50 protein-coding genes, 4 pseudogenes and 1 other annotated feature (1 of these 55 running past the window's edge) are annotated in these 57,671 nt (G+C 38.5%); of the genes and pseudogenes, 39 read left to right on the top strand and 15 right to left on the bottom strand.

Annotated elements, in window-relative coordinates:
- Positions 1 to 124: the final stretch of a PTS sugar transporter subunit IIA gene (locus tag BLP58_RS05405; RefSeq protein ID WP_013854725.1), read on the top strand. Its footprint begins 269 nt before the window's first position; 124 of the gene's 393 nt are visible here — the last part of the coding sequence; its start codon lies beyond the left edge, outside the window; its stop codon occupies positions 122 to 124.
- Positions 125 to 177: 53 nt separating this feature from the next.
- Here BLP58_RS05405 and BLP58_RS12565 read toward each other — a convergent pair.
- Positions 178 to 2,863, bottom strand: a pseudogene (locus BLP58_RS12565) (cation-translocating P-type ATPase).
- Between the two features lie 358 nt (positions 2,864 to 3,221).
- Complete coding sequence (locus BLP58_RS05390) at positions 3,222 to 3,902, bottom strand: hypothetical protein (RefSeq protein ID WP_013854723.1); 681 nt, start codon at positions 3,900 to 3,902, stop codon at positions 3,222 to 3,224.
- Between the two features lie 88 nt (positions 3,903 to 3,990).
- On the opposite strand from BLP58_RS05390, the gene BLP58_RS05385 reads away from it, so the two are divergent.
- The 3 genes from BLP58_RS05385 to BLP58_RS05375 all read left to right on the top strand — a co-directional run bounded on the left by BLP58_RS05385 (position 3,991) and on the right by BLP58_RS05375 (position 7,968).
- Entirely contained in the window at positions 3,991 to 5,256 is a 1,266-nt protein-coding gene (locus BLP58_RS05385; RefSeq protein WP_013854722.1) for a TcaA 3rd/4th domain-containing protein, read from the top strand.
- Between the two features lie 149 nt (positions 5,257 to 5,405).
- Entirely contained in the window at positions 5,406 to 6,155 is a 750-nt protein-coding gene (locus BLP58_RS05380; protein ID WP_013854721.1) for an ABC transporter ATP-binding protein, read from the top strand.
- A gap of 10 nt (positions 6,156 to 6,165) precedes the next feature.
- A complete protein-coding gene (locus BLP58_RS05375; RefSeq protein WP_013854720.1) occupies positions 6,166 to 7,968 on the top strand; it encodes an FtsX-like permease family protein in 1,803 nt (600 codons plus the stop codon).
- Positions 7,969 to 8,007: 39 nt separating this feature from the next.
- On the opposite strand, the gene BLP58_RS05370 is transcribed toward BLP58_RS05375, so the two are convergent.
- Together BLP58_RS05370 and BLP58_RS05365 are read right to left on the bottom strand one after the other, a co-directional pair.
- Positions 8,008 to 8,658, bottom strand: coding sequence for a histidine phosphatase family protein (locus BLP58_RS05370; RefSeq protein ID WP_013854719.1), 651 nt, complete (start codon positions 8,656 to 8,658; stop codon positions 8,008 to 8,010).
- A 63-nt stretch (positions 8,659 to 8,721) separates the two neighbouring features.
- On the bottom strand, positions 8,722 to 9,402 hold the full coding sequence (locus BLP58_RS05365) for a matrixin family metalloprotease (RefSeq protein WP_013854718.1): 681 nt from the start codon (positions 9,400 to 9,402) through the stop codon (positions 8,722 to 8,724).
- A gap of 152 nt (positions 9,403 to 9,554) precedes the next feature.
- Here BLP58_RS05365 and helD point away from each other — a divergent pair, with 152 nt between their 5' ends.
- From helD to BLP58_RS05340, 5 genes and pseudogenes are all read left to right on the top strand, one after another.
- Positions 9,555 to 11,861 (top strand): RNA polymerase recycling motor HelD, encoded by a 2,307-nt coding sequence (helD, locus tag BLP58_RS05360; RefSeq protein WP_013854717.1) that lies wholly within the window; start codon positions 9,555 to 9,557, stop codon positions 11,859 to 11,861.
- Positions 11,862 to 11,904: 43 nt separating this feature from the next.
- Positions 11,905 to 12,135, top strand: a binding site (T-box leader).
- A 156-nt stretch (positions 12,136 to 12,291) separates the two neighbouring features.
- Positions 12,292 to 12,939, top strand: a complete 648-nt coding sequence (locus tag BLP58_RS05355) for an amino acid ABC transporter permease (RefSeq protein WP_013854716.1) — start codon at positions 12,292 to 12,294, stop codon at positions 12,937 to 12,939.
- Positions 12,940 to 12,956: 17 nt separating this feature from the next.
- Positions 12,957 to 13,577: an amino acid ABC transporter ATP-binding protein gene (locus BLP58_RS05350; RefSeq protein WP_013854715.1), complete on the top strand. Its 621-nt coding sequence runs from the start codon at positions 12,957 to 12,959 to the stop codon at positions 13,575 to 13,577.
- 4 nt (positions 13,578 to 13,581) lie between these two features.
- Positions 13,582 to 14,408 (top strand): annotated as a pseudogene (locus BLP58_RS05345) (amino acid ABC transporter substrate-binding protein).
- Positions 14,401 to 14,847, top strand: a complete 447-nt coding sequence (locus BLP58_RS05340; RefSeq protein ID WP_013854714.1) for a GNAT family N-acetyltransferase — start codon at positions 14,401 to 14,403, stop codon at positions 14,845 to 14,847. Before BLP58_RS05345 ends, BLP58_RS05340 begins: the two are co-directional and overlap by 8 nt.
- 82 nt (positions 14,848 to 14,929) lie before the next feature.
- Here the strand turns inward: BLP58_RS05340 and BLP58_RS05335 are convergent, their stop codons facing one another.
- On the bottom strand, positions 14,930 to 15,502 hold the full coding sequence (locus tag BLP58_RS05335) for an SGNH/GDSL hydrolase family protein (RefSeq protein WP_013854713.1): 573 nt from the start codon (positions 15,500 to 15,502) through the stop codon (positions 14,930 to 14,932).
- A 54-nt stretch (positions 15,503 to 15,556) separates the two neighbouring features.
- On the opposite strand from BLP58_RS05335, the gene coaA reads away from it, so the two are divergent.
- Positions 15,557 to 16,471, top strand: coding sequence for a type I pantothenate kinase (coaA, locus tag BLP58_RS05330; protein ID WP_013854712.1), 915 nt, complete (start codon positions 15,557 to 15,559; stop codon positions 16,469 to 16,471).
- 35 nt (positions 16,472 to 16,506) lie between these two features.
- Positions 16,507 to 17,079 carry an elongation factor P gene (gene efp / locus BLP58_RS05325; protein ID WP_013854711.1) on the top strand — a complete coding sequence of 191 codons (573 nt, stop codon included), beginning with the start codon at positions 16,507 to 16,509 and terminating at the stop codon, positions 17,077 to 17,079.
- A 41-nt stretch (positions 17,080 to 17,120) separates the two neighbouring features.
- Here the strand turns inward: efp and BLP58_RS05320 are convergent, their stop codons facing one another.
- Positions 17,121 to 17,708, bottom strand: a complete 588-nt coding sequence (locus BLP58_RS05320; RefSeq protein ID WP_013854710.1) for a PepSY domain-containing protein — start codon at positions 17,706 to 17,708, stop codon at positions 17,121 to 17,123.
- 139 nt (positions 17,709 to 17,847) lie between these two features.
- Entirely contained in the window at positions 17,848 to 18,213 is a 366-nt protein-coding gene (locus tag BLP58_RS05315; protein ID WP_013854709.1) for a DUF1304 domain-containing protein, read from the bottom strand.
- A gap of 304 nt (positions 18,214 to 18,517) precedes the next feature.
- Here BLP58_RS05315 and BLP58_RS05310 point away from each other — a divergent pair, with 304 nt between their 5' ends.
- From BLP58_RS05310 to BLP58_RS05300, 3 genes are all read left to right on the top strand, one after another.
- Entirely contained in the window at positions 18,518 to 20,158 is a 1,641-nt protein-coding gene (locus BLP58_RS05310; protein WP_013854708.1) for a peptide ABC transporter substrate-binding protein, read from the top strand.
- Between the two features lie 92 nt (positions 20,159 to 20,250).
- On the top strand, positions 20,251 to 20,706 hold the full coding sequence (locus tag BLP58_RS05305) for a MarR family winged helix-turn-helix transcriptional regulator (RefSeq protein ID WP_013854707.1): 456 nt from the start codon (positions 20,251 to 20,253) through the stop codon (positions 20,704 to 20,706).
- A complete protein-coding gene (locus tag BLP58_RS05300; RefSeq protein ID WP_025084136.1) occupies positions 20,706 to 21,221 on the top strand; it encodes a GNAT family N-acetyltransferase in 516 nt (171 codons plus the stop codon). The genes BLP58_RS05305 and BLP58_RS05300 overlap by 1 nt, the downstream gene beginning before the upstream one ends.
- 49 nt (positions 21,222 to 21,270) lie before the next feature.
- Here the strand turns inward: BLP58_RS05300 and BLP58_RS05295 are convergent, their stop codons facing one another.
- The 5 genes from BLP58_RS05295 to BLP58_RS05275 form a co-directional block, all read right to left on the bottom strand.
- Entirely contained in the window at positions 21,271 to 21,942 is a 672-nt protein-coding gene (locus BLP58_RS05295; RefSeq protein ID WP_025084137.1) for a PepSY domain-containing protein, read from the bottom strand.
- A 42-nt stretch (positions 21,943 to 21,984) separates the two neighbouring features.
- Positions 21,985 to 22,539, bottom strand: a complete 555-nt coding sequence (locus tag BLP58_RS05290) for a PepSY domain-containing protein (RefSeq protein ID WP_013854704.1) — start codon at positions 22,537 to 22,539, stop codon at positions 21,985 to 21,987.
- A gap of 114 nt (positions 22,540 to 22,653) precedes the next feature.
- Positions 22,654 to 23,985, bottom strand: coding sequence for a sensor histidine kinase (locus BLP58_RS05285; protein ID WP_013854703.1), 1,332 nt, complete (start codon positions 23,983 to 23,985; stop codon positions 22,654 to 22,656).
- A complete protein-coding gene (locus BLP58_RS05280; RefSeq protein WP_013854702.1) occupies positions 23,975 to 24,682 on the bottom strand; it encodes a response regulator transcription factor in 708 nt (235 codons plus the stop codon). The genes BLP58_RS05285 and BLP58_RS05280 overlap by 11 nt, the downstream gene beginning before the upstream one ends.
- 84 nt (positions 24,683 to 24,766) lie before the next feature.
- Positions 24,767 to 25,684, bottom strand: coding sequence for a prolyl aminopeptidase (locus BLP58_RS05275; RefSeq protein ID WP_013854701.1), 918 nt, complete (start codon positions 25,682 to 25,684; stop codon positions 24,767 to 24,769).
- Between the two features lie 136 nt (positions 25,685 to 25,820).
- On the opposite strand from BLP58_RS05275, the gene BLP58_RS05270 reads away from it, so the two are divergent.
- From BLP58_RS05270 to BLP58_RS05175, 21 genes and pseudogenes are all read left to right on the top strand, one after another.
- Positions 25,821 to 27,425, top strand: a complete 1,605-nt coding sequence (locus tag BLP58_RS05270) for an ATP-binding cassette domain-containing protein (RefSeq protein ID WP_013854700.1) — start codon at positions 25,821 to 25,823, stop codon at positions 27,423 to 27,425.
- Between the two features lie 146 nt (positions 27,426 to 27,571).
- Positions 27,572 to 28,321: a PAS domain-containing protein gene (locus BLP58_RS05265; RefSeq protein WP_013854699.1), complete on the top strand. Its 750-nt coding sequence runs from the start codon at positions 27,572 to 27,574 to the stop codon at positions 28,319 to 28,321.
- A gap of 283 nt (positions 28,322 to 28,604) precedes the next feature.
- Positions 28,605 to 29,345, top strand: a pseudogene (gene pnuC / locus BLP58_RS05260) (nicotinamide riboside transporter PnuC).
- A gap of 183 nt (positions 29,346 to 29,528) precedes the next feature.
- Positions 29,529 to 32,246, top strand: coding sequence for a GbpC/Spa domain-containing protein (locus tag BLP58_RS05255; protein ID WP_025084138.1), 2,718 nt, complete (start codon positions 29,529 to 29,531; stop codon positions 32,244 to 32,246).
- Between the two features lie 177 nt (positions 32,247 to 32,423).
- Entirely contained in the window at positions 32,424 to 32,576 is a 153-nt protein-coding gene (locus BLP58_RS11900; protein ID WP_013854696.1) for an LPXTG cell wall anchor domain-containing protein, read from the top strand.
- 74 nt (positions 32,577 to 32,650) lie between these two features.
- Positions 32,651 to 33,100: a DUF3290 domain-containing protein gene (locus BLP58_RS05250; RefSeq protein ID WP_013854695.1), complete on the top strand. Its 450-nt coding sequence runs from the start codon at positions 32,651 to 32,653 to the stop codon at positions 33,098 to 33,100.
- Position 33,101: 1 nt separating this feature from the next.
- Complete coding sequence (locus BLP58_RS05245) at positions 33,102 to 33,740, top strand: DUF421 domain-containing protein (protein ID WP_013854694.1); 639 nt, start codon at positions 33,102 to 33,104, stop codon at positions 33,738 to 33,740.
- 18 nt (positions 33,741 to 33,758) lie between these two features.
- Positions 33,759 to 34,559 (top strand): SIR2 family NAD-dependent protein deacylase, encoded by an 801-nt coding sequence (locus tag BLP58_RS05240; RefSeq protein WP_013854693.1) that lies wholly within the window; start codon positions 33,759 to 33,761, stop codon positions 34,557 to 34,559.
- 7 nt (positions 34,560 to 34,566) lie between these two features.
- The gene (locus BLP58_RS05235) at positions 34,567 to 35,520 is read left to right on the top strand and encodes an exonuclease domain-containing protein (RefSeq protein ID WP_013854692.1); all 954 of its coding nucleotides are present in this window, start codon (positions 34,567 to 34,569) and stop codon (positions 35,518 to 35,520) included.
- Positions 35,521 to 35,610: 90 nt separating this feature from the next.
- Positions 35,611 to 36,465: a DNA/RNA non-specific endonuclease gene (locus BLP58_RS05230; RefSeq protein ID WP_013854691.1), complete on the top strand. Its 855-nt coding sequence runs from the start codon at positions 35,611 to 35,613 to the stop codon at positions 36,463 to 36,465.
- A 44-nt stretch (positions 36,466 to 36,509) separates the two neighbouring features.
- Positions 36,510 to 37,937 (top strand): C69 family dipeptidase, encoded by a 1,428-nt coding sequence (locus tag BLP58_RS05225; protein ID WP_013854690.1) that lies wholly within the window; start codon positions 36,510 to 36,512, stop codon positions 37,935 to 37,937.
- Positions 37,938 to 38,202: 265 nt separating this feature from the next.
- Positions 38,203 to 39,288: an ABC transporter ATP-binding protein gene (locus tag BLP58_RS05220; RefSeq protein WP_013854689.1), complete on the top strand. Its 1,086-nt coding sequence runs from the start codon at positions 38,203 to 38,205 to the stop codon at positions 39,286 to 39,288.
- Entirely contained in the window at positions 39,288 to 40,154 is an 867-nt protein-coding gene (locus tag BLP58_RS05215) for a carbohydrate ABC transporter permease (RefSeq protein WP_013854688.1), read from the top strand. Before BLP58_RS05220 ends, BLP58_RS05215 begins: the two co-directional genes overlap by 1 nt.
- Before the next feature lie 3 nt (positions 40,155 to 40,157).
- Positions 40,158 to 40,982 carry a carbohydrate ABC transporter permease gene (locus tag BLP58_RS05210; protein WP_013854687.1) on the top strand — a complete coding sequence of 275 codons (825 nt, stop codon included), beginning with the start codon at positions 40,158 to 40,160 and terminating at the stop codon, positions 40,980 to 40,982.
- The gene (locus BLP58_RS05205; protein ID WP_013854686.1) at positions 40,966 to 42,261 is read left to right on the top strand and encodes an MBL fold metallo-hydrolase; all 1,296 of its coding nucleotides are present in this window, start codon (positions 40,966 to 40,968) and stop codon (positions 42,259 to 42,261) included. The genes BLP58_RS05210 and BLP58_RS05205 overlap by 17 nt, the downstream gene beginning before the upstream one ends.
- A 53-nt stretch (positions 42,262 to 42,314) precedes the next feature.
- Positions 42,315 to 43,616 (top strand): extracellular solute-binding protein, encoded by a 1,302-nt coding sequence (locus tag BLP58_RS05200; protein WP_013854685.1) that lies wholly within the window; start codon positions 42,315 to 42,317, stop codon positions 43,614 to 43,616.
- A gap of 132 nt (positions 43,617 to 43,748) precedes the next feature.
- Positions 43,749 to 44,666: a magnesium transporter CorA family protein gene (locus BLP58_RS05195; protein ID WP_013854684.1), complete on the top strand. Its 918-nt coding sequence runs from the start codon at positions 43,749 to 43,751 to the stop codon at positions 44,664 to 44,666.
- A 15-nt stretch (positions 44,667 to 44,681) separates the two neighbouring features.
- Positions 44,682 to 45,632: a serine hydrolase gene (locus BLP58_RS05190; RefSeq protein WP_013854683.1), complete on the top strand. Its 951-nt coding sequence runs from the start codon at positions 44,682 to 44,684 to the stop codon at positions 45,630 to 45,632.
- A gap of 120 nt (positions 45,633 to 45,752) precedes the next feature.
- A complete protein-coding gene (locus tag BLP58_RS05185; RefSeq protein WP_013854682.1) occupies positions 45,753 to 46,328 on the top strand; it encodes a TetR/AcrR family transcriptional regulator in 576 nt (191 codons plus the stop codon).
- Positions 46,329 to 46,332: 4 nt separating this feature from the next.
- The gene (locus BLP58_RS05180; RefSeq protein WP_013854681.1) at positions 46,333 to 49,704 is read left to right on the top strand and encodes an MMPL family transporter; all 3,372 of its coding nucleotides are present in this window, start codon (positions 46,333 to 46,335) and stop codon (positions 49,702 to 49,704) included.
- Between the two features lie 159 nt (positions 49,705 to 49,863).
- A complete protein-coding gene (locus tag BLP58_RS05175; protein ID WP_013854680.1) occupies positions 49,864 to 50,895 on the top strand; it encodes a zinc ribbon domain-containing protein in 1,032 nt (343 codons plus the stop codon).
- A 54-nt stretch (positions 50,896 to 50,949) separates the two neighbouring features.
- Here BLP58_RS05175 and BLP58_RS05170 read toward each other — a convergent pair whose 3' ends face one another.
- Positions 50,950 to 52,332 carry an NAD-dependent succinate-semialdehyde dehydrogenase gene (locus BLP58_RS05170; protein ID WP_013854679.1) on the bottom strand — a complete coding sequence of 461 codons (1,383 nt, stop codon included), beginning with the start codon at positions 52,330 to 52,332 and terminating at the stop codon, positions 50,950 to 50,952.
- A 141-nt stretch (positions 52,333 to 52,473) separates the two neighbouring features.
- Here BLP58_RS05170 and BLP58_RS05165 point away from each other — a divergent pair, with 141 nt between their 5' ends.
- A complete protein-coding gene (locus BLP58_RS05165; protein ID WP_013854678.1) occupies positions 52,474 to 52,974 on the top strand; it encodes a nucleoside 2-deoxyribosyltransferase in 501 nt (166 codons plus the stop codon).
- 23 nt (positions 52,975 to 52,997) lie between these two features.
- Here BLP58_RS05165 and BLP58_RS05160 read toward each other — a convergent pair.
- Together BLP58_RS05160 and BLP58_RS05155 are read right to left on the bottom strand one after the other, a co-directional pair.
- Positions 52,998 to 53,852 (bottom strand): annotated as a pseudogene (locus BLP58_RS05160) (helix-turn-helix domain-containing protein).
- A gap of 2 nt (positions 53,853 to 53,854) precedes the next feature.
- Entirely contained in the window at positions 53,855 to 54,649 is a 795-nt protein-coding gene (locus tag BLP58_RS05155) for an alpha/beta hydrolase (protein WP_013854676.1), read from the bottom strand.
- A gap of 168 nt (positions 54,650 to 54,817) precedes the next feature.
- Between BLP58_RS05155 and BLP58_RS05150 the strand changes: the two genes are divergently transcribed.
- From BLP58_RS05150 to serS, 3 genes are all read left to right on the top strand, one after another.
- Entirely contained in the window at positions 54,818 to 55,426 is a 609-nt protein-coding gene (locus BLP58_RS05150; protein WP_013854675.1) for a TVP38/TMEM64 family protein, read from the top strand.
- Entirely contained in the window at positions 55,426 to 55,977 is a 552-nt protein-coding gene (locus BLP58_RS05145) for a GNAT family N-acetyltransferase (protein WP_025084139.1), read from the top strand. The genes BLP58_RS05150 and BLP58_RS05145 overlap by 1 nt, the downstream gene beginning before the upstream one ends.
- A gap of 231 nt (positions 55,978 to 56,208) precedes the next feature.
- Positions 56,209 to 57,516, top strand: a complete 1,308-nt coding sequence (gene serS / locus BLP58_RS05140) for a serine--tRNA ligase (RefSeq protein WP_013854673.1) — start codon at positions 56,209 to 56,211, stop codon at positions 57,514 to 57,516.
- Positions 57,517 to 57,671 lie beyond the last annotated feature (155 nt).

Raw genomic sequence — 57,671 nt, 5'->3', positions numbered from 1 at the left:
TAACTTGCCAATGGTATTGGAATTAAGTCACAGACTGATTACTGCTTCTCTTGATGATTCTGCACAAAAGGCAATTGAAATTGGTAGAAATCAAATTGCTGTAGATCAAATGCAATTAGTTTAGCAACGAAAAAGACGATAAATTAACTGTTCTATCGTCTTTTACTATGCTTATTTTTAGTCTTCGATTAAACTATCTCTATTTCGCACCAGATTATTGCGCACCTTTTTAAATCCTTTAACTACTTCAACTTGAGCAATTGATGACATTGCCAAAGCAATGACTACGATCCATTGGCCAGCTGAAAGGCTAGTAACGTAGAAGATTTTTTGAATTGCAGGAACAAAGAGAATAATGCCCATGAAGAATGCAGAAATTAGGAATGAAATAATTAGCCAGATATTCATGCCAGTTGCTATTTTCCAGATTGGATCGGTATTGGAATGCTGGTTGAATGCTCTGAGCATTTGTGACAAGGCCAATACGCTGAAAGCCATGGTTTGACCGACAACTTGGTTGCCAGTTGCTAGACCGATAAAGAAAGCGATCAGAGTCATCAATGCGACAAAGATTCCCTGGGTAATTACCCGCCAGACTAGATCTTTTTCAAATAAAGTACCACTCTTGACTGGTTTGTGCTTCATGATATTTCTGCTTGCTGGGTCTACACCCAAAGCTAAAGCTGGTAAGGTAGCAGTGGCTAAGTTAACCCATAGAATACGGACCGCCAATAATGGGGCATCCCAGTTGAAAAGAGTAGCGACAAACAAAGTCGTAATTTCAGCAATATTACCCACAAGCAAGAATTGGATTACTTTTTGGATATTGCGGTAAACGCGGCGTCCTTCCTTGATCGCATAGGCAATAGTAGTAAAACTATCATCTAGCAAAATCATATCGGCCACGTCTTTCGCTACATCGGTACCGGTAATACCCATAGCTACGCCGATATCGGCTGCTTTTAAAGCAGGTGAGTCGTTCACGCCGTCGCCAGTCATGGCCGTTACTTCACCGTTACGCTTTAGGCTTTGAATAATGCGCAATTTATCTGCTGGTGAAACACGGGCAAAAGCAATTTATCTGCTGGTGAAACACGGGCAAAAACAGTTGCTCTTTTGACAGCTTCATCCAATTGTTGGTCAGACATCTGATCAAGTTCGTTGCCAGAGATGGCTAAGTCGCCATTTTGATAAATATTCAGTTTTTTAGCAATAGCTAAAGCGGTGATCTTGTGGTCACCGGTAATCATGATGGTGCGGATGCCTGCGTCGCGACAGGTTTGTACAGATTCAGCTACTTCTTCACGTGGTGGATCGATCATGCCGCTAACGCCAATGAAGGTTAAATTGTTTTCTAAATCAGTTCCGGCATCAGGGATGTTCTTTACCACTTTTGTAGCAAAGCCCAATACGCGCAATGCGTCCGCTGACATAGATTTAGTGAGCTGCATGATTTGTTTTTGATCATGTTCAGTAATTGGACGAACGTTGTTATTAATCATAATCTGACTGCATAGTGGTAAAATTTCGTCAGCTGCGCCTTTGGTGAAGGCTACGTATTGGTTATCGATTTCATGCAGAGTCGTCATTCGTTTTCTATCTGAGTCAAAAGGCTGTTCAAATAAACGGGGATGTTCCTCTTTTAATTTGCTTTGCTCCAAACCCAACTTTTGCGCAAATGGAATCAATGCAATTTCAGTGGGATCACCAATTTCATGCTTGCCATTGATGCTGGCATCGTTGCAAAGAGCACCGGCATACGCTAAGGCTTGCACGCCTGGGCTATTTTGCATGCTTTTAACATCGATTGCGTGACTAAAATCATCCGTGGCAATTTGAGTAACAGTCATCTTGTTTAAGGTCAAAGTACCGGTCTTGTCAGAACAAATTACAGTCGCACTGCCTAAAGTTTCAACCGCAGGCAATTTTTTGATTAAAGCATTGCGCTTGACCATTCGCTTGACGCCTAAGGCCATCACAATCGTTGCTGTAGCTGGCAAGCCTTCTGGAATAATAGATATTGCCAGGGAAATAGCTACTAAGAATTGTGGCACTAGTGGCTTTTGGTAAATTGCACCAAGGATAAAGACCAAGACGCAGATGATAATACCAATAATTGTTAAAAGTTGACCAACGCGAGTGAGTTTGCGCTTAAGCGGAGTTTCGGTTTGCGTTTGATCTTCTAGCATCTCCGCGATGGCACCCATTTCGGTGTTCATGCCGATTGTGGTGACTACGCCCTGGCCGCGACCATAAGTTACAATTGAGGAACTAAAGGCCATGTTGCGGCGATCGCCCAATGCGCAGTCTTGGGCTAAAATAGCGTTCGCGTCTTTTTTCACTGGAACGGATTCGCCAGTGAGGGATGCTTCTTGAATTTTTAAATTAGCAGTTTCGATTAGACGCATATCGGCTGGGACCATGTCGCCGTCGTGCAAGTTGACGATATCACCAACTACTAATTCTTTAGCTGGAATTAGTTTCTCTTTGCCATTTCTGACTACATGAGCCATTGGTGCACTCATGTCCCGCAGGGCAGCTAGAGAAGACTGTGCTTTTCTCTCCTGCACAATGCCAATGATGGTATTCAAGACTACAATTGAAGAAATAATGATTGCTTCAATGTATTCGCCTAAAATAGCAGAGAAAAGAGCTGCTCCTAGTAAGATCGGAATCATCGGATCGAATAATTGCTCTTTGAGCATCTGCATGATAGTTTTGGGCGGCTTAGCTGCTAGTTCATTGTAGCCATTTTTTGGCGTATCGGAACTTCTTCGTCAGTTAAACCATTTTCATTTGTATTAGTTTGGGTTAGTACCTGAGCTGATGCAATTGTCCAGGGACTTTGCCTGTGATTATCCATAATGGACAGATCAATCCTTTCGTAAAAAAATGGAGAATAGCCAATGTAAGCCATTCTCCATTTGAGAAACCTGTTCAGTTTTCATTTGTGTATTGGCAGCGTTATTGGCGCTTCTCAATATATAAATCCTAGAATTAATTTTATCATATAGTGACATAGTGTCAATAGGATTCATCATCATTTTTTGATTATATTCATGAAAGAAAAAATTGATTTTTTTGATAGCCACAATTGCGGTATGATTACTGTGCGAGTTGCTCTCGTGGAGGAGTATGACAGCTCGCTAGTAGTCACAGCATGAATTTCCGTACACTTGACTACGTTTAATGGAATCGTTTATTTGGCAAGAGAGATCTTGCTATTTTTTATGCCAAAAATGCTTAAGCTTGGTTAGAAAACTTTCTTTTGTTTTAGTCGGGGCATCTAACTGGGGCTTGGATTCTGAAATTGGTTTGCTTGAAAAATATTTTGCCCTTTTCATTTTTTGACTAGCATGGTCATGTGTTGTCTTCTTAAATGTTTGATGGTCATGTAAGTGAAGTGGCTTATGCTGGGCTTTTTTCCTAAGATGATAATGTTTCTTATCAGTTTGTGCTTCCATTGCAATGTCAGGTCTAAAGTAATAAAGCTGCTTTCCATCATAACTATTGACTAAAAAAACTAGAATATCATGCAAATCGCTTAGGCAGCGCCAGGCTTGCTTCTGATCCGGTTCAATCTTCAAATCGTGCACTGCCGCGTTGCCCATCCGGCGCACTTCGTCAAAAAGATTCATGATGCTGAGAGGATAGTTGACCTCAGAGCGTAGATAATGGGTGTCATTACGTAAATTGTGATATTCGCCAGCTGGCAATTGATAATATTGATTGAGGTTTTCTAATTGAAAAATCTGTTTAGTAAGTGCTTCAAGCAAAAGCCGTGAATTGCTGATGACGTCACGGTAGTCTGCAATCGTATATAATTTGTGAATCTTATTGGCTGCAGGAAAATGCTGTTTGAATGTGGGACTGGCTTGTAAAAAATCAAAATTAATTTCCATAAATTCTGCCTCGCTGAAAAAAGATATTTGCTATTTTGACTCAAATTGATACCCTAAGAGAAAAAGCAATTTTAAACAGGGTGTAAAAATGAAAAAGCATAAAAAAATTTGGACATTTGGAATAATCATCTTGCTCATTGCCGCTTTCACGGGTTTGGGCAGTCTTTATTATACAAAAGATCGACAAATTGAGCGGATTGTAGCTAATTTGCAAAATCCCAAGGCTGAGATGGCTAAGTATGTGATCCCATCAACGCCAGATATGAATGTTACGGATAGCAGTTTAAAGCCACTTCAGAGTTACTTCAAGGAACATAAAAAGGCCGCCAGACGCTTAGCTTATAACTTACGACACAATCGTGATAGTGCCGAGATTCAATTAGTAGAATCAGGTCGCTACTTTATAATTTTTCCTAAATATCGGTTGCGGGTGCAATGTTACCGGCCCCAAGTGCAAACTAATCACGCGGATTCAACTTTATATGTTGACCGGAAAAATTATGGTCAAATGCAGGGTGGCGACCAGAATTATTACCAAGATTTAGGGCTAGTTTTCCCAGGACGCTATCATGTTTTGGTCAAAGCCAAGGTCAACGGTCGCCAGTTAGATGCCGATTCGATTGTTAATATTTGGTCAAATAAGACCGTTAATATGAAGATTAAGACTGCCACTTTTCAGATTCGCAGCGTTCCGAATGGAATTATTTATGTCAATGATCGCAAGGTAGGCAAATTGACTAAAAATGGGACCTATACTTTTAAGGATTATCCAATTGCCAAACGGATGGAAATTTATATCAAGAGTAAAAGCGACGGGCAAACGATCAAGTCTGAAAAGGTAACGGATTTATCCCAGTCAATTACTGCTGCCTTCAGTGACAGCGAGGATGATGTTACTGATTATGATAGTACGCAAGATTACCAGGGGAATAATCAAAAAGATGTCTACCAGGATGCAGAAGGTGATTACATCGTTAATCCAATCTGGCCAGGACTCATTCAGGTAGGGGATGCCACTAGAATCCTCTATGAAAATTTCAAGCAGCCTAGCGAAGATGATTTTGAAAATGGCAAGGACAATTCTGATTATCAAAAGCTGACTAAACGGTTTAAGTCTTGGAAGAAAGATAAGAAGCTGAAAAAAGTTAATGTTGAAATCAAGGTTTTATCTGTGATGCCTGGTAGACGTAATTATAGCAAGGTTGATTATGAAGTGACCTTAATTAAGAAGTTTAAGAATAAGGGGGAAAAAAAGGAAAAGCTGTTATATCAAAACGCAATTTTTCATTATGTTGAGCAGCAACAAAGGATTCAAACGATTGGTGAATCTAAATCAATTAAAACTAAAAAATAAATAAACATTAATTTATCAAGGTTTTCTGCAGATGTTTAAGCAGAAAGCCTATTTTTTTATCTAAAAAGATTGACAAAAATGCAATATCATATTAGTGTATTAATTAAATAATACAGCAGAACAAAAACAAAGAACGCGAGGAACTTAAAATGAACGAAATTCTTGTGGTGGACAATATCACCAAAACTTACGGTAAAAAAGGCGAAAAACAATACCAAGCTTTAAAGGGGATCAACTTCAAGGTTGCTTCTGGAGAATTCGTAGCAATCATGGGAGCTTCTGGCTCAGGTAAAACTACTTTATTGAATATTCTTTCAACATTAGATAAGCCAACGACTGGTCAAGTTTTTATTAATAGTCACGATATTAGTACTTTAAACACCAATCAAATGGCAGATTTCCGTAGTAAAGAAATTGGTTTTATCTTCCAAGATTTTAACTTATTGGAGAATCTAACCAATCGAGAAAACATCGCATTACCACTTAGCTTGCGCGGCATTTCAACTAATCGCATTAATCCACTTGTGGATAAGATTGCTGAAAAGTTGAGCATTAAAGAAATCTTGAATAAATATCCCGCAGAAATTTCTGGCGGTCAAAAGCAGCGTGCAGCTGCAGCGCGTGCCTTGGTGCATGAACCAGCAATTTTGCTGGCCGATGAACCAACCGGTGCGCTTGATTCTAAGAGTGCACGAGAACTTTTAAATACGATGGAAAATTTGAATAAAAATGATGGCGTCACAACTTTGATGGTAACGCACGATCCATTTTCAGCTAGTTTTGCCAACCGCATTTTATTTATTAAAGACGGTAAGATTGGTCAACAAATGGAAAAGGGCAAGCAGTCAAGAGTTGACTTTTACCATGAATTGATCGCCCACTTGGGTACGGAAGAATAGGAGGGAAATCATGATTTGGAAATTATCTTTGACCGGGATTAAAAGCCGGCTAAAGGACTACACGGTTCTGTTTTCAGGATTAGTTGTAGCCAGCATGATTTTTTACATGTTTTTATCTTTGGCGATTAATCCGGGCTTTATGAGTAAAGATGTTAACGCGCCGGGGCAATACTTGAGCTTTATTTTCGGCTTCGGGATTGTTCTGCTCGCAATTATTACTTTTGTTTATCTGGTGTATGCCAACTCGTTTTTGCTTAGCATGCGCCAGCACGACTACGGCATGTTCATGATGCTGGGAGCCAAGAGTTCGGAAATTGGGTTATTGATCTTCTGTGAAACCTTAATGACCGGGATCTTGGCTACGGTATTAGGAATCGTAATCGGCTTTGGCTTGACTGCGATTGTTTCGAAACTGGTGATTAGCAGCTTAGGCTTGCAGATTACGCATTTTCAAATAATCTTGCCTAACGCAATTATCTGGACATTAATTTTATTTGTTGCGATTTTCTTCTTAGCAGCTTTGAGAAACGTGCATAAGCTTGTACGCAGCAAGGTGATCGACTTATTGCATGAAGACCAAAAGCCAATTAAATTAAGCCGCAAGAATGGCTTAAGAGTAGTTGAAGCTATCTTGGGCTTGGCACTGCTTGCTGCAGGCTACTACATCATGGGGATGCCAGCTAGTGCAATTTTCTTCATTATCCCAGCAGCTTTAGTTACTATCGTAGCTGGTTCTTACTTCACTTTTGATTCATTCTTCACACTCATCATTAATCTGTTTCTCAAAAAGAAAGGCTTTGCCTACCACGGCATTCGCGTCTTCACTTTGGGTCAATTAAAATTCAGAATTCGTGATTATACGCGCATTCTGTCAGTCATCTCATTACTTTTCGCTTTAGCGCTTGGAGCTATTACTGTAGGTCTTAATTTTAATTCATTGAAGGATCAAGCAGTTAAGAGCTCATACTATGATGCAACAGTTATGCAAAATAGCCCAGCTGTTAAGAAAAATATGGCTAAGCTTGATCTTAAGAGCAAGGCTACTTATCACTATGTCGAAAACCAGAAAGACCTTTACTTCAACCAAGCTGAGTTGGAAAAGAGTCCACTTAAAGATATTAAATTTATTCAACACGGCAATAATTTTCCAACTTACAAGCCATATACTGTGAAGACTAAAGATTTAACCAATCCTAATAGATATGGCAACATGCTGTTGGGGACAATGGTAGGTGCAGGTAAAAAGAAGATTAATTTAGTTTCAGCTGACAAGTTGAAGACAATTAAAGGGCAGAAGAAATTCGTCACTTTATTAACAGTGAAAGACTTTGCTAAAGATTATCCAACCTTGATGAAGCTAGAAAAGGTGCAAATTGCCGCTAATCCAGCGATGGCAAGTGCACTAACTGGTACTAAACCATTTAGTTATCAAATGATGCTTGGCTTCTGTAGTGGTTTTGCATTCATGGGTTTCTTCCTCGGAATCGCATTTTTGACCATGCTTGCTTCAACCTTGATGTTCAAAGTCTTAAGCGGTGCCGCCAGCGACAAAGTACATTACGAAATGCTTTATAAGATTGGTTCTAGAGAAAAGGTGCTTAAGAAATCAATCAGAAGCGAAATCGGTGTCTTGTTCCTATTGCCAAGCGTGCTTGGTGTAATCGATGTACTCTTTGGACTCAGATTGTTTAAAGCATTATTGCCTAAACCATATATGGGAATCTGGCTACCATTTTTAATCTTTATCGTATTGTACTTCGTTTACTATGCGGTAACGGTGAAGTTGTATAAAAATATTGTTTTGAAGAGATAAGAAATACAAAAAGCTTTCCAAACTGGAAAGCTTTTTTGTTTATAAATGCATCTTGTTCCAACTAGGAATCTTAATTTCACCCTTATTACTCATAGTCATAATTGTAATTGAAGCATTCTTAGGACCAGGTACTAGCGGAATATTATCGCCATAACGATACCATAGACTTCTAATTGTTAAGCCGTGGGTAACTAGCAAAATATTTTCTGCACCATCTAATTCGCTGATTAATTTGAAGCCTTTGTCAAGGCGATCCCAATATTCTTTTGCATTTTCAGCTTGATGATATGGGTCGGCTTCCTTGATCCAATCTTTAATAGTGTTGATGCTCTCATGCTTAAACATTTCCTGTCTTGTGGCGTAACCGTATCCGCCACCGATCATGCGCCAAGCCATTTCAGAATCTAATCCTTCGAAGTAGCCGTAGAATTGTTCTCTAAAAAATGGACTGGCAATGTGCTGCAATTCGTCTTTATTAACATTGTGCTTCATAATCAGTTCACAGGTGTCGCTAGCTCGCTTCAAGTCACTGGATAAAGCAATATCAAAGGGCACATCCTTTAATGCTTCGCCTGCCTGATTAGCACCTTCAATACCAGCTTCGGTTAAAGGCGTATCGCACCAGCCTTGCATTTTGTTATAACGGTTAATATAAGTTTGTCCATGACGGACAACATAAATTCTTTTCATTTTTTCTCCTCATCAAAAAACTCTCCTTTATTCTAAGAAAAAAAGAAGAGCAAATAAAGTAAATTACTTTTCATGATAGATTTTTCTAACATTTTTGATATCTTGCGGCTGAATCGTGTAGATTGAACCTTTAGGATACATTACTGAGACGGTTTTGGTGTGATTGAGTCCAATTACGTGACCTAGTTCATGTTCAGCAGTGTTCACAATGCGGTTATTGCTGTAGCCATACCATTGATTTTGCAAATAATAACGATTCAAGTGAACTGTAGCCTTCAGTAAATGACCAGTTGCTGGATTATAAGTAGTCGCCGTTTCACCAGCCGCATTGGTGCTGCTATCATTAACGACATTAATGATAATTTGGGCATCTTTTTTATTATTAATCTGATGAAAAGTGAAGGCACCAGTTCTGTTCCAGGCATTCATGGCATCAATGGCCGCAGAACACAGCTGCAGGTTATCATGAATATCAACATATACGTCAGCTTCAGGTTTAGTCCAGGACCGAGTATTAGCAGTATCACTATCGGTAGTTTTACTAGTCTTGGTTTGCTGCTTATCACTTATTTGAGGCTCAGTAGCTGTCCCTGTATTGAGCAGTTGACTAATGCGGTAATTTAACATGGCTAAAGAATCTTGCGTAGCCATCCGCATATTAGGATTGCTCCTGTAGGTCCAAACACCAAAAGCTAGCAGTGCAAGCAAGAAAATATTTCTGATGATTCTAAAAAATGTCCTCATGAATATTCAACTCCAATGCCAAAATTATAAGCTTGAAAGCTTAATTTTTCACTTATTTTCGCTTGTATTTTTCTTATGAGCGTGAAAACTACAATAAAAGCGCTACTCATGATAAAATAGAATGCGAGTTTTTTTAAGGAAAAGGTGATTAAATGGCTACAGCCAAAACTGAAAGTAATGAAAAAGCACTTGAACAAAAACACCTTGATAATGTTTTAAAGCAGATCAAGGAGCGAGAAAAATCTTTAAAAAAGTCAATTAAATCAGCTGAAGGCGAAGCGCGAGATATTAATTCACACTTTTTTGACGATGTTAAATTGGATTATGACGGCTACTCTACTTCAATGGAAACTGCGCTTTCAATTCACCAGCAGCAACAGCTATTGAGTGAGCGTGAACATGCTTGGCAGCATTCTGCTAAGCAGCTTAGTACGGCGGAACGACTTGAGAAGCGCCCATACTTTGCTCGAATTGATTTCAAGGAGCAAGGCGAAAAGAAGCCAGAAACCATTTATGTTGGCCTGGGTTCATTTGCTGATAAGAATGATCATTTCTTGATTTATGATTGGCGCGCGCCTATTTCATCTATTTATTATGATGGTAAGTTGGGCAAAGTTTCTTACAACTCACCAGAAGGTGAGATCACCGTCGACATGACCAAAAAGCGGCAGTTTATGATCAAAGATGGCAAGATTATCAACATGTTTGATACCAATGAATCAATTGGTGACCAAATGCTGCTGGAAGTTTTATCTGAAAAATCCAGTACGCAGATGAAGTCAATTGTGACGACTATTCAACGTGAACAAAACAAGATTATCAGGAATACTTCTGCGGACTTGCTCTTTGTTCAAGGTGCGGCCGGTTCTGGCAAGACGAGTGCAATTTTGCAGAGAATCGCCTTTCTGCTGTATCGCTATCGCGGCAATTTGACCTCAAGCGATGTAATCATGTTCAGTCCTAACCAATTGTTCAATGACTACATCAAGAACGTTTTGCCTGAAATGGGTGAACAAAACATGGTGCAGATGACTTATTGGCAATTCGTTGCCCGTCGTCTGCCGGGGATGAACGTTGAAAATCTATTCAAGCAATTTGAAGACCAAACTGCTGATACTAATATCAGTAAGTTTAAAGACTCAGTCAATTTCTTTAATCTCTTGACGCGGTATGCTAAGCACTTGAATGAACGCGGCATGATTTTTAAGAATATTTATTTCCGTGATAAAAAGAAGCCATATTTTGACAAGAAAAAGATCAAGGAGATCTATTATTCTTACAATCAAAATTATAATTTAGCCAACCGAATTGATGCTACGCGCGAAGAATTGATCAAGATGCTTAATCGCAAGATTGCGCCTGAAGCACGTAAGGCTTGGGTGTCTAGAACAATTGAAGGCCTTAGCCAAGAGCAATTGAATGATTTATATGATCGACCAGATCAAGAATTCGAATCCGAAAAAAAGGAAGAGGCTTTCTTAGGCAGAAAGATCGTATTAGCTGCCTTGAAGGGTGTCCACAAGCGGATTTTGCACAATCATTTTATCAATATGCGGGCACAATACCTAAGTTTTTTGCGTGCCGTACCGAAGATGATGGATCTAGGCAAGTGGGACATTGATGAAGCCGAGTGGATGAAGCACGTTGAAGAGGTAAAAGAGAACTTCAAGAGCCATAATATTGCGATGAATGACGTTTCTGCTTATTTATACTTATACGACTTAATTACCGGTCGTAGGACTGACTTTGAGATGCGTTACGCCTTTATCGATGAGATTCAAGATTATACGCCATTCCAATTAGCTTATCTGAAGTACAACTTTCCTCGTGCCAAGTTCACGATGTTGGGAGACTTGAATCAAGCAATTTTTACTAAAGATGAGAGTCGCAGCTTGCTTAAGCAAATTTCAGGTTTATTTGATCCAGAAAAAACTGATGTGGTGCAGCTAACTAAGTCATATCGTTCGACTAAACAATTGACTGATTTTACTAAACAGATATTGCGTCAAGGTGAAAAGATCGAAGCCTTTAACCGCCAGGGTCCTAAGCCAGTAATCTGGGGCAGAAAGACTGATAAAGACACAGTTAACGTCTTAGTAAAAGTTCTAAAAGAAAATGAAGCGCAACATTTTACTACGGCTATTATTACTAAAGATTTGGCCAGCGCGCGGTTTGTTCATGAACAATTGAAGGCAAAGGGCGAGAAGGCCACTTTGATTGCTACAGCCAATCAAAGGCTGGTTGATGGTACTTTGGTGATCCCATCATATTTAGCTAAAGGACTAGAATTTGACGCCGTAATCATGTGGGGCGCTTCTAAAGAGAACTATCATCAGCTTGATGAAACACAATTAGTTTATACGATCACTTCACGGGCAATGTATAAACTGGATGTCATTTATACAGGAACCAAGAGTCCGTTATTAGATGTGGATTCTACGACGTATGAAGAAAAATAATTGACAAAAACAAAATTATCATTTACTATTTTAAACAACATTAAAAACAACTTAGAACAGAAGCAGTAGTGTTAGTTGCAGTAATAGAGAGTCTTTGCTGGTGGAAATAAGACATGAGCTAGCATGAAGTCACATCTGTGAGTCGGTTCTTTGAACTTAGTAGGGGAATCCGGGATAGCCCGTTATAGCTAAAGGTTGATTATTAACTTAGTGAGGCAGGTTATGTGAGTAATCTGCGAACATGAGGTGGAAGCACGATTAGTTCGTCCTCGTAGCCAATTGGCTGCGGGGGCTTTTTCTTTAGATAAATAATCAACCTAGTGAGGTATTTTGCGTGAGCAAGTGCAAACATGAGGTGGAAACACGATCAGTTCGTCCTCTTAGGCTAGTCCTAAGGGGACTTTTTTATTAGGGAATAAAGGGTGAGAATATGTCAGTAAAGTATATCGGAGAAATTTTACCAGCCTTGTTGAATGGAGCAGGGATGACTTTAAGCATCTTCTTTTGGACGTTAATTTTAGCAATTCCATTAGGAATATTAGTTTCATTAGGGGAAATGAGTAAAATTAAGCCTTTAAAATGGTTGGTTAATTTTTATGTGTGGATCATGCGGGGCACACCGTTATTAATGCAGTTGATCTTTGTCTTTTATGGCTTGCCAATCATTCAGATTGTCTTTCCCCGTTATCAGGCAGCACTGTTTGCCTTCGTTTTGAACTATGCTGCTTATTTTGCAGAAATCTTCCGTGGCGGTTTTCAATCAATTGATCAAGGGCAGTTTGAAGCGGCTCAGGTTTTGCAACTAAATCGCTGGCAAACGATGACTAAGATCATTATTCCCCAGGTAATAAAAATTGTCTTGCCTTCGATTGGCAATGAAGTAATTAACTTGGTTAAGGATTCCTCATTAGTTTATGTAATCGGCTTAGGTGATTTGCTTAGAGCCGGTAATGTGGCGATGGCTAGGGATGTAACGCTAGTACCATTGGTTTTAGTTGGAATTATCTATTTAATTTTAATCAGTGTTTGTGTCTTTGCTTTAAAGAAGCTAGAGAAACATTTTTCTTACTACAAGTAATAGAAAGCGTGAATTAAATGTTAACGGTAAAAAATTTATACAAAGAATTTGATAATCGGCCAATTTTAAAAGATATTTCTTTTACTTTAAAAGATGGTGAAATCATGACTATTGTAGGACCATCCGGAGCAGGCAAAACAACTTTGCTTCGAATTATCGCGGGTTTAGAGGATAAAGACAGCAGTGAAATTTTAATTGATGGTCAGCAATATGATTCAGGCAAGGTAGGGGTAGTTTTTCAGGAATACAATTTATTCCCTAACTTAAATGTATTGCAGAATATTACCTTGGCACCGATTGAAGTTTTAAAAGAAAGCAAAGAAGCTGCGGAAAAGAATGCGCGGGATTTGCTTAAGCAATTGCAGATGACTGGCCGAGAAAAGCAGTATCCGTATGAACTATCCGGTGGACAGAAGCAGCGGGTGGCGATCGCACGTGCCTTAGCAATGAAGCCTAAAATTTTATGTTATGATGAGCCGACTTCTGCTCTTGATCCTAACTTGCGTAAAGAAGTTGAAAAAATGATCTTGAACTTGAAAAAGTCGGGCTTAACACAGTTGATTATTACCCACGATTTACAATTTGCGGAAAATGTAGCTGATCAAATGCTCAAGGTGCAACCATTAAGTGAGGCGTAGCTATATGAAGAAGCGATGGATTTTTATTTTAGTTAGTCTTTTTGCGCTTTTTTTAACAGGTTGTGAAAGTGTGCAGAAACGGGCTAACAGTCAGGATACGTGGAATAAGATTGAACGGAAACGGCAAGTAGTCATCGGTTTAGATGATAGTTTTGTACCGATGGGTTTTGAAAAAAAAACGGTCAACTAACAGGCTATGATATTGATTTAGCTAAGGCTGCTTTTCAGGAATATGGCATTAAGGTTAGTTTTCAAACGATTGACTGGTCAATGAACGTGACAGAGCTGCGTAACGGTACGATTGATTTGATTTGGAACGGCTATAGCATAACGCCGCAACGGAAGAAGAAAGTTGCATTTAGTCGCCCATATTTGCGCAACCGCCAGGTACTAGTGGTGAAAAAGAATAGCGGCATTAACTCTTTTAGTCAGATGAAGAAGTATGAATTAGGGATGCAAACGGGATCAACGGCTGAACAGTGGTATGAAGGCAAGCAGAAAGTCTTGCGAGCTAAAAAGACCATTTTATACGATACGATTTCTAATTCATTTTTAGATTTAAAGGCTGGCCGAATTCAGGGTATTTTACTTGATGAAGTGTATGCTGATTATTACATTTCTCATATGGCCAAGAGCAACAATTATCGCGTAATTCAGAATGATCAAGTGCCGATGGATTTATTTGCGGTAGGGATGCGCAAAGGAGATAAGACTTTGCGTAGAAAAATCAATGCTGGTTTGGTTCGCTTGCAGAAAAATGGTAAGCTAAGACAAATTAATGAAAAATGGTTTGGCAAAAATAGCAATTATTTAGGAAATAAAAATGAATAATTTTTCTTTTAAAAAGATTGATGAAATGAGTGGGCGAGAAGTTTATTGCGTTGCACGTCTGCGCGATGAGACTTTTGTGGCAGAACAAAAAATTACGTTACCCGATTTAGACGATCAGGATCTGGCTGCAATTCAGGTTTATCGACTAAATGAAAAACAGACGACTGCAGTGGCTACATGTCGTCTATTTGAAGAAGATCATAAATGGATGTTAGGCCGGGTTGCCGTTTCTAAAAAAGTGCGTGGACGACATTTAGGCAAGAAGATGCTCGAGGCCGCTCACCAATATTTAAAAGAGCGCGGAATAAATGCACTCTATTGTCACGCCCAAATGAGAGTGAAACCTTTTTATGATAGTTTGGGCTATAAAGTTGTTGGTGAGCCGTTTGATGAAGGCGGCGTCCAGCACGTGATGATGAAGAAGAAACTTGGGCTATAAATACAGTTATTAACAATTAATACAAAAAACCGCTACAACTCGGTCAGAAGTGTTAGGCGGTTTTTGTTTGCATCAATGGATCTCAATAATCTGAACTAATTAACTTCTTTTTTATTGCAGGCACAATCTGCCCAACTAAAAATTTATTACCCTTATTGGTCAAATGTTGTCCATCTGCTTGATAATATGTCGAAATGTCTTTAAGCTTGTGCATTTTATTTAAGATATCCACAAATGGTGCATTGTATTTATGAGCAACTTTTTTAGCGATTGAATTATAAAGATTTAATCGTTCTTCGCCATAATATTGGTTAATTTCAAAATTATTAGGGTCAGGCAAGCATAAGCCTACAACTATTGCTTTGCCTACTGCATCAAGGATTGTGCTTAAGTCCTTTTTGTAACTTTCAGGACTAATGCCCCATGCCGTTGCAGCATCGTTATTGCCATATTCAACTACTATACGATCATATTTAGCCGGAATTTGTTCTAAAAAATCCACGCCTTCCACGGTAGTAGCGCCACTTTTAGACAAGTTTTGCACCTGTGCATAATTTCCTAAACTTTTTTGGAATAAATTAGTCACTAGATTAGTGTCTTGTCCATTGCGGTAGCCATTAAAAATTGAATCACCAAATAAAATAATTTTTTTCATTCTTAACGCCTTTCAATTATAATAAGTAAGTATTGTTTGTACGAGGAATGGATTATGAAGAATTATACAAGCTTTGAAAGAAATGAATGGGCTCAGCTTGCGCCCAAGGATAAAGTAAATATTACTAAAGAAGAATTGGCTGATATCAAATCTTTAGGTGATGTAGTTGATTTAACGGATGTACATGAAATTTATACGAGTTTGATCAGCTATTTAAACTTAGTTTACCAGCAAAAGAAGGTTGAGCAAAAGGCGCAAATTGAGTTTTTGCATAAATCATTTAAACCGGCTCCCTTTATTATCGGTATTTCAGGTTCAGTGGCGGTAGGCAAATCAACGACAGCGCGACTGTTGCAGCTACTTCTTAAAAGAACGTACCCAAATTTGAAAGTACATTTAATGACGACAGATGGTTTTATCTATCCGAACCAGGAATTAAAGCGCCGTGACTTAATGGCACGCAAGGGATTCCCCGAAAGCTACAATATGAGTTTGTTGAGTGATTTTTTGCGTGATGTTCTAAGTGGCAAGGAAGATATTGTTTATCCACTGTATTCACAGGAATTAAGCGATATTGTTCCCGGGAAATACGGTCATGTGAGAAATCCCGATATTTTGATTATTGAAGGGATCAATACTTTGCAGTTGCCTGAAAGTGGTCAGGTTGTAACAAGTGATTTCTTTGATTTTTCAATTTATATTGATGCCGAAGAAGATTTAATTGAAAAATGGTATATGCAGCGCTTTAAGAAAGTATTGAAACTGAATAAAGACAAGCCCAATAATTTTTATTATGCACTGGCTAATGGCCCGATCGATCAAGCATTGCAGCTAGCAGAAGAAACTTGGCAAATGGTTAACTTAGTTAACCTGCGTGAATATATCGCGCCAACTAAAGAACGAGCTAGCTTGATTTTGCATAAAACTAACGGACACCTAATTGATCGCATTTACCTGAGACATATTTAGTTTGGTATAATAAAACAGATAAGGAGATAAATTTTATGCAAGCAATTAATTTAAAAAAAGGCATGATCTTTAGTCAAGATGGCAAGTTGATTAAGGTATTGAAAGCTAATCACCACAAGCCTGGTAAGGGTAATACCGTGATGCAAATGGATTTGCGTGACGTGAAGAGTGGTGCCGTTGTTCATAAGACAATGCGTCCAACTGAAAAGATTGACTTAATCGACGTTACTAAAAGAACTGCCCAATACCTTTATGGCGAAGGTGATGTTTATACCTTTATGGATACTGAAACTTATGATCAATATGAAGTTTCAGCTGATCAATTAGGCGATGACGTTAAGTTCTTAATGCCAAATATTCAAGTTGATATGGAATTTACTGGTGATAATAAAATCATCGGGATTGAATTGCCTTCAACTGTTGAAATGACTATTAAAGAAACTCAACCTGAAATTAAGGGCGCAACTGTTGCTGGTGGTGGTAAGCCAGCTACGATGGAAACAGGCTTAGTTGTGCAAGTTCCTGACTTCATCAAGGAAGGTGAAAAGTTAATTATCGGTACTGAAAATGGTGATTACAAGTCACGTGCTGATAGTCAACCAAGATAAAGATATTAAAAAGCTCTCAAAACGAGAGCTTTTTGTTTACCCTAAATTACGTCGCCATTTCGAGCATCAATTTTAACAGTTCGTTTTTGACCATGCTGGACTAAATTAACTTTCCAAATTGCACGGTCATTATCATCTGTTAATTCCCAAAAGATAGGTGTCCCGCCACCAATTTCCTGGTTAGCAATTTTATTAGCTCGACTGCGTGAAATAGTTTTATTTAAATTCAAAGTAGTTTCATCATCATAGTCATAATCAAAAATTTGGGTTGATTGACCAAGGATTTTGTTATTAGTTGCATCGATTTGAATGCTACAGTCCTTAAGATTATCGTAGCCAGTGATGTTGTAAAGGTAGATGTTGTCCCTAAGTGTCAAAGAAATGGACTTGATTTTGGCACTAGAATAGAGTGATTTAAATTTTTGCACCGCATCTTTTTGACTGACATGGATAGCTGGTAATCGATCGCTTGAATAATTGACATTTTGTGTTTTAGTAACTGAATTAATAGTACGAACGGTAAAATTGCTTGGCTTTTCTGGCTGCCGTGCATTAAAAATAAGTGTTCCCGATATCCCGATTGCGATTCCAGCAATCATGCTGGCGATAATTAAGAAAAATTTTTTCATGATGTTACCTCTGTTATAGTTTTAAAATATTATATTTTAATTATAAGCTATATAGAAAAAGGTGACATGATGTTTCTAGTTATTTAAGGATTTCTTATCTCTTTTGTTGCATGATTGCAATTTAGTAACTTATTGGTAATTATTTGAGAAACAGCATAATAAGCGCAATTAATGCCGGTAGCATTTGCACGGTGAAAATCTTTTTAGTTGCGGTAAAACCACCGAAGATAGCCACGACTACAATGAAACCTAATAGCAGTTGCCAGATTGAAAACAGCACTGCCCCTTTGAAGATGAAGAAGACCAAGATCATTAATAGACCGAGCATCCCATTGTAGATGCCTTGGTTAGCCATTGAGATTCTGGCTGCTCGTTGCTTAACAAAATTGATATCCATGTCAAAGGCCTTTGCCTGCATTTCTGGTTTGCCCAATATTTCTAAGAAGCAAATTCCAATATGTTCAATTGCTACGATAAAAGTTAATATGATTCCGATAGTTGTCATTCAAATTTCCTCCTAAAAAATTACTTACTAAAAATAATAACTAAAGTATTGACATCTGTAAATATTTTAATTATTATTAGGCTTATCAAAAGTAAGAAGGAGGATGAATTACATGTTAGTACGTCAATTGCAATGTCAAACTGCAGAATGTTGTTGTCAAAACAGCATTTATTTGTCGTACTCTAATGTGTCAATTCATCTGAGAAGCTATTACTGATTAACTAGTTAAGAGTGTAGTTTTAATTTGGGATGTATTCCGCATGGAGTGCATCCCATTTTTTGTTGCCAAAGAAAGGAAAAAACGATGGCGAAATTTAAGAAGATTTTAGCAGGTATGACAGTAGTTACAGTGGGAATAATTTTAGCAGCCTGCGGTAAAAATAATAATGCTGTTTCGTCAGATAAGAACACTCTGAATTTAAGTGCCGTAGCGGCCTTGGATACGATCGACATTAGTAAGTCAAGCGGTTTTGGTCAAACTGGGAACGTATTTGAAAGTTTCTATCGTTTAGGTAAAAATGGCAAACCGGATGCTGGTTTAGCGAAAAGCGGTAAGGTTTCTCAAGATGGCAAGACCTGGACTTTTAAGTTAAGAAATGCCAAGTGGTCCAATGGTGATCCGATTACTGCCCAAGATTTTGTTTACTCCTGGCGCAGAAGTTTGAATCCTAAGACAGAATCTCCTTATGCTTATTTATTCAGCGGTGTAAAAAATGCGGATGCAGTTGCTCAGGGGAAGCTGCCGGCAAAAGAATTAGGTATTCAAGCAACAAGCAAGGACACGGTAGTCATTAATCTAAATAAACCGATCGCTTATTTCAAGGTTTTACTAGCCTACCCATTATTTGGACCACAAAATGAAAAGGTGGTTAATAAATATGGCAAAAAGTACGCGACTAAAGCGCAATATCAAGTATATTCGGGTCCATTTGAAATTAAGAATTGGAACGGAACCGGAGATACCTGGGAATTTGTTAAAAATAATGATTACTGGGATAAAAAAGCAGTTAAGTTAGATAAAATCAATTACCAAGTAGTTAAATCCAATAATACGGGCTATCAAATGTACCAACAAGGCGAGTTGGATCTGACGCCATTATCGAGTGAGCAAGTGAAGAACTTGAAGAGCAACCGTGATTTTACGTCATATCCATATTCATTAGTAAGATTCTTGCTGTATAATTTTAAGGATCCCAATACTGCTAATCGTAAGGCCTTGAATAATAAAAATATTCGCTTAGCTCTTTCATTAGCAATTGATCGTGATATTGTAACGAAGAAAATCTTAGGCAATGGATCAACTTTGCCGACAGGTTTTGTTGCTACTAATTTAGCTAAAAATCCACAGACCAATGCAGATTTTGCCAAAGAGCAGGCAGTGAAAAATACAGTAGATTATCAGCCATCTTTAGCTAAGAAATATTGGCAACGGGGATTGAAAGAAATTGGTGAAAAGACTCTGAACTTTAATGTATTATCATCAAATGATGAGGCTGATAGTGATCAGTTGACACAATATTTGCAGTCGCAGTGGACTAAAGAGTTGAAGGGAATAAAGGTAAATATTACCAATGTTCCAGATAAGTCTACAATTAGGCGCGCGCAAGCAGGCAACTTTGATATTTATCTGTCTCATTGGGGCGGCGACTTCAATGATCCAATGACCTTTATGCAGATTCCGCTGACGGGTACGTCATATAATTATGGCAAATGGACTGATGCAAATTATGATAATTTAGTCAAAAAGGCAGGCAATCAAGATGCTAATGATCCAGAGACGCGCTGGCAGGACTTGGTTAAGGCAGCTAAAATTGTAAATGGTGAACAGGCAATAACGCCGATTTATCAGCAAACTACGGCATATTTGCAGAAGCCGCGAGTTCATGGCATTATTCATAATACGGCTGGTACGCAATGGTCTTATAAATATGCTTATGTGAAATAATTTAAGAATCTGGAGTAATTCTAGATTTTTATTTTAATAATATTATTATTGCATTTGCAACATAAGTGAATATAATATTTTTAGGTGAGAAAATGAAAGAAGACATTTTAAGACAAATCGGGACAATTGCGCGTGCGCTAGATTCGATTGCCAATATTGAGTTTAAAGAAATGCAGTTGAACCGCGGACAGTATTTATATTTAGTGAGGATTAAGGAAAATCCGGGAATTATTTCTGATCATTTGGCAGGGATGCTTAGCGTAGATCGAACCACGACGGCAAGAAGCGTTAAGAAATTAGAGCAAAATGGGCTGATTAAAAAAGAAAGCGATCAACAAAATAAAAAGATCAAGCATTTGTTTGTGACAGACAAAGGGCAAGAGCTAGCTAAGAAAATTGAAAAAGAAAATATTTATTCTAATGAGCAAGTATTGAAAGGTTTGGATAAGAAACAACGTCGAGAGCTGGCCAACTTATTGAAACAAGTGGAAGATAATGCGAGTGCTAGTTGGCATTTCGTTAAAAATGGGGGAAAGAGGAAGTATTGATAGATTATACAATTAAAAGAGTTACGATTGCTGATGTCGAAGAATTACAGAAGATTTCACGTGAAACTTTTAAGGCGACTTTTGATCCGTACACCGCACCAGATGATATGAAGCAATTTTTGAAAGAAGATTATGAGACGAAAAAGTTAATTAATGAGATCAATAATCTAGATAGTCGCTTCTTTTTCTTGATGGTAGGAGATGAAGTTGCGGGCTATTTAAAGATTAATGTTGGGGATGCACAAACAGAATATTTAAAAGAAAATGCGCTAGAAGTTGAGCGGATATACTTACGGGCTGCCTTTCAGCATCGCGGCTTAGGCAATATCTTGTTGGATTATGCGGAAGAGATTGCGAGAAAAGAAGGCAAGGATTACATTTGGCTAGGCGTTTATGAAAAGAATATCAATGCGCAGCATTTTTACAAACGTCATGGCTTTGAAAAAGTGAGTCAACATACCTTCCAAGTGGGGAGCGATCCGCAAACTGATTGGTTGTTGTTGAAGAAATTGTAAGTAAAATAAAAAAGCGAGCTCAGCTCGCTTTTTTCGTTGAAATTATTAATTAATCATCATTACTGTCGTTATCGTCATGGTCAGTAGTTACAACAGCCCTTGAATGAGCGTCGATCTTAACTTCAGTTACCTTGCTGCCATCGCTTACTTCAACATCCCAGTAAGCTTTACCATTGTCGTCGTCCATTTCTAGGTGCCATTCTTGGCTAGTACCCTTAACATGCTTTTCAACGATCTTGCTTGCTTCGTCGCGGCTGATTACGCTGTTCAAGTTCAAAGCCTTTTGTTCATTCTTGTCGTCCATATCTAACTTTTCAGAACGAGCACGGCTTATTTGACCAGTCTCGGCGTTAACTTCTGCAGTGTATTCATGAGTAGAGTCAAAGCCGTCAATTTCGTAAACATATTGGTTGCCTTCAAGCTTCAAATCAATACTCTTGATGTGCTTATTCTTAAATTGACCGTTGAACTTGTCTAAAGCCTCTTGTTGAGTTAATTTGATCTTCTTAGCGTCAGTTTTGATCGTGTCTTCTTCAACTGGGGTTACTTTTTCTGAGGTGCTTGACTTAGATGATTCTGAACTTTTCTCTGAAGAGTTCTTAGTGGTGCTCTTTTGAGTAGTTTTGGCATCATCATCACTATGGTTGTTTGAACAAGCAACTGTTCCTGTTAATAAAGCTGCACCTAATGCAATTGAACTAGCTAATTTAATTAATTTCATGGTATCTATATCCTTTCAATATTCTTATTTTTTCTATTTTATTTAGTCGTCGTAGTCTACGCTGAGAACTTTTTTAGTATGAGCGTCGATCTTAACTTCGCTTTCGTTGCCGTGCTTGGTTACAGTTACGTCCCAAACAGTGCGCTTGCCTGAGCGGTTCAATGTCCATTCTACTGCTTTACTGCCAGAAACTTTCTTTTGTGCGATTTTGCTTGCAGTTGAGCGAGAGATAGTCTTCTTTAAATTAATTGCTCTCTTTTCAGCTCTGTCATCATGATCCATCTTTTCGGAATGGTGAGAAATCACCTTGCCGCTGGAAGCGTTGATCTTCATGTCATATTCTCTAGTTGAAGTATACCTTTCGATTTCGTAAACGTAGCGGCCGTGTTCCTTTTCTAAAGTGATGGATTCGATCTTAGCTTTCTTGTATTTTGCGTGGAACTTCTTAATAGCTGAGCTTTGTGAAATCTTAATTTTGCTTGAAGCTGCTTGAGCAATAGTTGGTTCAGCGATTTGCGTAGTAGCAACAGCTGCAGTGCCTAAGCCTACAAGTGCGATACCAGTAACAGCGATTTTCTTGAAGTTAATTGATTTCATAATTCGTTCTCCTTAAAACTTAATATTTGTTTTTTGCTTTACTTGATATATTTATAATACAGTGAAAATTCAGTTTAAAAACTAAAATTTGATAGAGTTTAAATGAAGATTTCTTCATTTTTCTATTGGCAGATATACCGTAAAGATAGTGCCTTGTGGCGAGTTGTTTTCTATCGTAATCTTGCCGTGATATTTGTTAATTTCAGATTTAACGATTGCCAGACCCAGTCCTGATCCTGCGATCTTACTGGAATGCGAATTGTCTTCACGATAAAAACGATCAAAAATTTTTTTACGGTTCTCAGGAGCAATCCCCATCCCGTGATCTGCTACCTTAAAAATGACTTGCATGTCTTTTTGTAGCAGAGAAATGTTGATTTCACTATTTGCAGGTGAATATTTAGCCGCATTTCCCATCAAGTTGTGCACAATATTTCTAAAATCAGTTGTTTGAATAGGAAAATCCAGCTTTTCTGGCAAGTGTGTGCATATCTTCTGTGGATAAACGCTACTAACTTCCGTGATTACATCAGAAATAATTTTTACTAAATCAATCTTGGTAATTTTGCTATTGCTATAATCAATTCTCCCCAGTGTTAATAGCTCGTTGACCAATGCCTGCATCTTTTGTGATTCCTTATCAATATAATTCAATGAGGAAGCCACAATCTCGGGGTGACTTTGGCCATGGCGTTTGATTAAATTAACATGTCCACGGATGGCGGCGATCGGCGTCTTCAATTCGTGCGAAGCATCGCTGACGAATTGATGCTCACGTTGAAGCGCATTATGCTGAAAAGCAAGCAAATTATTGAAAGAGCGCGCCAAATTTTTAATTTCCATTGGCTGCTGCGGTACGGTAATTTTGGTTCGAGCACGATTACCGTTTCTAATATCTTTGATCTCCGCGTTCATGTGTTGAATTGGGCGACTCCACTTGTGGGCAAAGCGTCTAATTAGCGGAATGCTTATTAAAATAGCAAGAGCATTAATGCCGAGCATCGTGAAGAAAAGCCAGCTGATTAATGCAAATAATTCATCAATATTCAAGGCAACATTGATACGAAAGCCATGATGAGTAGCAGAATTTAAAAAGTAAATATGCTTTTCAGTGAAGACCATACTTTGGTAATGCCGATGGTAGCCAATTTTCTTAAAAGTCTCATGGGCATCTTCGGAGTAGTAGGTTCTGCCTTGTGGCGTGGTCAAAGTGATTGCATCATCTTCTTGCTTGGCCAAATAAGCATCAAGCAGGGCAGTCCAATCGTATTCGGGATTCAGATTTTCTTCAACAGCTTCAGCGATATCTTGGCTTCGTTCTTGAGCGTGATGATAAATATAGGCAGAAGAGATAACTAAGAAAGCAATATTGACTAAAACTAAAATAATTGTAAATAAACTAACAAAAAGCTGCGTTAATTGTTCAGTGGTTGTTTTAACTTTCATTTTCTACTCTTAAACAATAATCTAAACCGCGGACGGTTTTAATAATGTTTTTGTAAGGCGTACCTAACTTGTTACGGATGTTACGAATGTAGACGTCTACCGTGTTGGTTTGTCCAACGAAGTCGTAGCCCCAAACTGCATTAAGCAATTCGTCTCGACTTTTAACTGTTTCAGGATCACGCATTAATTCAACTATTAGTGCGAATTCCTTTGGAGTTAAATAAATTTTTTCATCATTGCAATAAAATTTGTGCTTTACTAGGTCAACCTTTAATGGGCCGCATGTAAATGAAGTAGTTTCTGTGTTTTTGTGTTTGTTTTCGCGCCTAAGGCGGCGCAGGATTACTCGAATACGTGCGAAAAGTTCTTCAATATCAAACGGTTTAGTAATATAGTCGTCTAATCCTTGATCTAAAGCTGAAGTAATATCAGAAGCAGAATTTTTGGCAGTTAGCATAATAATTGGGATATCGCTTTGCTTGCGAATTCTTCTTAAAACAGTGATGCCATCGTATACTGGCAGCATCCAATCCAATAAAATTAGGGTTGGATCTTTGTTTTTAAACAGTTCTAACGCTTCTTTACCATCTTGGGCCCAGATAACTTGGTAGCCTTCTAGTTCTAGTTCAGTTTTGACAAAGCTCGCGACGCCTTCTTCGTCTTCAACTAGCAGTATTTTAACATCTTTTTCGTCCATATCATTTTCCTCAAAGTAAAAAGGCAGGAATTAATTCCCACCTTGAATATTCGTTAATTAATTCCCACCTTGAATATTCGTTAATTAATTTTGACCTTTAAAAGTACCATTTTCTACTTCACGGATGAAGTCGGCTAAGTGCTTGTAGTAAACTGCTGGGTTATCAACCATGTGGTGGTGACCGCCATCAGGAGTAGTAACCAAGCGTGAGTTAGGGATCTTCTTTTGCATAATCTTAGCAGTTGAAATTGGCATAGTTTCGTTTTCACCGAAAGTCAAGAGAGTTGGGCACTTGATCTTGTGGAGTTGGTCTCTAAAGTGCCAATCTTTTAATTTACCAGTAATAACGAATTCATTGTCGCCTTGGAAGGCATTGTAGACAGCTGTGCCGCCGATGTCTTTTAAGTGGTAAAGCTTAGAAGGCTGCTTGCGGTCAACGAAGTTGATGTTTAAGATTTGGACATCATCTTGGTAGCGCTGGTTGTCGTAATCGTTGTTCTTTTCACATTCGTGCATGAAGTCAATTTCAGTCTGCGGAAGAACTTCTTGTCTTCTTCTATTAACTGAAGCAACATATTCATCAATTTCATCAACCATTGATGAGATGATAGCACCCTTTAAGTGTTGACCGTATTTAACGGCGTATTCTTGCACTAAAAGTCCGCCCCAGCTTTGACCGATCAAATAAATGTTGTCTAACCCCAGCTTTTCACGAACTTCGTCAACTTCATCTAAGAAGTATTCGTAAGTTAGATATTTCTTAGCAATTTCAGGATCTGAATAATCAGGTTGATCTGAATAAAGGGAACCCAATTGATCGTACATGGTAACTTGAACGTCCAAGCCTTGCTTCTTTAATTGTTCAGCAGTATCTTCCCAGTATTCGTGATTGCCACCAGGACCGCCATGCAGAGCTAATAAGTGAATATCGCCTTGGCTTTGAGTGTTGGTCCAAAGGTGATAACCGTTGTCTAAAGTAATAATTTTAGTTCCAGTTTTCATAAAAAATCCTTTCCGTTTTTTCTATATAATAGGATCAATACTCTAATTATCGTCTCAGTTTGAGAAAAAGACAAGTAAGCGGGTATAACAAGTAAGCGGGTATAATATGAAGATAAGTATAATAAAGGAGTCGTTTATGAGTCTTAAATACGCTAAAAAAAGCCAGTTGATCAGCTATACTATTTTGGCAACGATTAAAGCTTGCAACATTGTCTTTGTTGCTTATATGATTCAGATCATGTTAAACGTTGCTTCATCTGGCTCCCATGACTACATGCATTTAATTCGCTTGGCCGCACTGACTGCGTTGGGTCAGATGTGTTTTATGGCTAGCAACTTTATCTATGAGACCATGAAGATGGGCATTATTCGTGATGTCAACATGACTTTGAAGCGGGCAAATTTGCGCTATTTGGTTGATCAAGGCGATCCAGATGTCAAAAGCGGCTTGTCGCTGATGACGAATGACTTAAAGCAGATTGAAACTAACCGCATTACAGCTCAGCTTGATATGATTTTTCAAGGATTATCATTTGTTGGAGCGATTACGTTTGCTTTTTATAGCTCTTGGCAGATGACGTTGGTCTTCTTGATTGCAACGCTGGCTCCAGCACTCGTTCAGATGATTACGAGCCCTATTATTACTAGGAGAGCCGAGGTTTGGGCGCAAACTAACGCTAATTATACGCAGAATGTGTCTGATTCTCTGAATGGAGCGCAGGCTACAAAGCTGTATAACGTTAGAACAAATATCGTCACGCGTGCAGCCAATGCAGCCCAAGATATGGAAAATGCTTTGCGAAATATGACTTTAACTCAAGCTTGGGCACTAGAGTTAATTTATTCTGCAGCTGAATTGTTTTGCTTCATTGTACCATGTACCATTGGTGGGATCATGATGATGCAGGGTAATTTAAAGGTTGGTACTTTGGTCATGATGGTTGATTTAGCGATGAACTTTATCACGCCAGTCGTTACGCTTTTTAATGAATTTAATCAAGTTAAATCGACGGTGCCAATGTGGGAGAAAACGCAGAAGGCGCTTGATCATGTAATGAAGGATGATGGGCAAAAGATCGACCATTTCGAGGGAATGGAAGTAGCAGATCTGTCTTATATTACTAATAACGATCACAAGCGCATTTTTGAGGGCGTGAATTTGCAAGTTAAACCTGGTGAAAAGGTACTATTAATGGCTCCGAGTGGCTGGGGCAAAACGACGTTATTGCGGCTGCTTTTAGGAATAAGAAAGCCTAAGGATGGTAAGATTTTGCTTAATGGCAAGAACGTAACGGGTAATTGGGATGCAGCACATAATTACTTTTCTTATGTTAATCAAAAGCCGTTTATGTTTGACGATACTTTACGCTTTAATATTACTTTGGGGCGTAAAGTTAGTGATGAACAATTAAAACGAGCTATTCATCAAGCGGGATTAGATGAATTAGTTAAAGAACAAGGCTTAGATAAACGAGTTGGTGAAAATGGTAGTGAATTATCTGGTGGACAGATTCAAAGAGTAGAGATTGCTCGAGCACTTTTATCTGGCAGACCGATATTGCTAGCAGATGAAGCTACTAGCGCACTTGACTCCAAGCTTTCACTGGGTATTCATGAAACGCTGCTTAAGAATCCTAATGTAGCTGTGATTGAGGTAGCGCACAAGATCTCCCCAGAAGAAAAAGCCATGTTTGATGTGATTATTCACTTAGATAAGCATACAATTGAAACGAAGATGTAGGTGATTGGGCAGTCCCTATTTTTTATTAATTAAATTATATAGATTTATATTAAGCAATATTTTATAAATTATATTAAATTTATTAAAATGTAACAGCTTACATTATATAATTAAGACAACGAGAGTTTTGTTAGGAGGAAATCACTATGGCTGAACCTAAATGGCTTAAAGATATGAATGCCGATGAATACTTAAAAGAAGACTTTGATGCAAAAGGAAAATCAAAATATACTGTTGATGGTATTGATAAGTATGATCCTGATTGGTTAGACAAGGCAGCTAAGAAGGTTAATGCTGCAGAGGGTGATGACTATGTCAAGCTAGATGCAGGTCTTTTGACAGTTAACCAACTTAATTGGATGCTTAGAAACACAATTGGCGAAATGACCTTTGTTGACGATAATAACCAATTCTTGTGGTACAATCGTCCAACCGATCCTAACAAGAAGATGCTTGCTAAGCGTACGCCAGACCAAGTTGGTGACACGATGAAGGCAGTTCACCCAGACGTTCGTGATGTTATTCCAGATGCTAAAAAAGTTGTTCATGCTTTGCGGACTAAGCAGGATGGACATGATGATGTTTATATGCCAGTACCTACAGGCAACTTGAAGAAGTTGGTATTACATTACTACAAGCGTGTAGAAGATGATAATGGCAACTATGCTGGTATTTATGAATGGGTCCAAGATTTGTATCCATTGGTTAAGTACTTCTGTGAGACCACCGGTCAAAAGCTGGTAGTTGATGATGATGCCACAACCGGTGCAACTTATCGCAGAAACTCAGATCCAGATGCTGTCAGTGGTGCTTCAACTAAGGCTGCAGCAGCTAAGGAAGAAAAGCACGAAGAAGCAGAAAAGCCGGATACCATAACTGGTGCTTCACAACATTGATTCAAAAATTAAGATAAACAAAACCGACTCGATTGAGTCGGTTTTTGCTTGCCCTCGCTTTGTTTAAATATTATGTATTATTACTGATGAACATATTGTATATTGCACTTTGTATTTAAATTTCAAGTAGGATGTGTTACTAACGCAAAAAGCAAAAATGTCAATTCTTGTATTTGATTTTATGTCTACTATACTAGATAACGATGCTTTTGATAGAAAAAAACGGATAAGGCACAAGATATTGTATCTGTGAACCTAAAAATAAAAAGGAGTCGTTTGTAGGATGGAAAGAAAACATGAGAATTATTTTGTTTGGCTATTTAATCAGTTAAAGGGGTGGCCAGTACAAAATTACTGTTTATGGTTTTTCGCATTTGGTTTTCAATTAGCTTTGCTTATTCAAGGCAAGGTTACTAGTGTAACTTTGATTACGTTTATTGGTACTTTGTTAGGTACGTTATGCGTGTTGGCGATTAACGCTACTAAGGCAATTAACGGATGGTTAGGACTTATTTCTGCAGCTTGTTTTATTTATGCAGGTTGGTCAGCCAAGAATTATCTTTCCATCTTTGAACAGATTGCTTATATTGCAACTTTAGACTTGCCAGTTATTTTAGCTGTAAAGTCTTGGAATGCCGATACTAAGAACCATTTGAGAAAGTTTGGTTAAAAAGAATGGATTATCGCGATTTTGGGTACATTGCTAGTATATGTAATTTCTGGATTTCTGATTGGCAAGTTTACTAACGATCCTCGTCCTTGGATTGATGCAATTAGTTTTGCTATTTCACTTACTGCCGGAATTATGTGTTTCATGCGTTACAACAATCAATACTTTTGGTGGACGGCCAGTGGCGTATTCCAGTTGATTCTTTGGGGCGTGACTTATGCGCAAGGGGATGCCACTTTGGCAATGGCAATTAACTCGCTGATTTATGTAATTAATGATATCTTGGCCTTTACTGTTTCGCCATGGTTTAATATGGGAAGACGTCGTGAAGGACTAAAAGAAATAAAAAATTAGTATTAGCAAAAGTCATCATTTTTTGGTGGCTTTTTTGTGCAATAAGTAAAAGCTAAAAAATATTAACTTTTTATAAAAGAGACAACATGTCACTATTAATTCAAAGGCTTTCAAGGTAATATAGTAATTACCAAAACTATATAAAATACATAGATGTATATATTTCATTGGAGGCCATGAAAAATGACTGCTAAGAAAATTAATAAAATTGATATAGAATTAAGCCCTAAGGTTAAGAGGGTTGCTATGAGTACAGCATCTATTTTATTGGGTGCTAGCTTAATGGGTACAGCTAAACCAATTAAGAAAATCGTTGGTGATAAATATGATGATGAGATTGGTTTAGTAGTTAAAGCTGATACGATTGAAGGTACTGAAAACAGTAGTGATGTAGTTACTACTGTTGATCAAGAAGATCAAACTTCATCAGAAACCGAAAATACTACATCAACAAATGAAGTTTCTAACAATCAGAATTTAGAATCTAGTGAAGATAACGCAAGCAATAATGAGTTAAGTGGAAAAAATGCTACAGATAGTGTTCAAACAACAGCAGCTTCTATGGAAACAACAAATACAAAGGTTGAAGCTATTAATACTTCTGAGCAAACAACAACGTCTTCTACAGAAACAACAAATACAGCAGCTGGAGTAACCGCTTCTACACAAACGTCAGATGAGAAAACTGAAGTTGAAGTGAACACTTCCGTTCAAGCTCCTGAAACTACTACTGAAGTGAAAACTAATACTAGTGAAAAAGAGCTTGAAGAATCAACTTCAACTGAGACTGTTAATGAACAAGTGACTCCTGAAACACAAAAAAATAATACTTCCAGTGGTCAGGAAAAAACTACTCCTACATATCAAGATTCAGTTGATAAAGTAAATCAAATAAATGATGCAGCTCAAAAAGAGCTTCAAAACGCAATTGATACTTTAACCAAAGAAGTTGAAGCTCTGGGTGGTAAGTTAAATATTACTGTTGGGGATAAAGTTGATATCAATACTAATGTAAATGGTATTGAAACTAATAAGAAAGAACTTGAAAAGCATATTCAAGCGAAACTTGATAAATTTGATAGTGCATTAGCAGAATATAAGAATGCATTAACAAAATATGATGCTGATTTAGCAGAATATAAGAAAAAACTTGCTGAATACAATAAGAAAAAAGAAGAATATATTCAAAAACTTAAGGATATGGGGCTATGGAATGATGGCAACGTTGACTTAGATGAAATTAAGCAAGATTTGATCTTAAGTGATAAAGAAGAAAATACTAAGGTAGAAGCCGAAATATTAAACAACTTTGATAATCAAGTTGGTTTTATGAAAGGTGAAAGCATATTAGGATTCTTAGATCATTTCTATCAAATTAATGGTCAGATCAAAGATGAATTCTTAAAACTGACTTATACTGGATTTGAAAAGTCATACTACGGTAATGAATTAATTGGAAAAATTGAAATCACATTTAGTGATTGGACACCACAATTAAATACTCCCAATAAATATCAGGGTATTTATTTTGGTGATAAGTTAACAGATGGCTTCTTCTATACTAAGAGTGAAGGAGTAACTATGGGGATGAAGCTATATGATTCCAAAGGAAACCTAATCACTCTTAAATCTAATACCGCTTATATTACAGTTGGTTCATTAAACAGTACAGGAAAAGATACTAACTATGTTGAAAAAGCTGAAATTATTAATGGAACAAATCAAGGCGGTAACGGCGTTGTTATCCCAGGATCATCAGTAAGTATTCATCAAGGTCAATATGGCGATGTTTTATATTCTGATAAGAACAATGAAGTTTTAAATAACACAAATTTAAAAGATGCTATTGCAATTTGGGGTCAGGATATTGTCGATGAGTTTAAAAACTGGGATAGTCCTACTAATCGTTTAAAAGAAATCTTTGGTAGCGGATTATTCAAAGTATGGGGCGATGGAATTACGATTAGATTCAGTAATAAAGTCGGTTCTGCTTGGGCAACATACTCAACTACCGTTCCTAAGCTATCTTTTGAAGGAGTTCACCCTGGTAAAGAACCTGAAAAGCCGGTATTAAACGTATCATATTCCTCAGGAAATATGAACTTAGCAGCTAATGGTAGTGTTCACATTCATTATATTGATGTGCACGGCGTTAGTGGTGTAGTAGAGTATGAGCCTACTCATGGTATTCACTTAGATGATAGATTACAAAGCATTCTTCATTTAGGAATTGGCGATGAGTATACTAACCTATTGTGGGATTGGGAAAAACATGGCTATGTTTTAGCTACTTCTCCAGATAAAGTTCACCCTGGTACTCAAAGCGGTCAGATTGATAAAGAAGGCGAACAGCACTACTGGATTTATTTGACTCATGATACTAAAACAACAACTGAAAATGTAAATCGTGATAAAGAAGTAAATCAAACAATTCACTACGTTTATGAAGATGGATCTACAGCTGCTCCAGATCATGTAAGTATTAAACTTACTTTTAATCAGACAGGTACTCAGACTACGATTATTGACGTAGTTACAGGTGATATCATAGAAACGAAAACTGAATGGGACGGCGAATGGACAGAAACCCAACGCTTTGTAACGGTAGTAAGTCCAACAATTGACGGCTACACAGCAGATCGACTCGAAGTAGGTCCATATGACATTACAGTGAATAACGATAATTACGGAGAGAACTTGGATAAAGAAGACACCGTAGTTTACAAGGCTAATCCTGTAGTCCCAGGTCCGGATGATCCAAATCCTAAGCCGGATCCAAATCCTAAGCCGGATCCAGACCCAACACCGGACCCAGACCCGACTCCAGATCCAGATCCAGAACTGGAAGACTTTGTTCCACCTCTTCCAGAGGAAGAACCAGGAGCTGAGTATCCAGATTAACCTGAGAGAGAGGAAAAGGAAGATACTGAGGAAGAAACTACTGTAGCGCCTCACGCCTCAGAAAAGCCAGGTGCTAAGCCAAGTACTGAACAATCTTCTGTTTCAACAGTCACACCAGTTAAAGCTGCTACTGTTGAACATGAAACTCCAGAAACGATCTCCACTGAGACAACAGAGGTGATTGAAAAGGGACAAGATGAAGAAGCATTGCCAGAAACTGGTGAAAAAGAGCATAGCAAAGCTGGTATGATTCTTGCCAGTTTAGCAGCTGCCTTAGGTCTCACTGGCCTTCTGGGTACTTCTAAAAAGCGTAAGAAAGAAGATAAATAATTTTCTCTAAAGCGATGCGAAAGCATTGCTTTTTTCATGTGGTAAAATAAAAACAAAAACAGAGGGATGAAAGTATGACGTTCTATACATTAAAGTACATTCAAAACAATCAAAATACTGACCGCACGATTCTCTATGTTTTGATGCTTGTGGCGGCTTTAGCAATGGTGATCTTTGCGGCACTTTATTTACATAATCGATTTGCAACAAGGTATTGCGATTTAGGAATTATCGCGTTATTATTTTTGCTATTATTTGCTGGAACGCAATATGAAAAGTATGTGCAAATCAATACGCAAAAATCTGAAGCAACCCAAATTGTTCCTTTTATTAAATCGGTAGCTCAAGATGAAAATGTAAAGAATTCTGATGTATTGGTGAGTTCCACTACGTTAACTGACGGAATGATTGTTCGTGTTGATTCAAAAAATATTGATTATCAATTGAAATTGAACGATGACCGCAACACATATACATTGACGCAGGCACACGTGATTGATCATAAAGTAGAGGTAGAGAACTAACATGCAATTAGACTATACACAATTATTTATTAAATTCGCCCTCGGCATTTTAACCTTAATTATTCAGATTAACGTTTTTGGTAAAAGCAACTTGGCGCCAACTACGGCCTTAGACCAATTACAAAACTATGTACTTGGTGGAATTATTGGTGGTTTGATTTATAATACCAGCATCACTATTTTGCAGTTTTTCTTAGTTTTAATTCTGTGGACGCTGGTAGTCTTTATCTTGAAGTTCAGCCGAGATCACAATAGCTGGATTCGTGGCGTAATTGATGGAAAACCTGTGCAGGTAATCAAAAATGGCAAAGTCCTGGTCGGCAATTGCATGAAGGCTGGTATTTCGGCGAATGAATTAATGTTTAAATTGCGCAGTCGTGGTATTTATGCTGTAGAGAAAGTGAAAAACTGTATTTTTGAACAAAACGGTCAATTAACGATCATTGAAAACGATGAAGCAAATATTCGTTTTCCCATTATCAGTGATGGACAAGCTAATGAAGATGTATTGGAATTGATTCATAAAAGCGAGGCATGGCTGGAGCAAGAAGTTGAAGCTGCAGGTTATAATGGAATCGGTGATGTGTTCTTAGGTGAATACGTTGATGGTCAATTACGCTTTACAGGCTATTCCAAGTAGTTAAGAAAGGAGATTCAGATGGCAGATTTTACACAAGTCAAAGAATGGATTAAGAATGCTGATGCAGTAATTGTCACTGCCGGTAATGGTTTCGCTCAAACAGAGGGACTAGATATTTTAAGTGAAGAAAATTTTGACGATCAATTTGGCAAAGTCGCTGATAAGTATGATGTACATACGATCGGTGATGCATTAGATAAAAAATTTGCTTCCTGGGATGAACAGTGGGACTTTTGGAGCCAATTGATTAATGAATATTCACTTGAATATGAACCTGGCGAGACGATGTTGGCTTTGAAGAAGCTATTGCAGGGCAAAGAATATTTCATTGCTACCAGCACCTTTGCCCATTTCTTTGAAAATGCGGGCTTGAATGAGAATCGGATCTTCAACGCTTTTGGTGACTGGACTGAAATGCAGTGCTCTAGTGGGATCAATCATGGTAAGTTTTCTGACATTGAGGTCGTGAAAAAATATTTAGCTGGCAAGGGTGAAGTACCTAAATGTGAGGATTGCAATAGCCCCATGGAGCTGCACATGCCATTAAACGCCCACTTCTTCCCAGATACTGATGCCAATGCGCGTTTTCGTTGGTTCTTGACGGGCAATGAAGATAAGAATGTAGTAGTTTTAGAACTTGGCGTGGATGAAACCAGTCCGCAATTGCTAGATCCGATGGTAAAGCTAGTTGAGCAATTTGCTAATTGGCATTATGTGGCAGCAGACTTAGCTGATGAAGACATGCCAGATGATCTTAAAAAGTGTTCTGCTGGTTTTGCTACTAATTCGCATGATGTGTTGATGAATTTAACTAAATAGGTGAAAGATGAGTATTTACGTAAAAGATGGGATCTTGCATGTTGCAGGAGCCCAAGACAAATTACGCCAAAAAGGGCAAGAAAAGCCAGATTTTTTAACGAATTATACAATGCTGGATATTGAAACAACTGGTTTGAGTCCATATCGTGATCGTATTACTGAGCTTGGCGCGGTGAAGGTGCGCAATAATCAGATTGTTGATCAGTATACTAATCTAGTTAAATTCCCAGGAAATAATCGAGTGCCAGCCTTTATTACCAAGCTAAATGGGATTACTGAAGAGCAGATCATTAATGAAGGAATCCCTGCTGAGCAGGCGATTAAAGAGTTTCGAGAATTCATTGGGGATGACATTATCATTGGCTATAATGTCAACTTTGATTTGAATTTTTTATATGATTTGAGTCAAAAATATGGCTTACCGATTACAAACAATAACTATGTTGATGTTTTGCGCCTGGCTAGAGCATATTATCCTAGACAGCATAATCGCTTGATCGATTGCATGCAACGAGCTGGCATCGCTCAAGTAGAGCAGCACCATGGCTTAGCTGATTCATTAGATACGATTAAGGTTTATAACGATTTTAATCGGCATTTTACTGAAGATTTGTTAGAAAAGGCTCGCGGTAAAATAAAAAATGTTGATTTAACTGGCGATGATGTAGACTATACCCAATTAGGTTTTAGAAATCCTATTCAAAACAAACGAATTGTTTTATCTGGTCATCTTCATTTGAATGAAGCTGATGCAGGCAAGATGATAACTAACATGGGTGGACAGTCTGATAATAATGTAATGGCGAATACCAATTATTTAATTATGGGTGATCATGACTTCTTCCAGCATGATGATGAAAATTTGGAAAAAGCTCGAGCATTAATTAAAGATGGCGCAAAGATCAAGCGACTATCAGAAAGTTTCTTCTTAGGGATGCTGGATGATTGGGCACGTAGCTAAAAAAGCTGCTGTTTTGGCAGCTTTTTTATTTTTGTCTATTGCAAACTAACGTTTGAATTAGTATTATCTTTAGGTAATGGAGGATTTTTTATGGCGAAAAGAAAACGTAAGAAGCAAGGCGCGGCTCTGTCGTCTTTAATCGTAGTTATTGCAATTGTTTGGGGGATTTTTACTAAGGCAGGCAGCGATCCCAACGGTAGTCAATTTTTAAAAGATTTTACCGGCAACAATGATGAGCATGTGACCAGCACGATTAAAGGCGCATCTAAGGCTAATAAGGCTTATGGTGGTTTGTCCAATGCGGATTATCAAAAATTAGCCAAATTGAATTTCAAAAGCGGCAGTCGTGCATATATCACACTGAATAATAATCGTTCTACTTTAGTTAAAAGTGCTTGGAAAGTGAATTGGGTAATTTATTCTAATCTTGATTCATTAAACCGGACTTCACGCCCCAACACTGCTTTTTTAGAGAGACGGAATGTAGCTAATGATAGTTTGCGCGTAAGACAATTCATTGAACCGACCGGCTGGCATTATAACCGACGTAATGGTACTCAGATTTATAATCGAGGTCACTTGATTGCCTATTCGGTTTCGGCTGGAATTGATCAAGAAGGCAATTATAACCCACGCAATAAATCTGGCGATCAGAACAATCCGAAGAACTTGTTTACTCAATCGGCTTTTTCTAATCAGAGAATTCAGACAATTTTTGAGACCAAGGTGCGTAAGGCTTTACGACAAAATAAGCGCGTGATCTATCAAGCTACTGCGGTATTTCGCGGTAATGAATTAATGGCGCGTGGCGTGAATTTACAGGCTGTTTCTACAGATGGCACGCTAAACTTTAATGTTTATCTCTATAATGTACAACCTGGCTATGAATTCAATTATAATAATGGTAGGGCAAAAGTTGATCGTCAAATGCAGGTCAACGAATAGTAGAATAATAAAAAAGATATTTTTAATAAAAAGGAAGTACATGCATGAAAAAAGATAATTGTACCGCGATGCTTGTCGGTAAAGATGCTTCAATCGATGGTTCAACCATGATTGCACGTGACGAGGATGGTTACGGCGGTATTAACGAAAAGGTATTCGTTGTGAACAAAGCTCGTCATTACGATGAAGATTATGTTTCAAAGTATAATGGCTTTAAGATGCACCTTGAAGGTGATGGTTGCAAGTGGACTGCCGCTCCAACAGCTGATGATTCAGATGGTCGCTGGGACGAGCAAGGTATTAACGAATATAACGTCGCTATGTCAGCTACTGAAACTGAAGCAACCAATGCCCGCTGCTTAGGTCACGATCCTTTAGTTGCAGACGGTATTAATGAAGACTCAATGGTTTACATTACTTTGCCATTTGTTAAAACTGCTCGTGAAGGCGTAAAGCGATTAGGCAGCTTGATTGAAAAGTACGGTACTGGTGAAAGCAACGGGATTGCTTTTTCAGACAAGAAGGAAGTTTGGTATCTGGAAACGGGTGCTGGTCATCAATGGGTTGCTGCGCGCGTGCCTGATGATTCATATGCTATTTGCCCTAACATCATGGTTATCCAACACGTTGACTTTGATGATCCTGACAACTTTATGTATTCAACAGGTTTGCAAGAATTCGTTGAAAAGAACCATTTGAATAATAGTTCAGATGGCAGCTTCTCATTTAGAGATATTTTTGGCACCAAGGATGAAGCTGATGCTTTCTATAACACGCCAAGAACCTGGTATGGTCAAAAGTTGTTCAACCCAAGCATTGAGCAAGACCCAACCAGTCAAGAAATGCCATTTACTCGTGTGCCGGAAAAGAAAATCGGCGTAGAAGATGTTCAAAGATTTTTGACTAGTCACTATAACGGTACCCCATATGATCCAATGGATACTTTCTCCTCTGGCAGCGAAAAAGAGCAAAAGATGTTCCGTTCCATTGCTTTAGATAGAAATCAAGAATCCAGCATTTTACAAATCAGAAATGATGTGCCGGAAAAGATGGCGGCAATTCAATGGATCAACATGGGCTTTTACGCATACTCACCATACGTTCCGTTCTATACCAACATCGAAGATACGCCGCTTAACTACAAGGTGGCCGAACATATGGTAGACCCAGATAGTAGTGCTTACTGGCTTTACAAGACTTTACAAGTTATTGTCGAACCTCGTTATCACGAATATATTTATCAAGTAAACGCTTATCGTGATGACTGCCAAAGCTATGGTATTGGCCGGATTGATCAAATTGATGCCAAGGCTAAAGACATGGAAGGTACTGATCTAATTAAGTACTTAACTGCTGCAAACGACGAGACTGCTGGTATCATTACTAAGAAGACCAAGAAGCTGATGAGCGACTTGGTAAGACAAGCATTGAACAATTCGAAGTATCAATTCGAACGTGGTGATAACTTATAATTAGGATAAAGATCTGAAAGTGATTTCAGGTCTTTTTCTTTTGGTACGTACTACAATATTTAGTAAATACGAACAAACAAGGTGCTTATAGTATAATAATTATCAAAATACGAATAAAAGCCGAATACTGAGCGAAATTTATTTCGCTAGTAAGGACAAACCCCGAATCTTTTTAGTTGAATTATTTGTGATTTTTACTAGATTAGCTTAAAATTAATAGAGAAATTTATTATTTAAAATCAATATATAGTGGTGTGTGAAACTTATGAATGATGATAGATTCATGGAAGTAAAGAACCTCAAGAAGGTTTATGATAATGGGCATGAAGCAATCAAAGATGTTAGCTTTTCTGTCAAGAAAGGCGATCTTGTTTGTCTTTTAGGACCATCTGGTTGTGGTAAGACAACTATTTTAAACATGCTGGCTGGTCTGCTTAATCCAACCAGCGGCGATATCCTTTTTGACGGTAAGTCTGTAGTTAACGTAGCACCAAAGGATCGACAAATTGGCTATGTTTTCCAGAATTACGCTTTATATCCACATATGACTGTATTGCAAAACGTTATGTTTCCTTTAACCGTAGGGAAAAATAAGATAGCCAAAGATAAGGCTAAGGCAATTGCGGAAAAGTACATGGAAACTACGCAAATTATGGAATTAGCCGACCAAAAGCCGGGCAACTTGTCAGGTGGTCAGCAGCAGCGTGTGGCTATTGCGCGGGCGCTGGTTCAACAACCTAAGATTTTATTAATGGATGAGCCATTGAGTAACTTGGACGCCAGATTACGGTTGAAGATTCGTGAAGAAATCCGTGCTTTAGTCAAGCATGTAGGTATTACCACTTTATTTGTTACTCACGACCAAGAAGAAGCCTTATCAATTGGTGATAAGATTATTCTCTTCAATAATGGAGTAATTCAGCAAGATGATTTGGGTCAAAACTTCTATCTTGAACCCAATAATTACTTTGTCGCTAACTTCGTTGGTAATCCTGTGATTGATAACTTCAAGGTAACTGTTAATGGTGACAAGATTACTGGTACGGACTTTGAACTTAACGTTAATGACTTAGATCCAAGTCGTTTTAAGAGTGACTTAACTGATGGCGAATATGTTTTATCAGTTCGCCCCGAAAATATTTTGCCTGCTGAGAAGGGACATGTGGCAGCTAAGGTTGATGATGTTGAATTAATCGGTCGTGAACGCATCTTGAAATTTACTCATGATGGCGTTCAAGCTAGATCATTAGTTAGCCTTGAAACTCCAATTAAGGCTGGTGATAGCATTAACTTAAAGATGCGCTTAGATCGAATATTCCTATTTACTAAGGAAGGAGAGCGTGTCTACTAATGAAAACTAATCAAAAGAAGGCGTGGCTCTTTTTAGCGCCAACGATTATCTTTGTTACTTTCTTTAGTATTTTTCCAATTTTACGGGTATTCGTGATGAGTTTCCAAAGCGGCTCCTTGATTAATTTAAATTGGGCTGGTTTTAGCAACTATCAATACATTTTTAATGATCCCGAATTTTGGCGTGCTATTAAGAATACCATTCTTTATGCTTTGATTTCGGTGCCAGTGGCCTTGGCCATTTCGATCATGCTAGCTTGGTTTATTTTCAGTCGGGTAAAGCATAAGTCATTCTTTGAAACGACTTTCTTTATGCCTTATGTAACTTCAACGATCGCAATCGGTATCGTATTTCGTTATATCTTCAATGGTGAATATGGTCTGCTTAACTTTTTGTTGAAGGCAGTTCATTTGCCAACGCCTAACTGGATTGATGATCCAGCCATGTCACTGACAACGATCATTATCTTCGGTGTCTGGACTTCATTAGCATTCAACATTGTTATCTTAATGGGAGCACTTCGTAACATAGATCCTAACTACTACACGATTGCTGATATGTATGGTGCAAGCGGTACAGAGAAGTTCTGGCGGATTACGATGCCACAATTAGTGCCCACTATTGCATTCTTGTTAACGATGAATATCATTGCCGCATTCAAGATTTATACTTCTGTTTACGCTTTGTTTAACGGACAAGCCGGTGTTGGTAACTCCGCTACGACTGCTGTGTTCTACATTTATAACAAGTTTCAGATTGTTGGTACGCCAGGTGTGGCGATGGCCGCAACGGTAGTATTGTTTATCATTATCATGTTTGTTACATTCTTACAGCGCAAGATGATGAAGAAGATTGGAGGACGGTAAAGAATGAAGAAAATTCGTTGGGGCACGTTGATTGCTTACATTATTTTGGCAATTTTCGCAATCATTACTGTCTTTCCATTCATCTATATGATTTTAGGCGGATTGATGAGTTTTAGAGAAACGACTACTATTCCGCCAACTATTATTCCTAAGCACTTTGAATGGTCAAACTATGCTAAAGTCTTTGCTCAGGCTCCATTTGGCAGATATTTCTTGAACACCTTTATCACGGCCAGCGTAACGACGGTTGTTAGTTTGTTTAACGCTTTGCTGGGTGCATTTGCCATGGTTAACCTGAAGTTTAAGGGCAAGGGTATTGTGCAAGTTGTGCTTTTATCTTTATTGATGGTGCCTGGAGAAGCAATTATTTTTACCAACTACAACACTATTGCCAGAATGGGCTTATTGAACACTTATATCGGTTTGGTATTGCCATTCTTGACTTCGATTTTCTATATGTATTATTTACAAAGCTACTTCGGTTCAATCTCACAAACTATTTATAAGGCTGCGATGATTGATGGGGCTAGCGATTGGGAATACATCTGGAAGATTTTGGTGCCAATGTCTAAAGGCGGGTTATTTACCGTTGCCTTATTAAGTTTTATTTCAGGTTGGAATTCATTCTTATGGCCATTATTGGTAACCAATGAAGATAGCATGAGATTATTGAACAACGGTTTAACTTCCTTTGCTTCAGATGCAGGTAGTGAAACGCAGTTGCAATTGGCTGCAGCTACTTTGACCGTTTTGCCAATTTTGATTTTAAACTTCATCTTTAGAAAACAAATTATTCGAGGAGTAGTACGCAATGACCTTAAAGGATAAAACTACAGTAACTTTTTATAATGGTTTAACCACTATTGGTGGACCGATGATTGAAGTTGCTTACAACAAATCGCATGTGTTGTTTGATTTAGGCGAAGTTTACCGTCCTGAGCTTAAATTGCCTGATGAAAGCTATCAAACTTTGATTAAGTATCAATTAATTGGGGATGTGCCTAACTTTTATGATCCTAAATTGACAGGCAAGCCGATTGATACTGAGCGTTGGGAACATTCTGCCGCTTACATTTCACACTTGCACCTAGATCACAGTAAAGCTTTGAATTTCTTAGCACCAGAGATTCCGCTGTATGCAGGTCCAATTACGGCACATATGCTGCCAGCATTGAATGAAAAAGGTGATTTCTTGCTTCCTGCCGCGGGGCATGACAAGACTTATACTCGCCCAATTATTGCGGCTGAATATAAAAAGCCGATTCAAGTTGGCGATATTACCCTGGAAATATATCCTAGTGATCACGACGCTTATGGCGCTACAGGGCTTTTAGTTAAAACACCGGACAAGCAAATTGCTTATACAGGTGATATTCGTCTGCATGGCTACCACCCTGATTGGGTGCGTGCATTTATGAAAGCTGCTAAGGGTAGCGATATGTTCATTTGTGAGGGTACTGGTGTTTCTTGGCCAGAAGAAAAGCACGATGAAAACAGTGAAGAATTTACTGGCCCGAAGAACGAAGTAGAGTTGACTGAACGGATTGTTGCTCTGCAAAAAGACAATCCAGACAAACAAATCACCTTTAACACGTATCCTACTAACGTAGAGCGCCTTTTAAGAATCATTTCTGATTCACCAAGAAAGGTCGTCTTACATGCAGAACGTGCTCATTTAATTAAAGAGAGCTTGAATAAGGATTATCCATATTACTATTTGCCAACAGATCATAAATATATTGATTTAAAACCTGAATTAGAGGTTAGCTATGATAAACTTTTGGCAGATAAACATGAATACATGTGGCAAGTTGTCACCGATTATGATAAGCTTCAAGAGGGCGGAATTTATATCCACTCTAATGCCGAGCCATTAGGGGACTTTGACCCTGCCTACAAGCCATTTGTAGAGCAATTTGCCAAGAATAATATTGAGTATGTCGCATTGCGCTGTTCAGGTCATGCCGATGAGAAAGAACTCAAGGAAATTATTGATGGAGTTCAACCAGCTATTTTAGTTCCGGTGCACACATTGCATCCCGAGCTGGAAGAGAACCCATTTGGAGAACGGATTTTACCTAAACGTGGTCAAACAGTCACGCTTTAGTAAATCAAAAACATGTTGTTGTTTAGTTTTTAATTTTGGGAGGATATATCCAAATGAAGTTTAGTAAGAAACTTGCTGTAGCTGCCGCTGCTGCTTTAGCTTTGGTTGGTACTGCTGCTTGTTCAAATGGTGGTAGCAAGTCTTCATCAAGTTCAGAGAAGATTCCATCAAAGATTACTAAGAAGACTACAGTTGTCTTCTGGAATGCCATGCCTGGTGTTCAAGGTTCAACTTTGAAGAAATTAACCAATGAATTTGAAAAGAAGAACCCTAAGATTACTGTTAAGTTGGAAAACCAAGGTGCTTATAATGACTTGCAAGCTAAGATTAATTCAACTTTGCAATCACCTAATAACTTGCCAACTATTACGCAGGCTTACCCTGGCTGGCTATGGAACGCTGCACAAAACAAGATGTTGGTTGACATGACTCCATACATTAACGACAAGAATGTTGGTTGGGGCAGTGCCAAAGTATCTAACATTAGAACAAAACTTCTTGATGGTGCTAAGATTAAGGGTACCCAATACGGTATTCCATTTAACAAGTCAATTGAAACTTTGACTTACAATAAGACCATGTTCAAGAAGTATGGCATTAAGAAAGTTCCAACTACTATGGACGAACTTAAGCAAGTGTCAGAAACTATCTACAAGAAGAGTAACCATAAGGTTGTAGGTGCAGGTTTTGACTCACTTCCAAGCTACTACACGCTGGGCATGAAGAATGAAGGCATTAACTTCACTGACAAGATTAACTTTACTGGTGCCGCTTCAAAGAAAGTAATTAACTTCTACGCAGATGGTATTAAGAAGGGCTACTTCAGAACTGCTGGTTCAGAACACTATCTTTCAGGTCCATTTGCTAACGAAAAGGTTGCCATGTTTGTTGGTACTTCAGCAGGTGAAGGCTTCGTTAAGCAAGGCGTAGGCAACAAGTTTACTTACGATGTTGCTCCACGTCCTGGTAAATACACTTTGCAACAAGGTACTGGCATCTACATGTTCAACCATGCTAGTGCTGAACAAAAAGCTGCTGCATTTAAGTACATCAAGTTCTTGACTTCTAAGTCAAGCCAGATCAAGTGGGCTAATGCTACTGGTTACATTCCTGTAAACAACGCTGCAATTAAGTCTAGTGAATACAAGAACAATAAAGACATTAAGCTTCCTGCTAAGCTTGAAGATGCAATGAAGCACTTGTACAGTGTTCCAGTTGCTAAGAACTCAAATGCCGCATTCCAGCAATTGAGCAGTATTCAACAAAATATTTATGCTGCAGCCCAAAAGGGTCAAAATATTAACAGTCAAATTAATGCTGGTAAGCAAAAATTTGATGCTGCTTGGAAGCAATAAAACTAAATAGCAATTAATTTAAGGCAGACCATTGTGGCCTGCTTTTTTGTTTGAGAAAGCAATTAACAGTTTATTTGTTCTAACGAAAAATGTTACCATTTAAGAAGCAATTAAAAAGCAGAGGTGAGCTGGTTGATTAGACAACAGAATTTCCCGGTAGATACAAAATATAAATGGTATGACATTAACAACTTAAGTGAGCAGGACAGTGAAAAATTGCAAAGGGACTTTAATTTTACGCCGGATATTATTTCATACATTTCCGACCGTCACGAACGTCCGCACTATGACTACGATTTGCATACGAGAAGCCACTTATTGGTTTATGATGTTCCCATTTGGCCGACTAATACGATTAAACACTTTACTTCGCACCCAATTACTTTTTTGGTAGTTGGCGAAAACGTCTTTACTTTCCATACTGAATCAACCAGCTATGTCTTTGATGAATTTAACGATGAACATATGCGTGAGCGCTTGTCTGAGGCTAAGGATGTAACAGAATTATTAATGCTGTTCTTCCTATATTCTTCGCAATATTTCCAACGTGCTGTAACGCAGCTTGACGTTGAGCGTAACAGCTTGGATCAAAAATTATCAGATGATATTAATAATAAGGACCTAGTTGAACTATCGAATATCGAAAAAAGTTTGGTTTATTTATCTAGTTCTATTCAAACTGATTTAATCATGCTGCATAGCTTGGATCATAGTAAACTGCAGTTTACCAAAGAAGCAAGCGAGCGACTGGACGACGTTTTGATTGAATCAAGTCAGTCCGCAGAAATGGTTAAGATTTCACAGCAAGTTACCAAGACTTTATCAGCGACATCAAACAATATGATGAATAATAACCTGAATGATACGATGCAGTTCTTAACTGTGTGGTCACTTGTTTTAACTATTCCAACTATTTTAACTGGATTCTACGGGATGAACGTTAGTCTGCCGATTTTGAAGAATTCGTTTGACTGGATTTTGATCATCATTTTAATGGTAGTCCTGATGGTGTGGTTAGTTGTTCTAATGAAAAAGCATCATTTCTTCTAAGAGTGAGGCAGGTACATGAAGCATAAAGTATTTTTGGGATCAATTATTGCAGCTGTGGCAGCCTTTGTTTTGTATGCGGCTAACATTAAGCGGGTAGAGAATGCTCAGCTTAAGGTAGTTGGTCCTAAGACTAGCAAGATTGAGCAAAAGAATAAAAAGAAAACTAAGGCTAAGGCGCCACAGGCAAAGAAACTAAAAGAGCCTAAGGTTAATTCGATTGGATATTCTAATCATGTAAAGGCCAAGAGCGGCAGCGATAGAAAGCTAGTTAAGATTATTAAAAAGACAATGGGACTTGATGATAGCTATCAAGTAGTAACTCAAGATTTGAATGATTCTAAGCGTTTCGCTGTCGTAGCCAATACCGAGAAGGCCCATAATGCGGGTAAGGTAATGCAGCTATATTTGTTAATTGCACTGTATGAACAAGAGCAAAAAGGCAAAATGGGTTCTAAAACTGCAGTTAAAATTGCTAGAAAAGATAAGGCTAAAGGCGATAGGATGTTGCAAGTCAACATGGCTTATGGAGTTGCTTATTTGCGTGAAGCAATGCTCAAGGGAAGCAAAACTGCATCTAATGCTTTAATTAGAAAGATCGGGCTTAAAAATATTGATTCAGTAGTAAGAAGAATGGGTGCCGCGCAAACGACGATGGCTAAGAATTTCAACGGTGACAGTTATGGTAAGACCACCGCTACTGACCTGGCTAAGACGATGATTGGTTTGTATCAAGGCCGTGTTTTAAACCGTCAACATGCGAGCAAGGTGCTGAGTACACTTGCTAGTTCTAGGAATCGTCCGCAATTAGTTAAAGGAATTCGCGGCGGCGTGTATGCCATTGGCGATGACGACTTTGCGACTGCGATTGTACAAGGGCGCGGTAATTATGCTATTTCTGTCTGGAGCAGCAACAATAAAAATTTAGGCAAGCAGATTAATCGTTGGTTTGATCAAAAGCATAAATAAATTTAGTAAGGCATAGAGCCTTATTTTTTTGCAAAAAAATAAATTATTTACACATTGTAGATTGTAATCTTCACCTTGTAGTGCTATATTATCTATTATGCTAGTGAAGGAGGGATGAAAATGACACAAAAGAGAAATCTTGATTTGGATAAGATACTTGATCGCGCAACTGAATTAATCGGCGAGCAGGGCTTAGCAGCCATTACCATGCCAGTTTTGGCTAGAGCATTGAATGTACGCTCGCAATCGCTATATCATTATGTTTCTGGCAGAAAGCAATTATTATCATTAGTTGGTGCAAGACAGATAAGGGTTTTGCGTAAGCAATTAATGAACAATCTAATTGGTTTGTCTGGTAGGGATGCGTTATTGAAGTTTGCGGATATTGTCCGGAATTTTTTATTAAGCGATCCAGCTTTATCAAGTATTCTGTATCACTTGAATGAATATCCTAAGGATGCGCCGATCAGTCAAGAGATCTTGGATCTGATTAGATTAGGCGAGAAGCTTAATTTTAGAAAAGAAAGTGCCATTTCATTCCACGCTTTAATTGGCGCCGTATTGGGTTTTGTCTTTTTGGATAATTCATCATCGTTTGCTGATGAAACTAAGGATGAATCTAATCGTAATTATCATGAGATGATTCTGCGTCTTGTAGAACCAGTAGCTGACTTACAAAAAATAGGGAGGAAATAGGAAAGTGCAGAAATTTTTGAAAAACCATGTTTTTTCTTTAATTGCATGGATTTTGATATTGATTATTTCCGTCGTTGCTTTGCCTAACATCAAGGACCTAACGAATGCCCACTCAGACATTACGTTGCCTAGTGATGTACAGAGCAACGTGGCTCAGTCAATTCAAAATAATTGGGGTGCAAAGAAGAAAAACACCTATGAGGTAGCACTTGTTTTTAACAAGGAACACGGCAAGCTAACTGATGCCGATAAACAGGCGATCAATAATACGCTTGACAAGTTTACTAATGATAAAAGCAAGTATGGGATCAAGGACTCGCTTCTTCCAGATTCTAATATTGCTACGAGAAAGAAACTTCAATCAAAGGATGGCACGACTTGGGTAGCGCAATTTAATATTGCTAAAAGTCATGGCACGATTGAGCAAGTTTATAACCAAATGAACAAGAATGTTAAGACGCAGGGCTTGCGCACGTATGTAACTGGTGCTGATGTCTTGCAGCATGACTTCTCGGCTTCAATTCAAAAGGGGATTAAAAAGACTGAAGCAATTACAGTTGTCTTTATCTTCATTGTTTTGATCATCGTCTTCAAGTCACCGATTGTTCCATTAATTTCATTGTTAACGGTTGGTGTCTCATTCCTGACTTCCTTCTCAATTGTGATGAACTTAGTTGAACATGCTAACTTCCCATTCTCGAACTTCACGCAAGTGTTCATGGTGATCGTGCTCTTTGGTATAGGTACCGACTACAACATTTTGCTTTATGACAAGTTTAAAGAAGACCTGGGTAAAGGGATAGATAAGTATAAGGCGATGCATGATTCGCTCTACAACGCTGGTAAGACTATTCTTTATTCCGGTTCATCCATCTTAATTGGATTTACGGCTTTAAGTTTAGCTAGATTCTCAGTTTACCAATCAGCTGTCGGTGTTGCTGTCGGTGTTGCCGTATTGTTGGTAGTATTGCTAACACTTAATCCATTCTTCATGGCCGTTCTCGGCAAGAAGATGTTCTGGCCTGTTAAGACCTTCAATGGTGAAAGTGATGACAAGCTATGGCATGGTATTTCAGCTTCAACTTTGAAGCACCCAATTATTTACTTGGTTGTTTTAGCTGTAGTTACTATTCCATTTATGCTGATGTATTCAGGTCACTTGAACTATGATGATACTGATGAAATTGCTGATTCAGTTCCATCTAAGCAAGGATTGTTGGTAGTTCAAAAGCACTTCTCTAAAGGGATGGCAGAACCATCATACTTATACATTCAAAGTAAGCATCGATTAGATAACGAAGAAAACTTGAAGTTGATTGATCAATTGACTAAGCAGCTTCAATCTTCCAAAGACGTTTCATTTGCTACATCAGTCACTGAACCATACGGTGAGCCAATTGACATGTTGTATGTCAATAATCAATTAAACACTGTTAACGATGGTGTTGATCAAGCTCGTTCAGGTTTAGGCAAGTTAAGCAAGGGCTCAAACAAACTTGCTAATGGTGCTAATAGTTTGAAGGATGGTGCAGATCAACTTCAAGATGGTACTGGACGACTTCAAAGTGGTGCTCAACAGTTAGTTGGTGGTACTAGTCGTTTGCAAAATGGTGCTAATAGCTTGCAGAGTGGTACGCAAACTTTACAAAATGGTACCCAACAAATGGTTAACCAATTGCAACAATTGAGCTCACAATTATCAACTCAAATGAGTGGTTCTAACAAGCAGCAACTTGCTCAATTGCAACAAGCTTTGCCACAAATTAATAGTGGTATTCAACAGTTGAATCAAGCTATTGGTGGTGGGGTCGATACTTCATCATTGACGAATAGCTTGTCAACTGTTCAAAAACAAGCTGCAGATCTTGAAAGCAGTTTAAAAGAATTACAAAGTGCAGCTGGTGGTGCTGGCTCATCTGTAAGCCAATCAGATGTTCAATCTGCAATTGAATCAGCCGTTAGATCAGCAGTAGCTAATGTGCCAGCTGATCAAAAGCAAGCTGCTACTCAAGCTGCAACTGCAGCTGCATCGGCTGCTGTTCAATCAGTAGTACAAAAGGCTAAAGCTGGTTCTAATACTGATAAATTGCAATCAGCTATGCAAAATGCAGCTTCAGCAGCTCAAGGTCTGCAGGGTTCAATGGCCGCAATGCAGCAAAGTAACTTGATAAGTCAACTCCAAACTTTGAAGACTCAGGTTAATACTTTAGCTCAAGCCTCAAACCAAGCACTTCCAGTTGCCGCAACTGCTTTGAACCAATTAAGCTCAGGCTTAAGTCAAGTTCAATCAGCAGCTAGTCAAGGTGTTGCCGGTGCTCAAAGACTTAACTCTGGCGCTGCATCCCTGAACAGCGGTGCAGGTCAACTTAACAGTGGTGTTGGTCAATTAGCTAGCCAAGCCCCACAATTGATCTCAGGTATTGGACAACTTAACTCTGGTGCCGGTCAACTTAGTGAAGGTGCAGGCAAGTTAGCTTCTAAAGCTCCACAACTTACTTCAGGTATTGATACTGTTAACAGTGGTTTGGGTCAAGGTGAAACTTACCTTAAAGGCTTAGGCTCATCTGCAGCCGCAAAGACTTTCTACATTCCGAAGGAATTCTTAAAGAACGATATGTTCAAGAAGTCCATGGATGTTTACCTCAGCCCAGACAAGAAGTCAGCTCAAATTATTGTTGTCTTCAATTCTAATCCAAGTGCAACTGAAGCTACTGATAAGTCACAAGAATTAAGTGCTATGGCTAAGAAGTCATTCCAAGGTACTGCTCTTAAGAATGCTAAGGTAGCGATGGGTGGTCAAAGTTCAAAGATTAAGGATACTAAGACTGTTGCTAGCGGCGACTTCCTTAGAACTGCCGCAATCATGTTGATTGGTATCGGCATTGCCTTAATGTTCGTAACTCGTTCACTACTTCAACCAATTTATATTCTTGGTACTTTGCTTATTGCTTACCTTTGCTCACTTTCAATCAACCAATGGATTGTTAAAGCAATCTTAGGCAAGAGCATGTTGACTTGGAATACTCCATTCTTCAGCTTTATCATGTTGATTGCTTTAGGGGTTGATTACAGTATCTTCCTCATGACCCGTTATCGTGAACTTGAGACTGAAGAATACACTAGCCCAAGCTCAAGAATTTTGAAGGCTTGTGCCATCATTGGTACGGTTGTTGTCTCAGCCGCAATTATCTTAGATGGTACCTTCGCTGCCCTTATTCCATCAGGTATTCCAACCTTGATCGAAGTTGCCTTGATTGTTGATGTTGGTTTGTTAATTCTGGTATTTATCTTGCCAATTACCTTATCAGCTGCAGTTAAGTTGACTTATGAGGGAATCAACTTTAACAAGTTTGCTAAGAAAAAGAAAGCCAAATAATATTTAAGCTAGAAGAAGCCCTACAGCAAGTTCTGTAAGGCTTCTTTTTTGTCTTGTGTGTAATTTATTCATAATTTTATTAAGCAAGCTAGATCGCAGTTATTTGCTTTCTGCGACATGGTATAATTAATAATAGATTGAAAAGAAGGGACTTTTAATATGACTACATGTCCAAATTGCAACCAGCAGATTAGTGCTAATGATGACATTTGTCCTAACTGTGGTTTCAATCTGAAAAAATATCGCGAAGATTTTTTCACTGATCAACACCAACGAACAAAATATGAAAAATCGGACGAAGGCAAACGAGTTGCAAGTCGGGCGGCTTATCGTGAAGAATTTTATCCCCAAAAGCAGAATTCTACTGTGCAGCGAATGATTGCTTGGGTGAGACAGAATGCTACCTTGGTATTTTTATTGGGTATTTTTCTATTGATCTTAATGAGCTTTTCTAGACCAGCTGGCTGGAGCTGCTTTTTTGCCCTGATGATCTGGCTGTTTATTGTTTGTGATCGTAAACAAAAGATAGAACAATATACTGTTGATAAGCGTTTGACCCAGAAGATCAACCAGATTGGCTCGAATGTGTTTAATCAAGTTGATGAGCATGGCGATAAGATTAAGGAGCGAGGAGAAAAATTCGCCCAAAATCATCCGCGCGTTGAAAACCGAGTTCGCGAACTAAAAGCAAAACGGCCACATCATTTTAGCTATGTTCAGCTATCGGTTATTCTAACTTCTTTGATTAGCTTAATGGTACTTTTTACTGACTCTGGGGCTTCTGTTTCAGCCGTTAGCTACACGCAAAAGATGTCTATTTCCAATGTGCTCTTTAGCTTAGCTGGCCGGCTTTTATCTTCAGGGTCAACTTCGATGTATTCGTTGATTTTATACATTGTTTGGTTGCTGCTTTTCTTATTTCCGATTTTTATTATTTACAATATTTTGAAAAATACGAAGAGCAGTCAGACGCTTGCCTTTGTCTTATCGTTGATTGAGACGACCTTTTTAATCTACATGATTTATAAAATGTCAAGTACAAGCCGGGCTGCAACTGGCGTTCTTAGTCAGTTGACTAGTCAATTATTAACCTACGCGGTATCGCTGGGAGCTTCAGCTTATTTCTTGATTTTAGCAAGCATGCTCACCACGGGACTATCAGGATATAATTTGTTTAAGAAAAATAAGTAAAAGAAAAACCCTCTAAAGCGTTCAACTTTGGAGGATTTTGTTTTGCCAAAATTTCTATTGATTATTCTTAGTAACGTCGAAAATTAAGTGTTCATTAACAAAGGCCATCATGCCTAATTCGCTTAATTCACGGCCGTAGCCAGATTTCTTCACGCCACCAAATGGCAATTCACCTGAAGTAATCCAGCGTCCATTAATTACGGTCATTCCAGTTTCAATTTGAGCGGCAACTTTTTGAGCGCGTTCAATATTGCTGCTGATTATGGATGAACCTAAGCCGTAACTTGAATCGTTAGCTAATGTAATGGCTGCGTCATCATCGTCAACTACGAAGACTTCTGCAACTGGACCGAATAATTCTTCGTCAAAGATAGGATTATTTTTGTCAATATTAGTCAAAATTGTTGGTCTAAAGAATGCACCCTTAGAATCGATTTCTGGATATTGATAAAAGACTTTGGCTCCAGCATCGGTAGCCTTCTTTACTTGAGCAGCAAGTCTTTCTTTTGCTCTTTCAGAATTCATTGGTGGTAGAGTAGTGTCTGCTTCGAGCGGCTCGCCAGCCTTCAGGCTAGAGAAGACATTCTTTAGTTCATGAAGCACCTCATCGTAACGTGACTTCTCAACGATGATTCGCTTGGAAGAAGTACATACCTGACCGTCGTTATAGGTTCTAGCATCCCCTAGAACGTTGCGCAACAGTTGCGGATCGGCGTCGTCCAACACAATGAAGGCATCATTGCCGCCGAGTTCCATGGTAGACTTCTTCAAGTTTTTGCCAGCGGCTTCAGCTACAGCAGAACCGCCTCGTTCAGATCCTGTTAATGCTACTCCTTGAATTCTTGGATCAGCGATAATATCTGCTAATTGATCGTAGCTCGGATAAAGATTAATCAGGCTACCTTCTGGAGCACCAGCACGCTTAATGATTTTGGCAGCTAATGCGGCAGAGCCAGGAACGTTATGAGCATGTTTTAATAAAATTGGGTTGCCCACGATGAAGTTAGGGGCAAAAACTCTAATTACTTGGTAAAGTGGGAAATTCCAAGGCTCACAAGCCATGATTACCCCGGTCGCCTGCTTTAAGTAATAGCCCGTTCCTAAGTCGCTCTTTAATGGGGTAGGCTTGAGCATTGCTGGACCGTTTTCTGCATAATAGTCACAGATTGAAGCACAGAGTTCAACTTCTTCGCGGGATTCACGTAAAAGCTTCCCCATTTCTAAAGTCATCATCTTAGCCATTTCATCTTCATGGTCACGAAAAGCGTCAGCAATGTCGTGTAAAGTTTTGGCCCGACTAGCTGGCTCTTCATGCCGCCATTTTTTATAAAGCATGTGAGCTAAATTGATGGACTCGTCAATTTGCTTAGCAGTCGGATTATCGTAGCTAGCAAATTCTTCGTTAGTATATGGGTTAATTGATTGATATCTAGACAAATATAATTCCTCCGTTCATAAGTAATAGACTATGTTTACATTATAAAGCGTTTTCAGTTAAAAGACATTCATTTGTACTTTTAGTTAGTAAAAAGTCATGGTAAAATGAGAAAAATTTATTTTTAAAACAGGGGGATAAAAATGGCTACAGATGCAACCGCGACAATTTATTTAGGAACGCCTTTTTACAATGATGATCAACGCGCACGGGTTAAGAAGGCACGTGAATTATTGGAGAAGAATCCTACAGTATTTCGAGTTCATTTTCCATTTGATCAAAGCTTCGTTGATCCAGCAGAAGAAAATCCAGAAGTTGGCGGCGTTCGCAGCATGACTTGGCGTTTAGCTACTTATAACAACGATTTGACTGGGATAGTCAATGCTTCATGTGGCGTCTTTTTATATGACATGGACAATCTTGATGATGGCAGTGCCTTTGAGATTGGCTTCATGCGTGCATTGCACAAGCCGGTAGTGTTAGTACCATTTACCAATCATCCTGAGCGTGATAAAGAAATGAATTTGATGATCGCTCAAGGCGTCACGACCATTATTGATGGCAATACAGAATTTGCCAAATTAGCCACTTATGATTTTAAGACAACGCCTGCTAAGCCAGTAGTTGGTTATAAAATTATCTAAAAAAAAAGCCCACTTGGGCTTTTTTAATTTTCTAATTGTTTCAATGCCTTTTTAGCATGTTCGAGTGTAATGCGGTTACGGTTAATACGCGCGAAGGCACAGGCATCATTTAAATGCTGAATTGTGATTTCTTTCTTCTTGCCTTGCTGCATATCATTTAATCCTTGCCGCAATAGAATTCTTGTCATATAGAAAAGGGCATGATAATTAGCACCAATTTTGTAGGCATAACGCAGAAGCGAGTTGGATTCGCGGTACATTTTTCTTTCGCCGTAGAATTCACCAGCATCACATAAAATTGCTAAGGCATGCAATATGGTCAACGGATCATCGATTTCTACGTCTTTGATGTTTTTTAGCACTTGACTATAATAGTGTTCCGCTTTTTCTAGTTCGCCTTGTTCTGCATAAATCTGACTACAGCCGTTAAGGGCGAGTAAACGATAAATGTTGTTTTCATCTAGTTCAGAAGTCAGAATATCATTAAAGTAAAACAGCGCGCTCATTTGGTTACGGTCATTTTTTAGAGCATATTCCCCGCGCAAGAAGCGGTAATGCACTAGATCATCTTTACGACGCAAGCTTTTTTCATCAATTTGGGAAAGAATGTCAAAAATTTTGCCATAATCGTAATTAATGAATGAAAAGTCGGCTTCAAATAATAGGTGCTGAATATGTTTTTCAACGCTGTTACTGATGATGTCACTGACTTAAATGTTTAGTCGGTCACACAATTGCTTTAGGATCTTAAAGGAAGGCACTTGTCCGTTATTTTCGAATTTGCTTAAAGTAGATTGAGTACAAATTCTGTGACAAAGCTCAGTTTGCGATAGCTTTTGTTCTTTGCGGATTTTAATGAATTTTTCAATGTTAATCATAATTATTCCTGTCTCTTAATAGTTTGGTATAAAAAGTCAAGGGATTCATCAAGATAATCAGCACCATAGTCCATTGCGTGGCCGTGACCAGGAATGACTAGTAGCTGAGTACCTAAGTTCTTTTGAGCTAAAAACTTAACGAAGTCTAATACTGTAGAAATCGGTGTAAGTTCGGCTGCAGAATTGATCATCATCAATTTCCCTAAGTTGGTAAAGTCATATGAGCGCGCATCAAGTTTTTGTAATACTCGTTCATCATCTGTGCCAGTATAAGTTAAAGTGAAGTATTTATAGAAAGAATTCCTGATTTCTTGAGGATCGGTAATGCCGAAATCATCTTTGGCCGCTGGGGATGCTTTAACGTCTGGGTGGTTCTTAATCCAAGTTGAATATTCAACTGGAGCTGACCAGGTAACAGTTGGGAAGCCGTATTTGCCCGCTACATAGAGTGCCATTGTTCCACCTACGCTTGCTCCAATCTGAACAATATTTTTGGCATCATCCTTATCTGTATAGTCGGATTTTATAAGCCAGTTAACGAAGTGCAAGGCATCATCGTGAGCTGCAGGAAAAGTTGCAGCCGGAGCTAGGCTGTATTCAGGGATAAAGGTCATAAATCCTGCGTTAGCCAGATCAACCCCGAGATTTTTGACACTTTTCTTATTGCCACGGAACCAGCCACCACCGTGCCAGAAGATTAAGATCTTGGTGCTTGAAGTCGTATCATTAGGATAGTAGACATCTGCACTTAGTTTTTTTCCTTCGTCATAAACGACATTATTTTTGATTACAACCATAAACTGCATTTCCTTTCTAAAAAATTTAAAGGATATTATTAACTTTATTATATATTATCTAGAAAAATTAGTAAGATTAATAAGTATTTTTTTAGATTTTCTGGATAGTAAGTATCTGTGAGTTTTTTCTGCTAAAATTGAAATACTAAGGTGAAAGAAGGCGAGAAAATGCATCATTTATCAGCGAAAGCTAGTCGAAAGTTAATCAATATTGCCACGATTGTATGTGGCATCATCATTATTTTGCTGGTGATTTATTGGTATAATTTAGGAATTTTTAATAGTCAAGCTCGAATGCGGGATTATTTAGCGAATAAGCGGATTATTGGTCCGATTGTATTTGTGTTAATTCAGATTGTCCAAGTGGTTATTCCGATTATTCCAGGTGGCGTGTCGCTATTAGGCGGTGTGATTTTCTTTGGCCCAGTTGCGGGATTTATCTATAATTATCTGGGCATTTGTATAGGCTCAATTATCAACTTTTTCTTGGCAAGGCATTACGGCAGACCGTTTATTTTGCATATCGTCTCTGAAGAAACGTTGGACAAGTATATGAAGTGGACTGAGAATCAAAAAAAGTTCAACTGGTTCTTTGCTCTTTGTATTCTTGCTCCAGCTGCACCAGATGACGTGCTGTGTTTGCTAGCTGGTTTAACGAAGATGAAATTCTCGACTTATTTTTGGATTATTATTTTGTGTAAGCCATGGACAATTATCGCCTACAGTTTTGGATTGCAATTTGGTGCTAACTGGCTGTTGAAGCTGATGGGTAAATAATGCTTGAATCAAAGAGACTTTTTTTGAGACGTTTTGAAGTAAAAGACGCTCAGTTGCTATTGAAATGGGGAACTAATTCTCGTTATCACGATTTAGCGGGCTTTGAACAATATCAAAACATGACAGAGGTAGTTAATGGCGTCCATCAATATATGGATCGGGCTGAAAGCTACGTGATTTGTTTACGCAAAAATAATGAAGCAATTGGTTTGATTGAATTATATGAACGTGGTATGGATGAAAAAAGCGGTTTGTTAAAGACCAAAGAATTGGGCTTTTTGATTGATCAATCGTTTGAAGGACATGGCTATATGACAGAAGCAGTCCATTTGATTCTGGCTTATGCTTTTAAGAAGAAGCGCCAGACTGAAGTGTGGGCTGGTACGTTTGTCAGCAACAAAAAATCGCAAAAATTATTGCGAAGATTGGGCTTTCGATATATGTACACAGTTGATTACAGTCAAGTAAGTGTCTTTTTGTCATATCAAGAAAAATATTATTTGCTCAAAAAAGCAGAATGGCTTAAAATAGACGCAAACACGAAATCTTAAGACTGCTTCAGAGAGTTCACGGGTGGTGTGAGTGAATGCATAGTCGTTTCCAGATTTCATTAATGTGGGCAATTAATAGTTGCACGGCTTGGCGTCGTTATTCGCCTATCAAGAGGTGCAGTCATTCAGGCTGAAGATGGGTGGTACCGCGAAGCTGTGCAAGAGCCGATTCGTCCCAATTTAGGGATAAGTCGGCTCTTTTTTTGTTTTTGCATATTACGGAGGTTTTATATGCTTGATATTAAGGTGATTCGTGAGAATCTCGATTGGTCAAAGAAAAAGTTAGCTACACGTGGCATTAAGCCAGAAGAATTGGATGAATTAGTTGAAATCGACTCCAAGCGTCGTAAAGATTTGACTAAGAGTGAACAATTAAAGGCTAAGCGTAACGACGTTTCCAAGCAAATTGCTGAAAAGAAGCGCAACAAGGAAGATGCCAATGATGCTATTCAAGCTATGCGTAAAGTAGGTAAGGAAATCAAGGATTTAGATAAAGAAGTTGCTGAATTAACTGAAAAGCAAAACTACATTTTGCTTAGATTGCCTAACTTCCCAGCTGATTCAGATCCAATTGGACCAGATGACAGCTACAACGAAGAAGTTCGCAAGTGGCACCCAACTACCAAGTTTAACTTTAAGCCTAAAGCTCACTGGGATATCGGTACTGATCTTGGCATTTTGGACTGGGACCGTGCTGCTAAAGTTTCAGGTGCACGTTTTGTTTACTACATTGGTGCCGGAGCTTTGCTTGAGCGTGCCGTGTTTAACTTTTTCTTGGATGAAAACACTAAGGAAGGTTACACTGAAGTAATCCCACCATACTTGGTAAACGATGCTTCAATGCAAGGCACTGGTCAATTCCCTAAGTTCCATGAAGATGTTTATACTATCGTGGATAACGATGATCCAGACAAGCCACGTGATTTGACTTTAATTCCAACTGCTGAAGTTCCATTAGTTAACTACTTCAGAAATGAAATTATTCACGAAAACAAATTGCCAATCAATGTAACTGCTTTGTCACCAGCATTTAGAAGTGAAGCAGGTTCAGCTGGTCGTGATACTCGTGGTTTGATCAGAATGCACGAATTCCGCAAGGTTGAAATGGTTAAGGTATGTAAGCCAGACGAATCATGGGATGAACTTGAAAAGTTGACTCACAATGCTGAACACTTATTGCAAAAGTTAGGCTTGCCATACCACGTAGTTGCTTTGTCAACTGGGGATGCAAGTTTTACTAGTGCTAAGACTTATGACCTTGAAGTTTGGATGCCAGCTCAAGACAAGTACCGTGAAATTTCAAGTTGTTCTAACTGTACTGACTTCCAAGCTCGTCGTGCGCAAATTCGTTACCGCGGCGAAGATGGCAAGCTTCACTTGGCTCACACTTTGAACGGTTCAGGTTTAGCCGTTGGTCGTTGTGTAGCCGCAATTTTGGAAAACTACCAAAACGAAGATGGTTCAGTAACTGTTCCTGATGCTTTAGTACCTTACATGAATGGCATGAAGAAGATTACTAAAGAATCAAGCTTGCTTTAATAAAAAATAAATTGAAAAGAAAAGTATTCCATTTCTATCAGTTAGGTAGAAATAGAGTACTTTTTTCTTTTTCTACAGAAATTTCAAACTTTTTTTGCTTGATTTCCTGCCTGAAAATGAGCAAATACCGAACTTTGTCTGCTTGTTTTAGTGAT

The sequence above is a fragment of the Lactobacillus kefiranofaciens genome, assembly GCF_900103655.1.
Classification (GTDB): domain Bacteria; phylum Bacillota; class Bacilli; order Lactobacillales; family Lactobacillaceae; genus Lactobacillus; species Lactobacillus kefiranofaciens.
This window is presented reverse-complemented; position numbering and strand designations above follow the sequence as displayed.

What these genes read in the sequence shown, in the direction of transcription:
- BLP58_RS05390 (WP_013854723.1), bottom strand. Translation starts at nt 3,902, where the DNA reads ATGGAAATTAATTTTGATTTTTTACAAGCCAGTCCCACATTCAAACAG.
- BLP58_RS05385 (WP_013854722.1), top strand. Translation starts at nt 3,991, where the DNA reads ATGAAAAAGCATAAAAAAATTTGGACATTTGGAATAATCATCTTGCTC.
- BLP58_RS05380 (WP_013854721.1), top strand. Translation starts at nt 5,406, where the DNA reads ATGAACGAAATTCTTGTGGTGGACAATATCACCAAAACTTACGGTAAA.
- BLP58_RS05375 (WP_013854720.1), top strand. Translation starts at nt 6,166, where the DNA reads ATGATTTGGAAATTATCTTTGACCGGGATTAAAAGCCGGCTAAAGGAC.
- BLP58_RS05370 (WP_013854719.1), bottom strand. Translation starts at nt 8,658, where the DNA reads ATGAAAAGAATTTATGTTGTCCGTCATGGACAAACTTATATTAACCGT.
- BLP58_RS05365 (WP_013854718.1), bottom strand. Translation starts at nt 9,402, where the DNA reads ATGAGGACATTTTTTAGAATCATCAGAAATATTTTCTTGCTTGCACTG.
- helD (WP_013854717.1), top strand. Translation starts at nt 9,555, where the DNA reads ATGGCTACAGCCAAAACTGAAAGTAATGAAAAAGCACTTGAACAAAAA.
- BLP58_RS05355 (WP_013854716.1), top strand. Translation starts at nt 12,292, where the DNA reads ATGTCAGTAAAGTATATCGGAGAAATTTTACCAGCCTTGTTGAATGGA.
- BLP58_RS05350 (WP_013854715.1), top strand. Translation starts at nt 12,957, where the DNA reads ATGTTAACGGTAAAAAATTTATACAAAGAATTTGATAATCGGCCAATT.
- BLP58_RS05340 (WP_013854714.1), top strand. Translation starts at nt 14,401, where the DNA reads ATGAATAATTTTTCTTTTAAAAAGATTGATGAAATGAGTGGGCGAGAA.
- BLP58_RS05335 (WP_013854713.1), bottom strand. Translation starts at nt 15,502, where the DNA reads ATGAAAAAAATTATTTTATTTGGTGATTCAATTTTTAATGGCTACCGC.
- coaA (WP_013854712.1), top strand. Translation starts at nt 15,557, where the DNA reads ATGAAGAATTATACAAGCTTTGAAAGAAATGAATGGGCTCAGCTTGCG.
- efp (WP_013854711.1), top strand. Translation starts at nt 16,507, where the DNA reads ATGCAAGCAATTAATTTAAAAAAAGGCATGATCTTTAGTCAAGATGGC.
- BLP58_RS05320 (WP_013854710.1), bottom strand. Translation starts at nt 17,708, where the DNA reads ATGAAAAAATTTTTCTTAATTATCGCCAGCATGATTGCTGGAATCGCA.
- BLP58_RS05315 (WP_013854709.1), bottom strand. Translation starts at nt 18,213, where the DNA reads ATGACAACTATCGGAATCATATTAACTTTTATCGTAGCAATTGAACAT.
- BLP58_RS05310 (WP_013854708.1), top strand. Translation starts at nt 18,518, where the DNA reads ATGGCGAAATTTAAGAAGATTTTAGCAGGTATGACAGTAGTTACAGTG.
- BLP58_RS05305 (WP_013854707.1), top strand. Translation starts at nt 20,251, where the DNA reads ATGAAAGAAGACATTTTAAGACAAATCGGGACAATTGCGCGTGCGCTA.
- BLP58_RS05295 (WP_025084137.1), bottom strand. Translation starts at nt 21,942, where the DNA reads ATGAAATTAATTAAATTAGCTAGTTCAATTGCATTAGGTGCAGCTTTA.
- BLP58_RS05290 (WP_013854704.1), bottom strand. Translation starts at nt 22,539, where the DNA reads ATGAAATCAATTAACTTCAAGAAAATCGCTGTTACTGGTATCGCACTT.
- BLP58_RS05285 (WP_013854703.1), bottom strand. Translation starts at nt 23,985, where the DNA reads ATGAAAGTTAAAACAACCACTGAACAATTAACGCAGCTTTTTGTTAGT.
- BLP58_RS05280 (WP_013854702.1), bottom strand. Translation starts at nt 24,682, where the DNA reads ATGGACGAAAAAGATGTTAAAATACTGCTAGTTGAAGACGAAGAAGGC.
- BLP58_RS05275 (WP_013854701.1), bottom strand. Translation starts at nt 25,684, where the DNA reads ATGAAAACTGGAACTAAAATTATTACTTTAGACAACGGTTATCACCTT.
- BLP58_RS05270 (WP_013854700.1), top strand. Translation starts at nt 25,821, where the DNA reads ATGAGTCTTAAATACGCTAAAAAAAGCCAGTTGATCAGCTATACTATT.
- BLP58_RS05265 (WP_013854699.1), top strand. Translation starts at nt 27,572, where the DNA reads ATGGCTGAACCTAAATGGCTTAAAGATATGAATGCCGATGAATACTTA.
- BLP58_RS05255 (WP_025084138.1), top strand. Translation starts at nt 29,529, where the DNA reads ATGACTGCTAAGAAAATTAATAAAATTGATATAGAATTAAGCCCTAAG.
- BLP58_RS05250 (WP_013854695.1), top strand. Translation starts at nt 32,651, where the DNA reads ATGACGTTCTATACATTAAAGTACATTCAAAACAATCAAAATACTGAC.
- BLP58_RS05245 (WP_013854694.1), top strand. Translation starts at nt 33,102, where the DNA reads ATGCAATTAGACTATACACAATTATTTATTAAATTCGCCCTCGGCATT.
- BLP58_RS05240 (WP_013854693.1), top strand. Translation starts at nt 33,759, where the DNA reads ATGGCAGATTTTACACAAGTCAAAGAATGGATTAAGAATGCTGATGCA.
- BLP58_RS05235 (WP_013854692.1), top strand. Translation starts at nt 34,567, where the DNA reads ATGAGTATTTACGTAAAAGATGGGATCTTGCATGTTGCAGGAGCCCAA.
- BLP58_RS05230 (WP_013854691.1), top strand. Translation starts at nt 35,611, where the DNA reads ATGGCGAAAAGAAAACGTAAGAAGCAAGGCGCGGCTCTGTCGTCTTTA.
- BLP58_RS05225 (WP_013854690.1), top strand. Translation starts at nt 36,510, where the DNA reads ATGAAAAAAGATAATTGTACCGCGATGCTTGTCGGTAAAGATGCTTCA.
- BLP58_RS05220 (WP_013854689.1), top strand. Translation starts at nt 38,203, where the DNA reads ATGAATGATGATAGATTCATGGAAGTAAAGAACCTCAAGAAGGTTTAT.
- BLP58_RS05215 (WP_013854688.1), top strand. Translation starts at nt 39,288, where the DNA reads ATGAAAACTAATCAAAAGAAGGCGTGGCTCTTTTTAGCGCCAACGATT.
- BLP58_RS05210 (WP_013854687.1), top strand. Translation starts at nt 40,158, where the DNA reads ATGAAGAAAATTCGTTGGGGCACGTTGATTGCTTACATTATTTTGGCA.
- BLP58_RS05205 (WP_013854686.1), top strand. Translation starts at nt 40,966, where the DNA reads ATGACCTTAAAGGATAAAACTACAGTAACTTTTTATAATGGTTTAACC.
- BLP58_RS05200 (WP_013854685.1), top strand. Translation starts at nt 42,315, where the DNA reads ATGAAGTTTAGTAAGAAACTTGCTGTAGCTGCCGCTGCTGCTTTAGCT.
- BLP58_RS05190 (WP_013854683.1), top strand. Translation starts at nt 44,682, where the DNA reads ATGAAGCATAAAGTATTTTTGGGATCAATTATTGCAGCTGTGGCAGCC.
- BLP58_RS05185 (WP_013854682.1), top strand. Translation starts at nt 45,753, where the DNA reads ATGACACAAAAGAGAAATCTTGATTTGGATAAGATACTTGATCGCGCA.
- BLP58_RS05175 (WP_013854680.1), top strand. Translation starts at nt 49,864, where the DNA reads ATGACTACATGTCCAAATTGCAACCAGCAGATTAGTGCTAATGATGAC.
- BLP58_RS05165 (WP_013854678.1), top strand. Translation starts at nt 52,474, where the DNA reads ATGGCTACAGATGCAACCGCGACAATTTATTTAGGAACGCCTTTTTAC.
- BLP58_RS05155 (WP_013854676.1), bottom strand. Translation starts at nt 54,649, where the DNA reads ATGGTTGTAATCAAAAATAATGTCGTTTATGACGAAGGAAAAAAACTA.
- BLP58_RS05150 (WP_013854675.1), top strand. Translation starts at nt 54,818, where the DNA reads ATGCATCATTTATCAGCGAAAGCTAGTCGAAAGTTAATCAATATTGCC.
- BLP58_RS05145 (WP_025084139.1), top strand. Translation starts at nt 55,426, where the DNA reads ATGCTTGAATCAAAGAGACTTTTTTTGAGACGTTTTGAAGTAAAAGAC.
- serS (WP_013854673.1), top strand. Translation starts at nt 56,209, where the DNA reads ATGCTTGATATTAAGGTGATTCGTGAGAATCTCGATTGGTCAAAGAAA.